Annotated in this window: 52 protein-coding genes (1 of these 52 running past the window's edge); 28 read left to right on the forward strand and 24 right to left on the reverse strand. The window is 62.9% G+C overall.

Annotated elements, in window-relative coordinates:
* The 5 genes from JKV55_RS16775 to cysG form a co-directional block, all read left to right on the forward strand.
* Positions 1–906, forward strand: partial view of an assimilatory sulfite reductase (NADPH) flavoprotein subunit gene (locus JKV55_RS16775; protein WP_202087988.1) — the 3' portion only. Its footprint begins 897 nt before the window's first position; 906 of the gene's 1,803 nt are visible here — the last part of the coding sequence; its start codon lies beyond the left edge, outside the window; its stop codon occupies positions 904–906.
* Positions 896–2,599, forward strand: a complete 1,704-nt coding sequence (cysI, locus tag JKV55_RS16780; protein ID WP_237332956.1) for an assimilatory sulfite reductase (NADPH) hemoprotein subunit — start codon at positions 896–898, stop codon at positions 2,597–2,599. The genes JKV55_RS16775 and cysI overlap by 11 nt, the downstream gene beginning before the upstream one ends.
* Positions 2,589–3,356, forward strand: a complete 768-nt coding sequence (locus tag JKV55_RS16785) for a phosphoadenylyl-sulfate reductase (RefSeq protein ID WP_202087997.1) — start codon at positions 2,589–2,591, stop codon at positions 3,354–3,356. The genes cysI and JKV55_RS16785 overlap by 11 nt, the downstream gene beginning before the upstream one ends.
* Before the next feature lie 26 nt (positions 3,357–3,382).
* Complete coding sequence (locus JKV55_RS16790) at positions 3,383–3,784, forward strand: CBS domain-containing protein (protein ID WP_202087999.1); 402 nt, start codon at positions 3,383–3,385, stop codon at positions 3,782–3,784.
* 91 nt (positions 3,785–3,875) lie between these two features.
* Positions 3,876–5,279 carry a siroheme synthase CysG gene (cysG, locus tag JKV55_RS16795; protein WP_202088001.1) on the forward strand — a complete coding sequence of 468 codons (1,404 nt, stop codon included), beginning with the start codon at positions 3,876–3,878 and terminating at the stop codon, positions 5,277–5,279.
* On the opposite strand, the gene JKV55_RS16800 is transcribed toward cysG, so the two are convergent.
* The 3 genes from JKV55_RS16800 to ppa all read right to left on the reverse strand — a co-directional run bounded on the left by JKV55_RS16800 (position 5,276) and on the right by ppa (position 7,559).
* Positions 5,276–6,082: a TIGR03899 family protein gene (locus tag JKV55_RS16800; protein ID WP_202088003.1), complete on the reverse strand. Its 807-nt coding sequence runs from the start codon at positions 6,080–6,082 to the stop codon at positions 5,276–5,278. The genes cysG and JKV55_RS16800 overlap by 4 nt on opposite strands.
* A gap of 276 nt (positions 6,083–6,358) precedes the next feature.
* Positions 6,359–6,904 (reverse strand): YtfJ family protein, encoded by a 546-nt coding sequence (locus tag JKV55_RS16805; protein ID WP_202088005.1) that lies wholly within the window; start codon positions 6,902–6,904, stop codon positions 6,359–6,361.
* 124 nt (positions 6,905–7,028) lie between these two features.
* Complete coding sequence (ppa, locus tag JKV55_RS16810) at positions 7,029–7,559, reverse strand: inorganic diphosphatase (protein ID WP_106730991.1); 531 nt, start codon at positions 7,557–7,559, stop codon at positions 7,029–7,031.
* Between the two features lie 196 nt (positions 7,560–7,755).
* On the opposite strand from ppa, the gene mpl reads away from it, so the two are divergent.
* The 5 genes from mpl to JKV55_RS16835 all read left to right on the forward strand — a co-directional run bounded on the left by mpl (position 7,756) and on the right by JKV55_RS16835 (position 12,129).
* Positions 7,756–9,114, forward strand: a complete 1,359-nt coding sequence (gene mpl, locus JKV55_RS16815; protein WP_202088007.1) for a UDP-N-acetylmuramate:L-alanyl-gamma-D-glutamyl-meso-diaminopimelate ligase — start codon at positions 7,756–7,758, stop codon at positions 9,112–9,114.
* Positions 9,107–9,739, forward strand: coding sequence for a flavin prenyltransferase UbiX (locus tag JKV55_RS16820; protein WP_202088008.1), 633 nt, complete (start codon positions 9,107–9,109; stop codon positions 9,737–9,739). Before mpl ends, JKV55_RS16820 begins: the two co-directional genes overlap by 8 nt.
* 82 nt (positions 9,740–9,821) lie before the next feature.
* Complete coding sequence (gene hpt / locus JKV55_RS16825) at positions 9,822–10,352, forward strand: hypoxanthine phosphoribosyltransferase (protein ID WP_202088010.1); 531 nt, start codon at positions 9,822–9,824, stop codon at positions 10,350–10,352.
* Positions 10,353–10,438: 86 nt separating this feature from the next.
* Positions 10,439–11,359, forward strand: a complete 921-nt coding sequence (locus tag JKV55_RS16830) for an ABC transporter ATP-binding protein (RefSeq protein ID WP_202088012.1) — start codon at positions 10,439–10,441, stop codon at positions 11,357–11,359.
* A complete protein-coding gene (locus JKV55_RS16835) occupies positions 11,356–12,129 on the forward strand; it encodes an ABC transporter permease (RefSeq protein WP_094039522.1) in 774 nt (257 codons plus the stop codon). Before JKV55_RS16830 ends, JKV55_RS16835 begins: the two co-directional genes overlap by 4 nt.
* 177 nt (positions 12,130–12,306) lie before the next feature.
* Here the strand turns inward: JKV55_RS16835 and panD are convergent, their stop codons facing one another.
* The 7 genes from panD to dksA all read right to left on the reverse strand — a co-directional run bounded on the left by panD (position 12,307) and on the right by dksA (position 17,847).
* Complete coding sequence (panD, locus tag JKV55_RS16840) at positions 12,307–12,693, reverse strand: aspartate 1-decarboxylase (RefSeq protein WP_425445044.1); 387 nt, start codon at positions 12,691–12,693, stop codon at positions 12,307–12,309.
* 183 nt (positions 12,694–12,876) lie between these two features.
* A complete protein-coding gene (panC, locus tag JKV55_RS16845) occupies positions 12,877–13,719 on the reverse strand; it encodes a pantoate--beta-alanine ligase (RefSeq protein WP_202088014.1) in 843 nt (280 codons plus the stop codon).
* A gap of 9 nt (positions 13,720–13,728) precedes the next feature.
* Positions 13,729–14,523 (reverse strand): 3-methyl-2-oxobutanoate hydroxymethyltransferase, encoded by a 795-nt coding sequence (panB, locus tag JKV55_RS16850; protein ID WP_202088016.1) that lies wholly within the window; start codon positions 14,521–14,523, stop codon positions 13,729–13,731.
* Positions 14,524–14,535: 12 nt separating this feature from the next.
* Entirely contained in the window at positions 14,536–15,024 is a 489-nt protein-coding gene (gene folK, locus JKV55_RS16855) for a 2-amino-4-hydroxy-6-hydroxymethyldihydropteridine diphosphokinase (RefSeq protein ID WP_202088018.1), read from the reverse strand.
* A complete protein-coding gene (gene pcnB / locus JKV55_RS16860; protein ID WP_237332962.1) occupies positions 15,021–16,382 on the reverse strand; it encodes a polynucleotide adenylyltransferase PcnB in 1,362 nt (453 codons plus the stop codon). Before pcnB ends, folK begins: the two co-directional genes overlap by 4 nt.
* 73 nt (positions 16,383–16,455) lie before the next feature.
* Entirely contained in the window at positions 16,456–17,379 is a 924-nt protein-coding gene (gene gluQRS / locus JKV55_RS16865; RefSeq protein ID WP_202088020.1) for a tRNA glutamyl-Q(34) synthetase GluQRS, read from the reverse strand.
* Between the two features lie 15 nt (positions 17,380–17,394).
* Positions 17,395–17,847, reverse strand: a complete 453-nt coding sequence (dksA, locus tag JKV55_RS16870; protein WP_094039516.1) for an RNA polymerase-binding protein DksA — start codon at positions 17,845–17,847, stop codon at positions 17,395–17,397.
* Positions 17,848–18,132: 285 nt separating this feature from the next.
* Between dksA and sfsA the strand changes: the two genes are divergently transcribed.
* Positions 18,133–18,837 (forward strand): DNA/RNA nuclease SfsA, encoded by a 705-nt coding sequence (gene sfsA / locus JKV55_RS16875; protein WP_202088026.1) that lies wholly within the window; start codon positions 18,133–18,135, stop codon positions 18,835–18,837.
* On the opposite strand, the gene thpR is transcribed toward sfsA, so the two are convergent.
* Positions 18,827–19,345 carry an RNA 2',3'-cyclic phosphodiesterase gene (gene thpR / locus JKV55_RS16880; RefSeq protein ID WP_202088028.1) on the reverse strand — a complete coding sequence of 173 codons (519 nt, stop codon included), beginning with the start codon at positions 19,343–19,345 and terminating at the stop codon, positions 18,827–18,829. The genes sfsA and thpR overlap by 11 nt on opposite strands.
* 64 nt (positions 19,346–19,409) lie before the next feature.
* On the opposite strand from thpR, the gene hrpB reads away from it, so the two are divergent.
* The 3 genes from hrpB (at position 19,410) to JKV55_RS16895 (ending at position 24,686) form a co-directional block, all read left to right on the forward strand.
* Entirely contained in the window at positions 19,410–21,842 is a 2,433-nt protein-coding gene (hrpB, locus tag JKV55_RS16885; protein ID WP_202088029.1) for an ATP-dependent helicase HrpB, read from the forward strand.
* A 2-nt stretch (positions 21,843–21,844) separates the two neighbouring features.
* The gene (gene mrcB / locus JKV55_RS16890; RefSeq protein ID WP_202088031.1) at positions 21,845–24,199 is read left to right on the forward strand and encodes a penicillin-binding protein 1B; all 2,355 of its coding nucleotides are present in this window, start codon (positions 21,845–21,847) and stop codon (positions 24,197–24,199) included.
* A gap of 61 nt (positions 24,200–24,260) precedes the next feature.
* The gene (locus JKV55_RS16895) at positions 24,261–24,686 is read left to right on the forward strand and encodes a VOC family protein (RefSeq protein ID WP_202088032.1); all 426 of its coding nucleotides are present in this window, start codon (positions 24,261–24,263) and stop codon (positions 24,684–24,686) included.
* Between the two features lie 21 nt (positions 24,687–24,707).
* Here the strand turns inward: JKV55_RS16895 and hemL are convergent, their stop codons facing one another.
* On the reverse strand, positions 24,708–25,994 hold the full coding sequence (hemL, locus tag JKV55_RS16900; RefSeq protein ID WP_202088033.1) for a glutamate-1-semialdehyde 2,1-aminomutase: 1,287 nt from the start codon (positions 25,992–25,994) through the stop codon (positions 24,708–24,710).
* 154 nt (positions 25,995–26,148) lie between these two features.
* On the opposite strand from hemL, the gene JKV55_RS16905 reads away from it, so the two are divergent.
* From JKV55_RS16905 to JKV55_RS16920, 4 genes are read left to right on the forward strand one after another with little or no spacing between them, the layout of a single operon-like run.
* The gene (locus tag JKV55_RS16905) at positions 26,149–26,787 is read left to right on the forward strand and encodes a DUF6776 family protein (protein ID WP_202088034.1); all 639 of its coding nucleotides are present in this window, start codon (positions 26,149–26,151) and stop codon (positions 26,785–26,787) included.
* A gap of 56 nt (positions 26,788–26,843) precedes the next feature.
* Positions 26,844–27,188, forward strand: a complete 345-nt coding sequence (erpA, locus tag JKV55_RS16910) for an iron-sulfur cluster insertion protein ErpA (protein WP_202088035.1) — start codon at positions 26,844–26,846, stop codon at positions 27,186–27,188.
* Between the two features lie 8 nt (positions 27,189–27,196).
* The gene (locus JKV55_RS16915; RefSeq protein WP_202088036.1) at positions 27,197–27,514 is read left to right on the forward strand and encodes a glutaredoxin family protein; all 318 of its coding nucleotides are present in this window, start codon (positions 27,197–27,199) and stop codon (positions 27,512–27,514) included.
* Entirely contained in the window at positions 27,511–27,939 is a 429-nt protein-coding gene (locus tag JKV55_RS16920; RefSeq protein WP_202088037.1) for an HIT domain-containing protein, read from the forward strand. The genes JKV55_RS16915 and JKV55_RS16920 overlap by 4 nt, the downstream gene beginning before the upstream one ends.
* A 63-nt stretch (positions 27,940–28,002) precedes the next feature.
* Here the strand turns inward: JKV55_RS16920 and JKV55_RS16925 are convergent, their stop codons facing one another.
* Both JKV55_RS16925 and JKV55_RS16930 read right to left on the reverse strand, forming a co-directional pair.
* The gene (locus JKV55_RS16925; protein WP_202088039.1) at positions 28,003–28,431 is read right to left on the reverse strand and encodes a universal stress protein; all 429 of its coding nucleotides are present in this window, start codon (positions 28,429–28,431) and stop codon (positions 28,003–28,005) included.
* Positions 28,432–28,711: 280 nt separating this feature from the next.
* Complete coding sequence (locus JKV55_RS16930; protein WP_500814674.1) at positions 28,712–29,923, reverse strand: peptidoglycan DD-metalloendopeptidase family protein; 1,212 nt, start codon at positions 29,921–29,923, stop codon at positions 28,712–28,714.
* Between the two features lie 338 nt (positions 29,924–30,261).
* Here JKV55_RS16930 and tyrS point away from each other — a divergent pair, with 338 nt between their 5' ends.
* Entirely contained in the window at positions 30,262–31,458 is a 1,197-nt protein-coding gene (tyrS, locus tag JKV55_RS16935; protein WP_202088043.1) for a tyrosine--tRNA ligase, read from the forward strand.
* 144 nt (positions 31,459–31,602) lie between these two features.
* Here the strand turns inward: tyrS and JKV55_RS16940 are convergent, their stop codons facing one another.
* The 6 genes from JKV55_RS16940 to gltB form a co-directional block, all read right to left on the reverse strand.
* Complete coding sequence (locus JKV55_RS16940; protein WP_202088044.1) at positions 31,603–32,232, reverse strand: trimeric intracellular cation channel family protein; 630 nt, start codon at positions 32,230–32,232, stop codon at positions 31,603–31,605.
* A 64-nt stretch (positions 32,233–32,296) separates the two neighbouring features.
* A complete protein-coding gene (locus tag JKV55_RS16945) occupies positions 32,297–33,139 on the reverse strand; it encodes a cobalamin-binding protein (protein ID WP_237332957.1) in 843 nt (280 codons plus the stop codon).
* Positions 33,132–34,061, reverse strand: a complete 930-nt coding sequence (locus JKV55_RS16950; protein WP_202088048.1) for a cobalamin biosynthesis protein — start codon at positions 34,059–34,061, stop codon at positions 33,132–33,134. The genes JKV55_RS16945 and JKV55_RS16950 overlap by 8 nt, the downstream gene beginning before the upstream one ends.
* Positions 34,062–34,066: 5 nt before the next feature.
* Positions 34,067–34,765: a 5'-methylthioadenosine/S-adenosylhomocysteine nucleosidase gene (gene mtnN / locus JKV55_RS16955; RefSeq protein WP_202088049.1), complete on the reverse strand. Its 699-nt coding sequence runs from the start codon at positions 34,763–34,765 to the stop codon at positions 34,067–34,069.
* Positions 34,766–34,934: 169 nt separating this feature from the next.
* Positions 34,935–36,350 carry an FAD-dependent oxidoreductase gene (locus tag JKV55_RS16960; RefSeq protein WP_202088050.1) on the reverse strand — a complete coding sequence of 472 codons (1,416 nt, stop codon included), beginning with the start codon at positions 36,348–36,350 and terminating at the stop codon, positions 34,935–34,937.
* 12 nt (positions 36,351–36,362) lie between these two features.
* Positions 36,363–40,820: a glutamate synthase large subunit gene (gene gltB / locus JKV55_RS16965; RefSeq protein WP_202088051.1), complete on the reverse strand. Its 4,458-nt coding sequence runs from the start codon at positions 40,818–40,820 to the stop codon at positions 36,363–36,365.
* A gap of 606 nt (positions 40,821–41,426) precedes the next feature.
* Between gltB and arcB the strand changes: the two genes are divergently transcribed.
* From arcB to JKV55_RS16980, 3 genes are all read left to right on the forward strand, one after another.
* Entirely contained in the window at positions 41,427–43,757 is a 2,331-nt protein-coding gene (gene arcB / locus JKV55_RS16970; protein ID WP_202088052.1) for an aerobic respiration two-component sensor histidine kinase ArcB, read from the forward strand.
* Positions 43,754–45,109 carry a dGTPase gene (gene dgt, locus JKV55_RS16975; protein ID WP_202088053.1) on the forward strand — a complete coding sequence of 452 codons (1,356 nt, stop codon included), beginning with the start codon at positions 43,754–43,756 and terminating at the stop codon, positions 45,107–45,109. Before arcB ends, dgt begins: the two co-directional genes overlap by 4 nt.
* A gap of 116 nt (positions 45,110–45,225) precedes the next feature.
* Positions 45,226–46,413 (forward strand): inverse autotransporter beta domain-containing protein, encoded by a 1,188-nt coding sequence (locus JKV55_RS16980; protein ID WP_202088054.1) that lies wholly within the window; start codon positions 45,226–45,228, stop codon positions 46,411–46,413.
* 15 nt (positions 46,414–46,428) lie between these two features.
* On the opposite strand, the gene rfaH is transcribed toward JKV55_RS16980, so the two are convergent.
* The 4 genes from rfaH to metN all read right to left on the reverse strand — a co-directional run bounded on the left by rfaH (position 46,429) and on the right by metN (position 49,540).
* Positions 46,429–46,926 carry a transcription/translation regulatory transformer protein RfaH gene (gene rfaH, locus JKV55_RS16985; protein ID WP_202088055.1) on the reverse strand — a complete coding sequence of 166 codons (498 nt, stop codon included), beginning with the start codon at positions 46,924–46,926 and terminating at the stop codon, positions 46,429–46,431.
* 95 nt (positions 46,927–47,021) lie between these two features.
* Positions 47,022–47,843 carry a MetQ/NlpA family lipoprotein gene (locus JKV55_RS16990; protein ID WP_202088056.1) on the reverse strand — a complete coding sequence of 274 codons (822 nt, stop codon included), beginning with the start codon at positions 47,841–47,843 and terminating at the stop codon, positions 47,022–47,024.
* A gap of 19 nt (positions 47,844–47,862) precedes the next feature.
* Entirely contained in the window at positions 47,863–48,516 is a 654-nt protein-coding gene (locus JKV55_RS16995; RefSeq protein ID WP_202088057.1) for a methionine ABC transporter permease, read from the reverse strand.
* Complete coding sequence (metN, locus tag JKV55_RS17000) at positions 48,497–49,540, reverse strand: methionine ABC transporter ATP-binding protein MetN (protein ID WP_202088058.1); 1,044 nt, start codon at positions 49,538–49,540, stop codon at positions 48,497–48,499. The genes JKV55_RS16995 and metN overlap by 20 nt, the downstream gene beginning before the upstream one ends.
* Positions 49,541–49,786: 246 nt before the next feature.
* On the opposite strand from metN, the gene JKV55_RS17005 reads away from it, so the two are divergent.
* The 6 genes from JKV55_RS17005 to gmhB are packed head-to-tail and all read left to right on the forward strand — an operon-like array spanning position 49,787 to position 56,235.
* The gene (locus tag JKV55_RS17005) at positions 49,787–50,806 is read left to right on the forward strand and encodes an ABC transporter permease subunit (protein WP_202088071.1); all 1,020 of its coding nucleotides are present in this window, start codon (positions 49,787–49,789) and stop codon (positions 50,804–50,806) included.
* On the forward strand, positions 50,799–51,845 hold the full coding sequence (locus JKV55_RS17010; RefSeq protein ID WP_202088059.1) for an ABC transporter permease: 1,047 nt from the start codon (positions 50,799–50,801) through the stop codon (positions 51,843–51,845). The genes JKV55_RS17005 and JKV55_RS17010 overlap by 8 nt, the downstream gene beginning before the upstream one ends.
* A gap of 12 nt (positions 51,846–51,857) precedes the next feature.
* Positions 51,858–53,657 (forward strand): extracellular solute-binding protein, encoded by a 1,800-nt coding sequence (locus JKV55_RS17015; protein ID WP_202088060.1) that lies wholly within the window; start codon positions 51,858–51,860, stop codon positions 53,655–53,657.
* On the forward strand, positions 53,657–54,634 hold the full coding sequence (locus tag JKV55_RS17020) for an ABC transporter ATP-binding protein (protein ID WP_202088061.1): 978 nt from the start codon (positions 53,657–53,659) through the stop codon (positions 54,632–54,634). The genes JKV55_RS17015 and JKV55_RS17020 overlap by 1 nt, the downstream gene beginning before the upstream one ends.
* Positions 54,634–55,662: an ABC transporter ATP-binding protein gene (locus tag JKV55_RS17025; protein WP_202088062.1), complete on the forward strand. Its 1,029-nt coding sequence runs from the start codon at positions 54,634–54,636 to the stop codon at positions 55,660–55,662. The genes JKV55_RS17020 and JKV55_RS17025 overlap by 1 nt, the downstream gene beginning before the upstream one ends.
* A 15-nt stretch (positions 55,663–55,677) precedes the next feature.
* Entirely contained in the window at positions 55,678–56,235 is a 558-nt protein-coding gene (gmhB, locus tag JKV55_RS17030) for a D-glycero-beta-D-manno-heptose 1,7-bisphosphate 7-phosphatase (protein WP_202088063.1), read from the forward strand.
* Positions 56,236–56,389: the final 154 nt, after the last annotated feature.

Below are 56,389 nucleotides of genomic sequence, written 5' to 3' on the forward strand. Positions count from 1 at the left end.
GACGCCAAGGTCAAGGTGGACGACGAACTGCTCTCCATCCGCGAGGCCCTGCTCCACCACTACGAGCTGACTCAGGGCTACGCCGGCTTCGTGCAGGCCTATGCCGAGTTGTCCGGTGCCAAGAAGCTGCAGAAGCTGGCACAGGACAAGGCCGCCCTGCGCGAGTACTGCGCCAGCCACCAGATCCTGGACATAGTCCGGGAGAAGAAGACCAAGCTCACCGCCGAACAACTGCAGGGCGCCCTGCGCCGGCTGACGCCGCGGCTCTATTCCATCGCCTCCGCCCAGGCCGAGGTGGAGGAAGAAGTCCACCTGACCGTGGGCGTGGTGCGCTACGACAACAAGGGCGAGCCCCGTGCCGGTGGCGCCTCTTCCTTCCTGGCCGATCGGCTGGCCGAGGGCGGCCAGGTGCGGGTGTTCGTGGAGCACAACGACAACTTCCGCCTGCCCGCCGACGACAGCACCCCGGTGATCATGGTGGGCCCGGGCACCGGCATCGCCCCCTTCCGCGCCTTTATGCAGGAGCGGGAAGCGCGGGACGCCGAGGGCAAGAACTGGCTGTTCTTCGGCAACCCCCACTTCACCCAGGACTTCCTCTACCAGCTGGAGTGGCAGCGTTACGTCAAGTCCGGCCTGCTGAACAGGATCTCCCTGGCGTTCAGCCGGGATCAGGCCGACAAGGTCTATGTGCAGCACAAGCTCAGGCAGCAGGGGGCCGAGGTCTATGCCTGGCTGGAGCAGGGCGCCCATTTCTACGTCTGCGGCGATGCCAACAAGATGGCCAAGGACGTGCACGAGGCCCTGATCGAGCTGGTGGCCGAGCACGGCAACAAGAGCCGTGAGCAGGCCGAAGAATATGTCGATGCGCTGCGCAGCGCCAAGCGTTACCAAAGGGATGTTTACTAAGATGAGCGAACAAAAACTGTCCGATAACGAACGCCTCAAGGGGCAGAGCAATTTTCTGCGCGGTACCATCACCCAGGATCTGCAGGACGAACTGACCGGCGGCTTCAACGGCGACAACTTCATGCTGATCCGCTTCCACGGCATGTACCAGCAGGACGACCGCGACATCCGCAACGAGCGCACCGCCCAGAAGCTGGAGCCGCTGCACAACGTCATGCTGCGCGCCCGCCTGCCCGGCGGCATCATCAGCCCCAAGCAGTGGCTGGTGATCGACCGGTTCGCGGAAGAAAGCACCATGTACGGCAGCATCCGCCTGACCACCCGCCAGACCTTCCAGTTCCATGGCGTGCTCAAGCGTGACATCAAGCACATGCACCAGACCCTGAACAGCACCGGTATCGACTCCATCGCCACCGCCGGCGACGTCAACCGCAACGTGCTGTGCACCAGCAACCCGGTGGAATCCGAGCTGCATCAGGAAGCCTACGACTGGGCCAAGAAGATCTCCGAGCACCTGTTGCCCAAGACCCGGGCCTACCTGGAGATCTGGCTGGACGGCGAGCGCCTGGACACCCCGGACCAGGAGCCGATCCTGGGTTCTACCTACCTGCCGCGCAAGTTCAAGACCACGGTAGTGATCCCGCCCCAGAACGACGTGGACGTGCACGCCAACGATCTGAACTTCGTGGCCATCGCCGACAACGGCAAGCTGGTGGGCTTCAACGTGCTGGTGGGCGGCGGCCTGGCCATGACCCACGGCGACACCGCCACCTATCCGCGCCAGGCCACCGACTTCGGTTTTATCCCGCTGTCCCACACCCTGGCGGTGGCGGAAGCCGTGGTCACCACCCAGCGCGACATGGGCAACCGGGTCGAGCGCAAGAACGCCAAGACCAAGTACACCCTGGAGCGGGTGGGCGTGGAGGTGTTCAAGGCCGAGGTGGAGAAGCGGGCCGGCATCCAGTTCGCCGAAAGCCGCCCCTATGAATTTACCGGCCGCGGCGACCGCTTCGGCTGGGTGGACGGCATCGACGGCAAGCAGCACCTGACCCTGTTTATCGAGAACGGCCGCATCCTGGACTTCCCCGGCAAGCCGCTGAAGACCGGCCTGCGTGAAATCGCCAAGATACACAAGGGCGACTTCCGCCTGACCGCCAACCAGAACCTGATCATCGCCGGCGTGCCCAAGAAGGACAAGGCCAAGATCGAGAAGCTGGCCCGGGCTCACGGCCTGATCGACGACACCGTCTCCGAGCAGCGCAAGGATTCCATGGCCTGCGTGGCGCTGCCCACCTGCCCGCTGGCGATGGCCGAAGCCGAGCGCTTCCTGCCCGAGTTCGTCACCGAGATCGAAGGCGTGCTGGCCAAACACGGGGTGACCGACGACAGCATCATCTTCCGGGTCACCGGCTGCCCCAACGGCTGCGGCCGCGCCATGCTGGCCGAGATCGGCCTGGTGGGCAAGGCGCCCGGGCGCTACAACCTGCACCTGGGCGGCAACCGGGAAGGCACCCGCATTCCGCGCATGTACAAGGAAAACATCACCGACCGCCAGATCCTGGAGGACATCGACGCCCTGGTGGGCCGCTGGGCCAAGGAGCGGGAAGCGGGCGAAGGGTTCGGTGACTTTGTGATCCGCGCCGGCATCATAGCGCCGGTGGTGGACTCCGCGAGGGACTTTTATGCCGTATAGCCTGCTACCCAGCCTGGAAGAGCTGAACTGCCTGTCCCGTGCCGATCAAGCGGAGGCCCTGGCCCCGCTTAATCAGGAGCTGGCGGCCATGAGCGCACCCGAGCGGGTGCGCTGGGCGCTGGAAACCCTGGAAGGGGAGCATGTGCTCTCCTCCAGTTTCGGCATCCAGGCGGCGGTGATGCTGCACCTGGTGACCCGGGAAAAAGCGGATACCCCGGTGATCCTGACCGATACCGGCTACCTCTTCCCCGAGACCTACCGCTTTATCGACGAACTGACCGAGCGGCTGCAGCTTAACCTCAGGATCTACCGGGCCCAGACCTCCGCCGCCTGGCAGGAAGCCCGCCATGGTAAATTGTGGGAGCAAGGGGTCGAGGGCATCAGCCGCTACAACCAGATCAACAAGGTGGAGCCGATGCAGCGGGCGTTGCGCGAGCTCAAGGCCGGTACCTGGTTTTCCGGCCTGCGCCGCAGCCAGTCCGATACCCGGGGCGGCCTGCAGGTCCTTGGGCTCCAGAATGGCCTGTTCAAGTTCCTGCCGATTATCGACTGGAGCAATAAAGATGTGCATTATTACCTGAAGGAATTCGACCTTCCCTATCACCCCCTGTGGGAACAGGGATATGTCTCGGTCGGCGATGTGCAGACCACGGCCAAGTGGGAGCCGGGCATGAGCGAGGCGGATACCCGTTTCTTCGGTATGAAGCGGGAGTGTGGTCTTCACGAACCCCAGGAAGCCGACGGTAGCGGTATCTGACCTGCGGCTCCGGACAAGGAGAAATCATGCAGGTACAGGACATCATGACCCGGCGGCTCGCCACCGTGCATCAGGACGATCGGCTGGAGATGGTACGGGAGATTTTCGAACAGGCGCCGTTTCGCCATCTGCTGGTGGTGGATGATGCGGATCGGTTGTGCGGGGTGATCACTCACGCCGATATGTATCGGGCCCTGAGTCCCTATCTGGCGACCGATGCGGAGCTGGAACGCGACCGTGATACCTTACAGCGGCGGGCCCATCAGGTGATGAGCCGCAACCCGGTGACCATAGCACCCGAGACCGGGCTGGATACTGCCGCCGCCCTGCTGCTGGAACACCAGATCAGCTGTCTGCCGGTGGTGGCGGAAGATCGGCTGCAGGGGGTCATCTCCTGGAAGGATCTGCTGCGCACCCTTATAAAATAACCATAAAGAATAAAAAATCATTTTTTATTATTTTGTGGGATAAGTATTTCTGTCTATAGTCGGTTTATCTCAATGGATAAGCGGAACGGCCATGGAACACCTGCCTCTTTTTATCAACATCAAGCATCGCCCTTGTCTGGTGGTGGGCGGCGGTGTCGTAGCGGCCCGCAAGGTTCGCCTGCTGCTGGCCCGGGGAGGCAGGGTCACCGTGGTTGCCCCCGAGCTGGATGCCGGTCTGCAGGCTCGCCAAGCCGAGTTCTGCTGGCTCGAGCAGGGCTTCGCCGAGCATCATCTCGATGGCCAGTTTCTGGTGGTGGCGGCCACGGATAACGCCGAGGTCAATGCCCGGGTCTATCAACTGGCCAACCGGCGCGGCATTCTGGTCAACAAGGCCGACGACAGCAAGCGCTCGGCGGTCATCTTCCCCTCCATAGTGGAACGTTTTCCGCTGCAGGTCGCCTTCAGCACCGGCGGTGGCGCGCCCTGGCTGGCCCGGTTGCTGCGGGCCCGGCTGGATGCCCTGCTGCCCCGCCACTGGGGAGGGCTGGCCCGGGTGGCCGGCACATTGCGCCGGCAGGTACAGCAGGCCTTCGGCAGCAGCGATGAACGGCGCCGGTTCTGGGCCCGGGTACAGGACGATGTGACCTTGACCGCGCTGTTGCAACAAGGGGATAAGGCCGGTGCCGAAGCCTGGCTGCGGCAGGCGATGACCAAGCCGCTGGCTGGCGAGGTGATCCTGGTCGGCGCCGGACCCGGCGATCCCGACTTGTTGACCATCAAGGCATTGAATGAATTGCAGAAAGCCGATGTGGTGCTGTTCGATCAACTGGTCTCCGACGAGATATTGGCGCTGATCCGCCCCGAGGCCGAGCGGGTTGCAGTGGGCAAGAAAGCCGGTCATCACAGCGTGCCCCAGGAGCAGATCAACCAGCTGCTGGTGGAGCATGCCCTGGCGGGCAAGCGGGTGGTACGGCTCAAGGGCGGCGATCCCTTTATGTTTGGCCGGGGAGCGGAAGAACTGCAGACCCTGAAGGCCGCCGGGATCCGCTACCAGGTGGTGCCGGGGATTACCGCCGCCGCCGGGGCCACCGCCTATGCCGGTATTCCGCTGACCCACCGGGACCACGCCCAGAGCGCGGTCTTTATCACCGGACACTGCAAGCAGGACGGCGAGGAGCCGGACTGGGCATCGTTGGCCCGTGGCCGGCAGACCCTGGTGATCTACATGGGGTTGATGCGCTCGGCCCATATCCGCCAGCAGTTGCTGCACCATGGCCTGGATGGCAACACGCCGGTGGCGCTGATCGAACGCGGTACTACCCGGCAACAGCGGGTGGTGCGTGGCCGCTTGCAGGAGCTGGCCCAACTGGCCGAGCGGGTGGAAAGCCCGGCGCTGATGGTGATAGGTGAAGTGGCGGCCCTGGCCGACTCCCTGGCCTGGTTTACCCCCCAGGCCGATGCGGCAGGCATCGATACCATGGAGCGTTGTGGCTAACGTTGCTGTAACTGCCCCACAGGGGCCAGCAGTTCGCTCAGTTCGTGCAGGTAGTCTTCTGGAGCTGTTTCAGCCATCAGGGCGGCCAGTTCGTTGCCGATGGTGGTGAAGCGGTAGTACAGCAGGCGTACGCCTTTCTTCAGCGGGTACAGTGCCTGTTGCCGGCCGTTGAACACCAGCCGCAGCGGCAAGCCGGCCGGGAGTTCACCGGACTCCAGTTCGGCCTGATGCAACAGCCCCAACTCAAACAGCTGCAGCAGGCCGGCATAAGGCAGGCGATGGCGACCCAGGCTCAGCTTGTGCTGACGCAATCCCTGCAGCAGGGTTTTATGCTGGAATCCGAACAGCAGCCGCAGGTTGTCGTCACCGAAATGGCAGCCGAGGGCACTGGCCCTTTGCAACAGCAGGGCGTCTTTTTGGGTCATCTGCTTCAGACGGTGCAGGGCCTGGATGGAACAATGCCCGGGCCGGACGATTTCCTGGGCCAGGATACTGGCCCAGAACTGCTGCATCGCCGGGTGGCGGATGTTTTCTGCCAGGGCCAGAAAGTGGCTTAGCCAGTCCGGATCCGGTTCGCTGCCCACATCGTCGGAGCTGGTCCTGTGGGCCAGTTGGATTATGGTCTCCAGGTTTTTCTGGCGGGCGGCTTCATCCAGCTGACGGCGGATCTCGAAGCGATCACCGAAGCTCAGGGGGGAGTCCCCATGCAGCAAGCCGGCCAGCCCCCGCTGTTCTGCCAGGCTGAGCAGCAGGGCCTTGCGGTTTTTGATTTTGTGATCCGGCGTTGCGGGTTTAGGCGTCATTGGCTTTTCGTTGTTAACCATGTTGACTCCATGTTAAAATTCAGCACCGAATTTTAAACGGAGCGCCGGATGCAAAAAGGTAAACCCAGAATGGCCTGGTTGCTTCTGTTTGTTGGCTATATCTCGAGCCTCGGGATCCTGGCCACCATGATAGAGTAACCCAAAACCAAAAATAAGGCCCTGAACGGGCCTTATTTTTGGTTCCTCAGAGCCTGTTTGAAATCTTTTGTTTCCGGCCAAAGCGCACTACTCTGCCGACACGCTATGAATACATCCTCAGGGAGCCAGTGCCGTCTGCACCAGCGCCAATACCTGCTCCACCTCCTGGGCGGTCAGGGCTCCTTCCTTCACGAAGCGGACGCTTCCCGCCTTGTCCAGCACTATGATGGCAGAACTTTTCGGTTCCAGTTGCCACTGCTGAGCGACCCGCCCTTTTTCATCCAGCACGATGGCGGACCAGGGGAACTCCTTCTTGCTGCTTTCGGCGCTGCTGCGCACGAAGGGCGCGGTGCCGAAGGTGGCGTCGTCCACGTTGATGATGGTCACCGTCTGGTAGCCGTCCCGGGGCAGCTCGGCGGCCTTGATCGCCTCGATCAGCGGCGCGTTCAGTTCCTTGGCGCTGCTGCGTCCGGCGATATGCTGGACCACCCTTACCTTGCCCGGCAGTGAGCCTGCCCCCCAGATGCGTTCCCCGAGCCGTTCTCCATCCAGCACCAGCTCGCCCCTGTCGCTGACGCTGACCGGCGGCAGCGGCTGATCGAATTGCAGGTTGTGAGCCGAAGCCATAAAGGGCAGGCAGGCCAGCCAGGTCCATGCTTTCATCGTTCTCTCCTTGTGGTATGAGGTCTGACCTGTCTAGCCTAAAGAATGTTACTTTTTTGTCAAATGGATAAGCATAAAAAAAGAGCACCGAAGTGCTCTTTTTGAATCCGGGTGCCGGGGGTGATCAGGCGTTGTTGTAACGCTCGGCGGAGGTCAGGATCTCGGCTTCGGCGGCGGCCTTGTCTTCCCAGCCGTCCACTTTCACCCATTTGCCCGCTTCCAGCTCCTTGTAGCGCTCGAAGAAGTGCTTGATCTGGGCCTTGAGCAGCTCGGGCAGGTCGTTTACGTCCTGGATATGGTCGTATTCCCTGGTCAGCTTGCTGTGGGGCACGGCCACGATCTTGGCGTCTTCACCGGACTCGTCGGTCATCTTCAGCACGCCCACCGGGCGGCAGCGGATCACGGCACCGGGCACCAGCGGATGCGGGGTGGGCACCAGCACGTCCACCGGGTCGCCGTCCAGGGACAGGGTCTGGTTCACGTAGCCGTAGTTGCAGGGGTAGAACATGGGAGTGGCCATGAAACGATCCACGAATACGGCGCCGGTGTCCTTGTCGATCTCGTACTTGATGGGATCGGCGTTCTGCGGGATCTCGATGACTACATAGATATCTTCGGGCAGGCTTTTTCCGGCCGGGACCTGGTTCAGGCTCATGAGGTTTCCTTTAATGTTGTCTGTGACTGGGTTGTTAACCGAGTGTACCACCCTTACCCGAGCGCATCTGTTATACAAATGGGTAAGGGTACTTCAGGGGCGACATTATAACCGCTGTCGCAGCGATCACCATACAAGTGCCCAAAGCGGCAACGGATTGTTAGAATGCAGGCTTCACAGCAGCCAGGGGCAGGTTATGCACATTCATATTCTGGGTATTTGCGGTACTTTCATGGGCGGGCTGGCGGTACTGGCCCGACAATTGGGCTACCAGGTAACCGGCAGCGACGCCAACGTCTACCCGCCCATGAGTACCCAGCTGGAGCAGCAGGGCATAGCGCTGATCGAGGGTTATGATCCGGCCCAGTTGGAGCCGGTGCCCGATCTGGTGGTGATCGGCAATGCCATGAGCCGGGGCAACCCCTGTGTGGAGGCCGTGCTCAACCGGCGCATCCCCTATACTTCGGGGCCCCAGTGGCTGCTGGAGCACGTGCTGCAACACCGCTGGGTGCTGGCGGTGGCCGGTACCCACGGCAAGACCACCACCTCCGGCATGCTGGCCTGGATCCTGGAGGACTGCGGCCTTTCCCCCGGCTTCCTGATCGGCGGCGTGCCCGGCAACTTCGAGGTGTCCGCCCGCCTGGGCGAGGCACCCTTCTTCGTGATCGAGGCGGACGAGTACGACAGCGCCTTCTTCGACAAGAGATCCAAGTTCGTGCACTACCGGCCCAGCACCCTGATCCTCAACAACCTGGAGTTCGATCATGCGGACATTTTCCCGGATCTGGCGGCGATCCAGCGGCAGTTCCACCACCTGCTGCGGATGGTGCCCGGCCACGGCCGCATCCTGATGCCGACCCGCACCCCGGCTCTGGAAGAGGTCAGGGCCATGGGCTGCTGGAGCGAGCTGGAATACGCGGGCGAGGGCGGCCTCTGGCGGGCCGAGCCCCTGGCCGCCGACGGCAGCCGCTTCACCGTGCTGCTCGAGGGCCGGCCGGTGGGGGAGGTGAGCTGGCCCTGCATCGGCCTGCACAATGTGCACAACGGCCTGATGGCCCTGGCCGCCGCCCGCCACGCCGGGGTACCGGTGGCCGACGGCATCGCCGCCCTGTGCCGCTTCGTGCCGCCCAAGCGGCGGATGGAGCCGAAGGGGGAAGTGGCCGGCATCCGGGTGTGGGACGACTTCGCCCACCATCCCACCGCCATCCAGACCACCCTGGCCGGGCTTCGGGCCCGCACCACAGAAGGGCGGGTGCTGGCGGTGCTGGAGCCCCGCTCCAACACCATGAAGATGGGGGTGCATCAACAGGAGCTGGCCGACTCCCTGCAAGGGGCCGACGCCACCTACCTGTTCCGGCCGGCGGAAATCCGCTGGGATCTGGCGGCGGTGGCGGCGGCCTGCCCCCAGGGGCGGTTGTTCGAGGAGTTGGACACGCTGATCGCCGCCCTGGTGGCCGATGCCCGCCCCGGCGATCAGATATTGGTGATGAGCAACGGCGGCTTCGGCGGCATCCATGGCCGGCTGCTGGCGGCGCTGGAGGCGGCCCATGGCTGAGTATCCGCGCGAGCGGCAGGTCACCCTGGCCCTGAGCGGCGCCTCGGGCGCGCCCTATGCCCTGGCGCTGCTGGAGCGGCTGCTGGCCGCCGGCATCCAGGTGCATCTGCTGGTGTCCGGCGCCGCCCGGGTGGTGCTGGCCACCGAGCAGGGGGAGCAGTGGCCGGGCAAGCCGGAGGCGCTGGCCGCCTGGTTGGGTGAGCGTTTTGGCGCCGAGCCCGGGCAGATCCGCGCCTACGGCAAGGAGGAATGGTTCTCGCCGGTGGCCTCGGGCTCGGGGGCGCCCAAGCGCATGGTGATCTGCCCCTGCTCCATGGGCACGGTGGCGTCCATCGCGGCGGGGACGTCGGACAACCTGATCGAGCGGGCCGCCGACGTGGTGATCAAGGAAAAGGGGCAGTTGATCCTGGTACCGCGGGAGACCCCCTTCTCGGCCCTGCACCTGGAAAACCTGCTCAAGCTGGCCCGGCTCGGGGTCACCATCATGCCGGCGGCGCCGGGTTTCTACCACCAGCCCCGGTCCATCGCGGATCTGGTCGATTTTATGGTGGCGCGCATCCTGGATCACCTGGGGCTGGAGCAGACCCTGGTGCAACGCTGGGGCTATGGCGGCGAAAAAAGTTGACCCGAAATGCAGATTTTTGCGAATTCCGCTAGAATACCGCTTTAACAACAGCCGGGTTTTTGGACCCGAACGGAGCGAAAACATGAAACACCGAGTGGATGTCCTGATCAGCACCGAAGAGGTGGCCGCCAGGATCCAGGCCCTGGGCGAGCAGATCAACGCGCACTTCGAGGGCGTCGACGAACTGGTGATGGTCGGGTTGCTGCGCGGATCCTGCGTGTTTATGGCCGATCTGTGCCGCCAGATAGCGCTGCCGGTGCGGCTCGATTTCATGACCGCTTCCAGCTACGGCAGCGGCATGGAGAGTAACCGGGATGTGCGCATCCTCAAGGATCTGGACGACGAGATCCACGGCAAGCACGTGCTGATCGTCGAGGACATCATCGATACCGGCTACACCCTGAGCAAGGTGAAGGAGATCCTCTCCCTGCGCAATCCGGCCTCGCTCAGCATCTGTACCCTGCTCGACAAGCCCGAGCGGCGCGAGGCCCAGGTGCCGGTGGACTGGGTCGGCTTTACCATCCCCGACGAGTTCGTGGTAGGCTACGGCATCGACTACGCCCAGCGCTATCGCAACCTGCCCTACATCGGCAAGGTGGTGCCGCTGGAATAACCCCGCGAGTCGGTTCCCCCCATAACAAGCATTGCGCATATGCCTGGCCTTCGCCCAGGCATATGTTTTTGAACCGGAGCCAAGCAATGACCAAAGCACTGGAGATCGAGGGCCTGCGCAAAACCTATGCCGGTGGCGTGGAGGCGCTCAAGGGCATCGATCTGACCGTGGAGCAGGGCGATTTCTACGCCCTGCTGGGCCCCAACGGGGCCGGCAAGTCCACCACCATCGGCATCATCTCCTCCCTGGTGAACAAGAGCGCGGGCAAGGTACGGGTGTTCGGCTACGACCTAGACAGCCAGCTGGAGCTGGCCAAGTCCCAGATTGGCCTGGTGCCCCAGGAGTTCAACTTCAACCAGTTCGAGAAGGTAGAGCAGATAGTGGTCAACCAGGCCGGGCTGTACGGGGTGGAGCGGGCCGAGGCCAAGGTGCGTGCCGAGCGCTACCTCAAGCAGCTGGACCTGTGGGAGAAACGGGACCAGCCGGCACGCACCCTGTCCGGCGGCATGAAGCGCCGGCTGATGATCGCCCGCGCCTTGATGCACCAGCCCCGCCTGCTGATCCTGGACGAGCCCACCGCCGGGGTGGATATCGAGATCCGCCGGGCCATGTGGGATTTCCTCAAGGAGATCAACGGCCAGGGTATCACCATCATTCTCACCACCCACTACCTGGAAGAGGCGGAGATGTTGTGCCGCCATATCGGCATCATCGACAAGGGCCGGCTGGTGGAGAACACCACCATGAAGGGGCTGCTCGGCAAGCTCAACGTGGAAACCTTTATCCTGGATCTGGCCCCCGACTGCCGGGAGCCCTTCCTGTCCGGCTTCAACTGGCAATTGCTGGACGATCACACCCTGGAGGTGGAGGTGAAGAAGGAGCAGGGGCTCAACGGCGTCTTCGGCCAGCTCAACGAGCAGGGTATCCGGGTGCTGAGCATGCGCAACAAGGCCAACCGGCTGGAGGAATTGTTCGTGACACTGGTGGAGCAGGGGAGGAAAGCATGAACGCCAAGCAGTATTACATCGCCTTTCGCAGCATATTGCACAAGGAGATAGTGCGCTTCACCCGCATCTGGGTACAGACCCTGGTGCCGCCGGCCATCACCATGACCCTCTATTTCGTGATCTTCGGCAGCCTGATCGGCAGCCGCATCGGCGAGATGGGCGGCTATTCCTACATGGCCTTTATCGTACCCGGCCTTATCATGATGTCGGTGATCACCAACTCCTACTCCAACGTGGCCTCGTCGTTTTTCAGCGCCAAGTTCCAGCGCAACGTGGAGGAGCTGCTGGTGGCGCCGGTGCCGACCTATGTGATCATCGCCGGCTACGTGGGCGGCGGCGTGGTGCGGGGGCTGGCGGTGGGGCTTATCGTCAGCCTGGTGTCCCTGCTGTTCGTGACCCTGCCGGTGAGCCACCTGTTCAGCATAGTGGCCATCGTCTTCCTGACCTCGGTGCTGTTCTCCCTGGCGGGGCTTATCAACGCCATCTTCGCCCGCACCTTCGACGATATCAGCATCATCCCCACCTTTGTGCTGACGCCGCTGACCTACCTGGGCGGGGTCTTCTACTCCATCGAGCTGCTGCCCGGCTTCTGGCAGGGGCTGTCCCAGGCCAACCCGGTGCTGTACATGGTGAACGCCTTCCGCTACGGCTTCCTCGGCATCAGCGACGTGCCCCTGACCCTGGCCTACGGCATCATCCTCGGCTTTATCGCCCTGTTCTACGGTGCGGCCTGGTACCTGATCCGGACCGGACGGGGACTGCGGCACTGAGTCCAAAGGCAGCCGGTTGGCTGCCTTTCCACTGGTTGCCAATGCCGTTTGTTATAACCACAGGTGTCGGGCAAAGGAAGCCCAATCCCTTTCACCGTGAACCATGATGTTTCAGCTTGAAGAAAAAGGCAGCCAATTGGCTGCCTTTTGTCTTGAACTGAAAGGGAAAATCCGCGATCAGGCCAGCTGCAGGGGGATGTCCTTGCTGGTGCGCACTATGTTGTTGTGGGCGTCCAGGTACACCAGGCTGGGCTTGTAGCCGGCGATCTGTTGCTCGGTCATGGGCGCGTAGGCGCAGATGATGATGCGATCGCCCACCGCGGCCTTGCGGGCGGCGGCGCCGTTCAGGGAGATCATCTTGGAGCCGCGCTCGCCGGAAATGGCGTAGGTGTGGAAGCGCTCGCCGTTCTCGATGTTGTAGATGTCGATCTGCTCGTACTCGCGGATATTGACCGCGTCCAGCAGATCCTGATCGATGGCGCAGGAGCCTTCGTAGTTGAGCTCGGCGTGGGTGACCCGGGCCTGGTGCAGCTTGCCCCTGAGCATGATGCGTTGCATATCCATGTTTAGCTTGTCTCCGTCAATTACCGCCCTGAGGGCTTATGGTTTTGCGACAGTGCCCGGAGGGGGGAGCCAGGCTCACGCCGACTCGCCGTGAACCCATCCCTGGGGGCTCGACGGCGCCATCCCTGGCGCCAACGGTCGGCTTAGCGCCTGGCTCCCCCTCCCAGCAAGACCTGAGTGTCACTACAGGGGCACTACCTGGTTATCTATCAGTCTGGCCTTGCCCAGAAAGGCGGCCATCAAAATCACCGCCGCCCGGCTGTGCTCGTTGAGCGGTGCCAGGGTGTCCGCATCGACGATATCGATACCGTCGGTGCGAAAACCGGTGCCGTCCAGCCGGGCGGCACCTTCTTTCACCAGCCGCTCGAGATCCCGCTCGCCCGCGGCCAGGCGCTCGGCCAGCCGGTTCATGGTGGCGGCCAACTCGGGTGCCCGGGCCCGCTCCGCTTCGGTCAGGTAACCGTTGCGGGAGCTGAGCGCCAGGCCGTCCCCGGCGCGTACCGTGGGCACGCCCAGGATCTCCACCGGCAGGTTCAGATCGGCGGTCATTTTACGGATCAGCGCCAGTTGCTGATAGTCTTTTTCGCCAAAGCAGGCCAGATCCGGCTGCACCAGGTTGAACAGCTTGCACACCACTGTGCTGACCCCGTCGAAGTGGCCCGGGCGCAGGGCCCCTTCCAGCACCTCGGCGATGCCGGGCACGCTGACCTTGGTCTGCTGCTGGCCGGCCGGGTACATCAGCTCGGGGGTGGGGGTGAACACCAGGTCCGCCCGGTCGCCGAGGCGTGCGCAGTCCTGCTCCAGGGTACGCGGGTAGGCGGCCAGATCGGCGGCCCGGTCGAACTGCAGCGGGTTGACGAAAATACTGACCACCACCTTGTCGGCCCGGCCCCTGGCCTGCTGCACCAGCTCCAGGTGGCCCTGGTGCAGGTTGCCCATGGTGGGCACGAAACCGATACGCAGGCCCTGGCGACGCCAGCCGGTGATGATGGCCCTCAGTTCGTCTATGGTACTGACCAGTTGCATCTGCTTTCCTCAGTTGAAGCTGTGCTCGGGGCCGGGGAAGCGGCCCTCGGCCACTTCGGCCACATAGGTTTCGATGGCGGCCCTGACGTTGCCGCTCTCGGCCAGGAAGTTCTTGGTGAACTTGGGCACATAGCCGGAAGTCAGCCCCAGGGCGTCCTGCATCACCAGCACCTGACCGTCGGTACCGGGGCCGGCGCCGATGCCGATCACCGGGATGCTCAGCTCCCGACTGATGTCGGCGGCCAGCGGGCTGGGTACGCATTCCAGCACCAGCAGCTGCATGCCGGCCGCCTCCAGGACCCTGGCATGGCGCTTGATCTGCTCCGCCTGATCCGCTCCCCGGCCCTGCAGCTTGAAGCCGCCGAACACGTGTACCGACTGGGGGGTGAGCCCCAGATGGCCGCACACCGGCACGCCCTGGCGGGTCAGTTGGGTGACGGTGTCCGCCAGCCAGTCGCCTCCTTCTAGCTTGACCATATGGGCGCCGGCGCGCATCAGGGCGGCGGCGCTGGCGCAGGCCTGCTCCGGGGTGCTGTAGCTCATGAACGGCATATCGGCGACGATAAACGCATTTTTGCTACCGTTGGCCACACAGCGGGTGTGATAGGCGATGTCGTCCACGCTCACCTTGAGGGTGCTGGCCTCGCCCTGCAGCACCATGCCGAGGGAGTCGCCGATCAGGATGGAGTGGACCCCGGCCTGTTCGAACAGGGCGGCGAAGGTGGCGTCGTAGGCGGTGATCATGGCGATTTTCTGGCCGGCCTGTTTCATCGCCAGCAGGCGGGCGGTGGTGATTTTGCTCATGGTGGTTTCCTGTTACTGCGCCGGCAACCGGATCATGCCGTTCGGCGGGCACTGCTGCAGCAGCCCGGCCAGGGGCGTGCCGCAGGGCAGTACCAGCTCCGGCGCCAGATCGGCCAGCGGATAAAGCACGAATTCCCTTTGTTTCATGCCGTAGTGGGGGATGGTCAGCCGTTCGTCCTCGATCTGCCGCTCACCGTAGAGCAGTATGTCCAGATCCAGGGTGCGGGGGCCCCAGCGTTCTTCCTTGCGCTCCCGTCCCTGGGCCAGCTCGATCGCCTGCAGGGCGTCGAGCAACGCATGGGGAGACAGGGCGGTGTCGAAGACCGACACGCCGTTGACATAGGCCGGCTGGTCCGCCGGTCCCATGGGCCGGCTCTGGTACAGCGGCGAATGGCGCAGGCTGCCGGGAGCGGCCAGCGCGGCCAGCGCCTGCCGGGCGGCGCTGAGTTGCGCCAGTGGATCACCGAGGTTGGCGCCGAGGGCGACAAAGACGCGGGTCACACTTCTTTTCTCCGGCGCGGACGGCGACGGGGGCGTTTGCGCGGCGATTTGCGCGGGGCATCCTCGCCCAGGTCTTCGTCTTGATCATGGGCCGCCGCCTGGCTCAGGCGTTTCTGGTCGACCGGATTGGCCACCTGGAAATCGGTCCACCACTCGGCCAGCTCCTTGAGCCGCGGATCCAGTTCGGCGCGCAGCAGCAGGAAGTCGTAGCCGGCACGGAACTTGGGATGTTCCAGCAACCGATGGGGGCGCTTGCCGGCACGCTTGGGCAGCCGCTCCTGCAGTTGCCATATATCGCGCACCACCGTGCTGAAACGGCGGGGCACGGCCACCGTCTTCACTTGCCGGCCGATCACTTCGTCGGCGGCCAGCATGAAGGCATCGTAATAACCGAGGCCGCCGTCATTGACGAATTCCTGGGTGCGGACTTCCACCGGACCCCACAGCAGCGCGGCATAGAGGAAGGCGGGGGTGACCCGCAGATCCTGGGCGATGCGTTCGTCGGTGTTGGCCAATGCCAGTTCGATAAAACGACCGTAGCGGTTATTGCCCCGCCCCATGACCTCGGCGGTTTCCGGGAACAGGGGGGCGAACAGGCCGTAGTGCTGCATCTGGCGGTAGGTTTCCAGGCCCTGGCCGGCGAGGAACAGCTTGAGGGTCTCCTCGAACAGCCGGGCCGGAGGGATATCGGCCAGCAGGGGCGCCAGGCCCTGGATGGGGGCCTCGGTGCGCGGGCTAATCGCCAGGTCCAGCTTGGCGGAAAAGCGCACCGCCCGCAGCATGCGCACCGGGTCTTCCCGGTAACGGGTTTCGGGATCGCCAATCAGCTCCAGGCGGCGGGCCTCCAGATCCTTGAGGCCGCCGGCAAAGCCGAGCACGCTGAAGTCGGCGATATTGTAGTAGAGGGCGTTGACGGTGAAATCGCGCCGTTCGGCGTCTTCTTCTATGGTGCCGTAGACGTTGTCGCGCAGCAGCATGCCCTCGGAGGACTGGGCCGAGACATGCTTGTTGGTGTTGACCTGATGATGGTGGCCACGGAAGGTGGCCACTTCGATCACGTCCCGGCCGAACAGGACATGGGCCAGGCGAAAGCGGCGTCCTACCAGGCGGCAGTTGCTGAAAAGCTGCTTGACCTGCTCAGGGGTGGCGTTGGTGGCGATATCAAAGTCCTTGGGCTGGCGGCCCAACAGCAAGTCACGCACACCGCCGCCCACCAGGTAGGCTTCAAAGCCGGCCTTGTTCAGGCGATACAGTACCTTAAGGGCGTTATCACTGATTTGTCGGCGCGAAATGCCATGCTGGTCGCGCTCTAGCACCACGGGTTGCAACGGCAACGCCTCCTGTTGTCGGGTGAGCAGCTTTTTACAAAAGCCGGCAATCTGGGAAAAAATAGGACACCTCGCAAGGCCTTAAGCTAAAAAAATCGGCGCACTATGATAGCGCAGGGCGCTGTAAATGCGAACTATCTGCGCACTTCAGCTCTATATGAGGTCCTTTGGGGACCAGTTCGAGCCGCCAGTGCTGTTGGGCCCAGGCCAGCAGTTCACCGCAATCGGCCTGTTGCAGCGCCGGCGGCGGCTGCTGACCGAGAAAGTCCAGGGCCAGCCAGAGCAGTTGGCCGGCCTGGCGCACAGCCAGGGCCGGGGCATGGTTCTGCTTGGACAGCTTGTGCCCGGCCCGCACCGCCAACGGCAGGTGCAACCAGCCGGGCTCGGGCGCGCCCAGTAGGCGGTAGAGCGCAATCTGGCGTACCGTGGGCTCGAGCAGATCGGCGCCGCGTACCACTTCGGTGACGCCGGCATCCCGATCGTCGATGACCACCGCCAGATTGTAGGCGTAAAGACCGTCGCGGCGGTGCACGATAAAGTCTTCTTCCGCCAAGGCCCTGGGCACCTGCACCGCCCCCTGCAGACGATCCTCGAAGCCGTAGACCGGCCGTTCCAGCCGCAGCCGTACCGCCGCACCCGCGGCGGGGAGAGCCAGATCCCGGCAGTGGCCGTTATAAAAGCCGCCGGCGTCGGCAATCGCCCTCCGGGTGCAATGGCAGTGATAGCTGAACCCTCGCCCGCTCCAGTCATCCAGCACCGCCTGATAGTGGGCGTGGCGCCGGCTCTGGTACACCAGGGGGCCATCCCAGTGCAGGCCGAAGGCGTCCAGGGTGCGCAGTATGTCGTCGGCGGCACCGGGTATTTCCCGGGGCGGATCCAGATCCTCGATGCGTACCAGCCACAGTCCCCGGTTGGCTTTGGCCTGCAGGTAGCTGCCGAGGGCGGCAATCAGGGAACCGAAATGGAGGGGACCGCTGGGCGAGGGAGCAAAGCGCCCAATATAGCGGTCGGGCGCGGTGTTGGTCATAAAGGTAAGGCCGGTTCAGTAACCGGCCATCTGTTTTTCCTTGATCTCGGCCAGGGTCTTGCAATCGATGCACAGATCGGCGGTAGGACGGGCTTCCAGCCGGCGGATACCGATTTCGACACCGCAGTGCTCGCAATAACCGAAATCGTCATCTTCGATTTTTTGCAGGGTTTTCTCGATCTTCTTGATCAGTTTACGTTCCCGGTCGCGGGCCCGCAGCTCGAGGGCGAATTCTTCTTCCTGGGCGGCCCTGTCTACCGGATCGGGGAAGTTGGCGGCCTCGTCTTTCATGTGGCCGACGGTGCGATCCACTTCTTCGCGCAATTGATTGCGCCAGGCACCCAGGATCTTGCGGAAGTGCGTTTTCTGCGCTTCGTTCATGTATTCTTCGTCGGGCTTCGCCTGGTAGGGCTCAACACCGGCAATGGCCAGAATACCGAGAGATTTTTTGGTTTCGACTGCTGGCATCCCGTATCTCCTAAAAAGCAATATTGCGCCAACCAAATTCAAGAAGCGGCTATCTATAGCAGAAAGCATGTTAACAAGGCAATTTTGCGTTGTGATTTCTGCCGCGGCTGTTCCTTAAATACGACCGTGGCCACTTCTTTTATCTTCACCAACACGACGAAAGACAGAGCGGCAACTCTTTGGTGAGCCCTCCATATGGGGACGGGAAATAGCGTTTTCAAGAGTGGATGCGGTACTGTTGCTATGGTTACCATTGCACTCCATTTATGAACTATAGGTATAATTGTGCAGTTTTCCTCTCCTTTATGCCGTGGGCGCCTGGTCCGGCGCTACAAGCGTTTCCTGGCCGACGTGATCCACCAGGACAATCCCCTGACCCTGCATTGCCCCAATACGGGCCGGATGACCGGTTGTGCCGGGCCGGACTGGCCGGTGTATTTTTCCACCTCGGACAACCCTAAGCGCAAGTATGCCCATACCTGGGAACTGACGGAGAATCCCGAGGGACAGCTGATCTGTGTCAATACCACCCGGGCCAATCAGTTGGTGGCGGAGGCCCTGGCCCAGGGGTGGATCCCGGAACTGGCCGGTTATCCAAGGGTGCGGGCGGAAGTTCGCTACGGCGACGAAGGCAGCCGTATCGACTTCCTGCTGAGCGGTGGCGAGCGACCCGATTGCTATGTGGAGGTCAAGAGCGTGACCCTGCTGGAGCAGGACGGCCGGGGCTATTTCCCGGATACCCTGAGCGAGCGGGCCCAGAAGCATGTGCGCGAGCTGATGGCTTGTGCCCGCACCGGACAGCGGGCGGTGATGTTGTTCTGTGTGTTGCATACCGGGATAGATCGGGTCAGCCCGGCCCGACATCTGGATCCGGCCTATGGCCGGCTGATCGACGAGGCGCTCTCGGCAGGGGTGGAATGCCTGGCCTGGGGTGCCGACATCGGGCCCGAGGGGATGCGGCTGGCCCGGGCACTGCCCTTTACTCCCTGAGTGGCCAGCTGCGCAGCAGCTCGTAGTGGGGCCCCTGCTCGGTCTGGATGGAGCGATAGAGGCCGAGCGAGCGGGGTCGGTAGACGAGCGGTTCCGTTTTCGGCAGCGGGCAGGCCGCGCAGTGCCGAAAGAGGGTGACATGGGGACGAAAGGCCCGGTGGGGGGGGCCCAACTTCAGTCCTGCGCAATACCGTCCCAGCTCGTCGGCCAGGCGGGCCAGCGCCTCGGGCACCCGGCCCGGCCCCGTCCACACCACGCCTGCCCTGGGGAAGCAGCCCAGCCGGTCCAGGCGCAGGGAAAAGGCGGGCAGGGCATGCCGGCCCAGCCAGCGCACCAGGGCCGCTTGCCGGGAGGGCTCGGTCTGGCCGAAAAAGCGCAGGGTCATATGTAATTGATGGGCGGGTATCCGTCGGCCGGGCAGGGCCAGCCAGTCCTGCAGCCGGCCCAGGGCGGGTGCCAGCTCGTCGGCGGGAAAGGCCAGGAACAGCCGGTTGCCGGACTCGTTCATCGGCATAGTCCTTTGCAGAGGCTTTTGGCACAATATAGCGGTTTTCGGCCAGTCAGGTAACAGCGTGAATCAACTTCCTATCGTCGAGGCCCTGCCGCAGCTGCGGCAGGCGCTGGCGTCGCCCCGCATCATCATCGAAGCGCCGCCCGGCGCCGGTAAATCCACCTGGCTGCCGCTTTGGCTGCTGGAGCAGGCGGAGATCCGGGGGCGTATCATCATGCTGGAGCCGCGCCGGCTCGCGACCCGTACCATAGCCCAGTACCTGGCGCAGCAGCTGGGGGAGACCCCGGGCGGGCGCATCGGGTACCGGATGCGCGGTGAAAGCCGGAGCGGCAGGCATACCCGGCTGGAGGTGGTGACCGAGGGGGTCTTGACCCGGATGCTGCAGGCGGACCCCGAGCTGGAGGGGGTGGGGCTGCTGATCTTCGACGAGTTCCACGAGCGCAGCCTGCAGGCGGATCTGGCCCTGGCCTTCGCCCTGGAATGCCAGGCCCTGCGGGAAGATCTGAAGATACTGGTGATGTCCGCCACCCTGGAGGGGCTGGCGCTGGAGCAACTGCTGCCCGATGCGGTGACGGTCCGCAGCGCCGGGCGCAGTTTTCCGGTCGAGCTCGAGTACCAGCCCCGCAACCAGCACAACCGGCTGGAGGAAGCGATGGGGCGGGCCATACTGGCGGCCCTCAGCCGGCATGAGGGCAGCGTGTTGGCTTTTCTGCCCGGTGAGCGGGAGATCCGCGCCACTCGGGACTGGCTGGCCGACAAGGTGGCCGACGGGATTGAACTCCGACCTCTGTATGGCCGGCTGACCCTGGCCGAGCAGCAGGCGGCGATTGCGCCGGCGGCGGTGGGGCGGCGCAAGGTGGTGCTGGCCACCAATGTGGCGGAAACCTCCCTTACCATAGACGGCATCGGCATAGTGGTGGACTCGGGGCTGGAGCGCCAGGCCCAGTTCGATCCCGAGGCCGGCATTACCCGGCTGCTGAGCCGGCAGATAGGCCAGGCGTCCGCCACCCAGCGGGCCGGCCGGGCCGGGCGGCTGGGGCCCGGCGTCTGCCTGCGGTTATGGCCGCGGGAGCAACAGGAGCGACTGGCGGCCCGGCGGCCGGCGGAAATAGAACAGAGCGATTTGTCTGGATTTATGCTGGAATGCGCCGCCTGGGGCGCCGAACCCGAAGGCCTGCCGCTGCTGACGCCGCCGCCGGCCCCGCTGCTGGCGGCGGCCCGACGCCAGTTGGCGGAGCTGGGGTTGTTGCACGGATCCCAACTGAGCTCGCTTGGCCGGCGGGTCTGGCAACTGGGGGCCGAACCCTGGCTGGGCCAGTTGCTGCTCACCGCCCTCGACTGGCAGCGGCAGGGTCGGGAGGGCGCCCTGGCCGACGCCGTCTACCTGGCGGCCCTGCTGGAAGAAGGCCGGCTGGAGGACGCCCCCCTGTCGGGGCAACTGCTGGCCCGGCAGGGGCGGCTGAAGCCGGCGGCCGAACGCTGGTTCGGCCGGTTGGAGCAGCCCTCCGCCGCGCCGGGCGGCCGTTACCTGGGCCCCCTGCTGGCCAATGCCAGGCCGGAATGGGTGGGGTTGCTGCGCCAGCAGGGCCGCTACGCCCTGGCCGGCGGCCTGAGCGCCGATCTGCCCCAGGGCAGCCCCTTGCTCGGCAAGGCCATGCTGGCGGTGGCGGCCCTGGGCCGCGGTGAACGGGGCGTCTTTATCCAGGGCGCCGAGCCGGTCACCCAGGAGCAGTTGGGTCAGTGCTTGCCCGGGCGTTTCGAGGAACGCCAGCAGCTGCAGTGGGATAGCGAGGCCAACCGGGTGCGGGCCGAGCGCCAGCGGTGCTTCGGCAAGCTGGTGCTGCAGCGCAGCCCCCTCAACGAGGTCAGTCCCGAGCAGCGCGCCCGCTGCCTGCTGGATGAGCTGGTACGCCGTGGCTGGATGGCGCTGCCGCTGGACGAAGAGGTCCGCCAGTACTGGCTCAGATTGAAACTGGCCGGACAGAAGCTGGCCGACTGCGGCTTCGCCCCCTGCGACGAGGCCCAGTGGCTGGCGGAGGCCGAAGGGTGGCTGCTGCCTTACCTGACGGGGCTTGGCCGCTGGGAGGAGCTGGGCCGGCTGAACTGGCTCGGCATATTTAAGAGTCGGCTGGACTGGTCACAGCAGCAATTGCTGGATACCCTGCTACCCGGCCACCTCGAACTGGCCACCGGCACCCGGGCCGCCATTCGCTACCGGGAGGAGGACGATCCCGTGCTGCCGGTGCGGCTGCAGGAGATGTTCGGCCAGTCGGGCACACCCGAACTGGCGCGCGGACGGGTGCCGCTGGTGCTGGAACTGTTGTCGCCGGCGCGGCGCCCGCTGCAGGTTACCCGGGATCTGGCCGCCTTCTGGGCTGGATCCTACCAGGATGTGAAAAAAGAGATGAAGGGGCGTTACCCCAAGCACGTGTGGCCTGAGGATCCTGCCAATACGGCACCGACCCGGCACACCAAGAGGCAGATGAAGCACTGATTATGGCAAAACAGACCCGAACCCGTAAATCAACCAAAAAGCCCGTGAAAAAACGCCGTTCATGGTGGGGCCTGCTGTTCAAGCTCGGCCTGGTGATGGCCGTGTTGCTGGGCATCTTCGGTATCTATCTGGACAGCCAGGTGCGGGAGCGTTTCGAGGGCCAGAAGTGGGCCCTGCCCGCCCTGGTCTACAGCCGGCCGCTGGAGCTGTTCCCGGGGCAGAAGCTGTCCCACCAGCAGATGCTGCGCGAGCTGCAGTTGCTGAACTACCGCAAGGTGGCCAGCCCCGGCCGGCCCGGCGAATACGCGGTGACCAACAACCGTATCGAAATTCACCGTCGTCCCTTCAATTTTTCCGATGGGGCCGAAGCGGCCCGTTCCATCCTGCTGACCTTCGACGGCCAGCGGCTGGCGCGGATGCAGAACCCGGCCAACGGCCGGGAACTGGGTTATGCCCGCATGGATCCCGTGCTGCTCGACCGGCTCAACGTGGAGCAGCGGGAGGACCGGCTGCTGGTACGGCTGGATCAGGTACCCGAACTGCTGGTCACCACCCTGCTGACGGTGGAGGACCGGGATTTCTACCGCCACGACGGGGTGTCTCCACTGGCGATCCTGCGTGCCCTGGTGGTCAACCTCAAGGCTGGTCGTACCGTACAGGGCGGCAGCACCCTGACCCAACAGCTGGCCAAGAACTTCTTCCTCACTCAGGATCGCAGCCTGTGGCGCAAGGTGCAGGAAGCCTATATGGCGCTGATCATCGACTTCCGCTACGAGAAGGACGAGATCCTGGAAGCCTACCTGAACGAAGTCTACCTGGGGCAGAATGGATCCCAGGGGGTGTACGGCTTCGGCCTGGCCAGCTATTTCTATTTCGGCCTGCCCCTGAATGAACTCAACCCGGACCAGATAGCCTTGATAGTGGCGCTGGTGAAGGGACCCTCCTTCTATGATCCCTGGCGCAATTCGGGGCGAGCCCAGGAGCGGCGGGATCTGGTATTGCGCCTGCTGGCCAATGAAGGCCATATCGACCGTGATACCTATGAGCAGTCCAGCAGCAGGGAGCTGGGGCTGATTGAGCGCGGACGCATGGGCTACGGCCGTACCCCGGCCTTTATGGGGCTGCTGCGCCAGGAGCTGCGCGAGCGTTTCGGCGCCGACTACCTGCGGCAGAACGGGCTCAAGATCTTCAGCAGCCTGGATCCCATCGCCCAGCACAGCGCCGAACAGGCGGTGGTGGAGCAACTCAAGCAGCTCAGGGCCAATACCAAGCGCAACGATCTGGAAGCGGCGATGGTGGTGTCCAACTGGCGCAAGGGCGAGGTCAGCGCCGTGGTCGGCGGCGCCGACCCCAGTTTTGCCGGCTTCAACCGGGCGCTGGCGGCGCGCCGGCCCATCGGTTCCCTGATCAAGCCGCCGGTGTTCGCCGAGGCCCTGGCCAACGGCTATACCCTGGCGACCCCGCTCAAGGATGAACCCATCAGCCTGCGCAGCGATGCCGGTCAGGTGTGGCGGCCCAACAACTACGACCGCCAGTTCCGCGGCCAGGTGATGTTCTATGACGCCCTGGCCAAGTCCCTGAACGTGCCCACGGTCAACCTGGGCATGGCCATCGGGCTGGACAAGGTGGTCGACGGCCTCAAGCGGCTGGGGGTGCAGCAACCGATCCAGGCCTATCCGTCGCTGCTGCTCGGTACCCTGGAGCTGACGCCCATGGAGGTGAACCAGCTGTACCTGAGCCTGGCCAACCAGGGGCTCTACCAGCCGCTCACCTCCATCCGCGCCATCCAGGACGAGCACGGCGAGCTGCTCTACCAGCACGACGCCAGGGCGGTGCGGGTGCTGGAGCCGGAAGCCGGCTACCTGGCGCTCTACGCCATGACCAAGGTGGTGGGCGGCGGCACCGCGGCCCACCTGGCGGCCCGCTTCCCCAACCGGGTGATGGCGGGCAAGACCGGCACCACCAACGATCTGCGGGATACCTGGTACGCGGGTCTGGACAACGAGGAGCTGGTGAGTGTCTGGGTGGGGCGCGACGACAACGGGGTGACCGGCCTGACCGGCGCCAGCGGCGCCCTGCGGGTCTACAGCCGCTACCTGGACGGACGTGGGGTCGACTCCCTGGAGCTGACGGCCCCCGCCGGCATCGATCAGGTCAACTTCGCGGTACGCGACGGCCAGCCTGCCGATCCGCGCTGCGAACCGACCCAGCTGCTGCCGGCCAAGGCCGCCGGCCTGCCGGGCATTCGCGACTGCCGGCCGGTCGTGCCGGTGCAGCAGCCCCAGCAGCCCCAGCGACCCTCGTCCGGCGAGCCGATCAGCGACTGGCTGAGGGACATTTTCAATTTCGCCCGCTGAGGCAGGGTGAAAGCCTCCATCTCTGTATATGCTCAATAGTATGGAGATGGAGGAGCTTCCCATGTTTTCTTTTCATCACGTCACCCTGAGCGTGCGTAACCTGTCCGTGGCCGAAGGATTCTACAAGGGGCTGGGGTTCGAGCCGGTTTATCGTTGGCAGGATGCCGAAGGTCGCCTGCAGATCTGCCACTTGCGGCTGGGGCAAGCCCTACTGGAGCTCTACTGTTTCCGCCCGGAGGAAGAGGCCGAGCTGTCTTCCATCCCGCCCTGGGCCAACGGCTTTCGCCTGGGATTGCGTCACTTCGCCCTGCAGGTGGACGATCTGGACCGGGCCCTGAGTTCGCTGCACGGTGCTGGCATGCTGACCGACAAGCCCTCCCCGGTGAAGGGACAGACCTGCTCCCGTTACGTGTTCATTCTGGATCCGGACGGCAACAGCGTGGAATTGCTGGAAGGGCCGCTGGTGGAGATCCAGCGGCCGGAGTAGGGCGGGTTAGCCCCGGGCGGGTCAGCCTTTCAGGGCCGCGAAGGCCCGCTCGGCGGCGGCCAGGGTATGGGCCAGCTCCTTGTCGCCGTGGGCCAGGGACATGAAGCCGGCCTCGAAGGCGCTGGGCGCCAGGTAGACGCCCTCTTCCAGCATCAGGTGGAAGAAGCGCTTGAAGGCCGCCAGATCACAGCGGGTCACCTGCTCGTAGCGGCTGATCTCCTTCTCCTCGGTAAAGAAGAAGCCGAACATGGCGCCCACCCGGGTGGTGGTGAAGGGGATGCCGTGCCTGTCGGCCGCCGCCTGCAGTCCTTCCACCAGGGTCTGGGTCTTCTGCTCCAGCGCTTCATATACGCCCGGCTGGCCGATGGCATCGAGGGTGGCCAGGCCGGCGGCCATGGCCACCGGGTTGCCGGACAGGGTGCCGGCCTGGTAGACGGGACCGGTGGGCGCCAGGTGTTCCATCACCTCGCGGCGGCCGCCGAAGGCACCCACCGGCATGCCGCCACCGATGATCTTGCCGAGGGTAGTCAGATCGGGTTTGACCCCGTAACGTGCCTGGGCACCGCCCAGGGCGGCACGGAAGCCGCACATCACCTCATCGAAGATCAGCAGGGCGCCGTACTGGTCGCAGAGGGCGCGCAGGCCTTCGAGGAAACCGGGGGCGGGGGGGATGCAGTTCATGTTGCCGGCCACCGGCTCCACTATGATGCAGGCGATGTCCGCCGGGGCGGCTGCGAAGGCGGCCTTGACCGAGTCCAGATCGTTGAAGGTGCAGGTCAGGGTGTGCTTGGCGAAGTCGGCCGGCACCCCCGGCGAGTTGGGCTGGCCCAGGGTGAGGGCACCGGAGCCGGCCTTGACCAGCAGGCAGTCGGCATGGCCGTGATAGCAGCCTTCGAACTTGAGGATCTTGTCCCGACCGGTAAAGCCCCGGGCCAGGCGAATGGCGCTCATGGTGGCTTCGGTGCCGGAGTTGACCATGCGCACCTGCTCCATGGAGGGCACCAGCTTGTTCACCTGTTCCGCCATGGTCACCTCCACGCCGGTAGGGGCGCCGTAGCTCAGGCCGCGGGAAACCGCTTCGATGACCGCATCGCGCACTACCGGAGCATTGTGGCCCAGGATCATGGGGCCCCAGGAGCCGATATAATCAACGTAGGCTTTGCCGTCCACGTCGAAGAGATAGGCGCCGTCGGCCCGCTCGATAAAGCGCGGGGTGCCGCCCACGCCGTTGAAGGCGCGGACCGGGGAATTGACGCCGCCGGGGATCACCCGGCGGGCTTGGGCAAACAAATCGTCGGACTTGGACATGTCGGTATCCTTTGAATAGGTCAGAGGTGGCGCTTGGCCGGGGTGGCCCGACTATAGCAAAAAGCGGACGGGCCGAGAATGGGGGTGGTTTGCCGCTGGTGCCGTGGCCGGGGCTTTGGCACAATCCGCCGCTGTGTTTAATTGGGAGCCGTTTATGAACAAGCCGCTTGACCTTCGTCTCTTGATTGCGTCTCTGGCGTTAAACCTGCTGCTTGCCGGTGTGGCCGTGTATGTCGGGTTGCGCTACCAGGAGCAAAGCCGGCAGGCTGCACATAGCTTGCAGCAGGCGGAGCGTCATCGACAGGAAATGCTGGGGCTGAGGGTGGATTTGCAGGCTCTGCTGAGTGCCGAGAGCAGCCAGTTGGCACAGCTGGAGCAGCAGTCCCGGCAGTTGGCGGAGCAGGCCCAGCAACTGGCCCTGTATCGTCAGGTACTGGCTCCGGACGAAGGTCCCGGGCTGTTGCTGGCCCAGGAGGACATAGCGGCACAGGGAGAACCGGGGCTGTTCAGTTACCGGCTGGTGTTGCTGCAACCGGGCAGTACCGGGAGCCGGGTTACGGGACAGGCCCGGCTGCAGGTGCGGGCGGTGCAGGACGGCCGTGCCCTGCTCCTGGATGACGATGCCCTGGGGGTGGCGCCGGTGACCCTGGATTTCCGCCATTTCCAGGTGCTCTCCGGCCAATTGCGGCTGCCTTCCGAGGTCCGGGCGCAGACCCTGGAGGTGCGCTTAGAGCTGGAGGGCAACAGCAGGCGCACCCTGAGCCTGAACTGGCCGATCCCGGACAATACTTGAACTGTTTACTCGGGTATTGGATAATTTTGAGCGACAACCAACCCCAAGAGGTAGTGATGAGCGATGCAATCCCCTTGCCTATCCAGATGAGTGATTCGGCAGCCAACAAGATTAAAGCCCTGATTTGCGAAGAGGAAAATCCCGAGCTCAAGCTCAGGGTCTATATCACCGGCGGTGGGTGTTCCGGCTTTCAATACGGTTTTACCTTCGATGAAAAAACCAACGACGGCGATACCGTGATCGAGAAGAACGGGGTCATCATGGTAGTCGACGCCATGAGTCTGCAATATCTGGTGGGTGGTACCGTCGATTATGTCGAAGGCCTTGAAGGCTCCCGCTTCCTGGTCACCAACCCCAACGCCACCAGTACCTGTGGTTGCGGCTCATCTTTCAGTGTTTGAGGCGGCATATGTCCCTGTTCGACTGGCTCGGGGGAGCCGAAAACAATGAGGCCCCGGTGGTGGATAGCGTGACCAAGCTGGCGCTCTACCAAAAGGCCTGGTGTCCCTACTGCCAGCGGGTGAAGGCGGCGATCGACGAATTGGGCCTCGATATCGCCGAATATGACACCAATGCGCCGGAGCACCTGCAGGCGCTGCTGGCGGGGGGCGGCCAGCGCATGGTGCCCTGCCTGCGCATCGAGTTCGAGCCCGGGCGCTATTACTGGCTGTACGAGTCCATGGATATCATCGCCTATCTGCGTCGCCATTTTGGAGCGGGACAGTGAGCGCCTTCCGGTTGCATCCGCAACTGGCGGCGGATTGCCAGGTGCTGGGGGAACTGCCTTTGAGCCTGGTGCTGCTAGCCAACGACAGCCGCTATCCCTGGCTGATCCTGGTGCCCCGGCGGGCCGAGATCCGGGACATCCACCGGCTGAGCGAGGACGACCAGCTGCAACTGCTGCGGGAGTCCTGTGCGCTGGCCCGCTTGATGGAGACCGAACTGGCGGCCGACAAGATGAATATCGCCGCCCTCGGCAATATGGTGCCCCAGCTGCATCTGCATCATGTGGCCCGCTTCACCACCGATGCCGCCTGGCCCGCGCCTATCTGGGGCAGGCATCCGGCCCTGGCCTATGCCGACCCCTGGGCCGAAGCCGAACGTTGGCGCCGGCGGCTGGCCGGACTCGAGGGCTTTTCGGTCGCGGGATAGCGCCAGTTCGCCGAGGGTCGAGCGCCGCCGCCGCCGAACAGGGGGCGGCGCCTGGCTGCCGGTTTATTTCTCCAGGGGAACGACCAGCAGGTCGCAATTGATCTTCTCGATAAGCTGGTGGGCCACGGACGAATTCTGGCGAAACAGATGATGCTCATGACCGCAGATCAGCAAATCCGCGTCGCAGAGTCGCACGGCTTCACAAATCTGTTCCACCAGGTCGCCGCTGATCAGTATCTGCTTCTCCAGGGGGTAGTCCACGGACGCCAGCATCTGCTCCAGCTCCTTTTTGGCGGCGAGCAGCGGTTTGTCCTCCAGCTTGTGGGTGAACACTTCATACATCTGGTTATACAGACTCTGCATCTTGAGGTTGACGTGAACGATCGACAGCTTGGCCTGGTTGGCCTTGGCGCGGGCAACGGCCTTGTCCAGCACCTTCTGGTAATTGGGGGACAGGTCGATGGTGACGAGAATATGCTGATATCCACTCATTATTAATACTCTTATTCCATTAGTGAGTTTAGTGATACCCGACCGGGAAGACGGGCGATATGGATGCGCTGTTATCGGCGGGTAGCTTTGCGGCCCGAGGCGAGTGGCGTGAATTCATCAACGGCTCGCCCCCTATCCGTCCTGTTGCACCCTCGGCCAATATAGCAGCGGCGCCGGATGCGAAACCCGGCACAGCGCACAATTTTCACATAAAGTTTTACGTGAAGATACTTTCGGGGGGAGAAAGCCGCGGCAAGCCCGGGGGCTTGCCGGGTTTTGACTACTGTTTGGCCAGCATCACCTCGCTGACCCGGTCGAGTTGGGCCAGCAGCTGTTCGGCCCTGGGCTTGAAGCGGGCCAGCTCCGCCCTGGACAGTATGGCCGCCTGGGGCAGATCCACCGTCTTGGGATCCTGATGCACGCCGTTGACCAGGAATTCGTAGTGCAGGTGGGGGCCGGTCACCCGGCCGGTGGCGCCCACGGTGCCGATTTGCTGCTCCTGCTGTACCCGTTCCCCCTGCTTGACCATGCGCTGGTGCAGGTGCAGGTATTTGGTGAGGTAGGTGCTGTCGTGACGGATCACCACATAGTTGCCGTTGAACTGGCTGTAGCCGGACTCCACCACCAGGCCGCTGCCGGCGGCCACCACGGGAGTACCGGTACGGGCCGCGTAGTCGATGCCCCGGTGGGCCTTGATCTGGCCGGTGACCGGATGCAGGCGGCGCGGGTTGAAATTGGAGCTGATATGGGTGAAATTGACCGGTGCGCGCAGGAAGCTCTTGCGCATGGCGCGGCCTTCGGGGGAATAGTAGTTGCCATCGACATGACGGATCGCCCGGTATACTTTGCCCTGATTGATAAACTCGGCGGCCAGGATATGGCCGGTATCCACGTGGATACCGTCTTTATAACGCTGCTCGTAGAGTACCGCGAAACGGTCGCCGGCCCGGATATCCAACGCAAAATCCACATCCCAGGCAAACATGGCGGCCAGGCTCAGGATCTGTCCCGGGTTCAGGCCGACACTGATGCCGGCATTCCAGAAATTGGAGTTGACCGAGGCCTGAGCGTATTGGGTGCGATGTTCGAGTTGGGCGCTGATGATGCGGCTATGCAGCTCAGTGTCGCGCCGTTTGATCTCCAGGGTTCGGGCGGCATCCAGCGGGTAACTGAGGGCGGAAAAATTGCCTTTGTTATCGAGGAAAAAGGTCAGCCGTTCACCGGGATGGATTTTCTTCAATTGCTCGGCATGTTCGCCCAACTGGCCGATATCGTGCAGCAGGGTCGAGGACAGGCCGTGGCGGGCGAAGATGGAGGACAGGGTATCGCCGGCACTGACCTTGACGACCAGCTCCCGGGCATGCAGGCTTTCATCCTCAAGAGGCACATCTTCCACTTCCAATACCAGTGGCTGGCTTTCCGGGAGCATGCCGTCGGCGTGATCACGACTGGCCAAGGCCGATTCGGTCGGCACCAGGATCAGCAGTACCATGGCGGCACTCAGGGCTCCTATGGCTATCTTGTGGCCACGGGGTAATAGTTTGAATATTTTTATTACGGGCATAGTCGGCTCTTCCCTGATTTACGCACGGATTTTACAGCCTTTCCAATTTCACCGCCATTCCAGTAAGATGCCTTCCTTATTCGTTTGGTCGTCTGAATAACCAATAGGGTGTTAGTTCCTAATGGCTCTGCTTTCTGCGGATGAAGTGTTTACATGGTACATCAGTTGATGCGGTGCGGAGCTGTTGCCGCTACCTTGTATGCGGTTCTGGCCCTGGTTGCTATCGGTCGGGTTATTCAGGTTCACAGCACAGGAGTATAGTCGTCATGTCCCAGCTGGAAACGGCATTGGCTGAAATCAAGCGCGGTGCCGAAGAGATACTGGTTGAAGAAGAGCTGGTCGCTAAGTTGAAGGAAGGTCGCCCGTTACGGGTGAAATTGGGGATGGATCCTACCGCACCTGATATTCACCTGGGGCATACGGTCATTCTCAACAAGTTGCGCCAGTTTCAGGATCTGGGCCATGAAGTATTGCTGCTTATCGGTGATTTTACCGCCCAGGTAGGCGACCCCAGCGGAAAGAACAGCACCCGCCCGCCGCTGACCCCGGAACAGGTGGCGGACAACGCCAAGACCTATGCCGAGCAGGCGTTCAAGATATTGGATCCGATCAAGACTAAGATTGTCTACAACTCCAGCTGGCTGGGTGAGCTGGGGGCTGCCGGCATGATCAAGCTGGCCTCTAAGCTGACGGTGGCCCGCATGCTGGAGCGGGACGATTTCAAGAAGCGCTACACCTCCGGCCAGTCCATCGCCATCCACGAATTCATGTATCCGCTGCTGCAGGGCTACGACTCGGTGGCGCTCAGGGCCGATATCGAGCTGGGCGGCACCGATCAGAAATTCAACCTGCTGATGGGGCGAGAGCTGCAGAAAGACGCCGGTCAGTCTCCCCAGGTGGTACTGACCATGCCGCTGCTGGAAGGCCTGGACGGTATCAAGAAAATGTCCAAATCGGCCGGCAACTACATAGGGGTGGACGAGGCGCCGGAGCAGATGTTCGGCAAGATCATGTCCCTGTCCGACGAACTGATGTGGCGTTACTTCGAGCTGTTGTCCCGCCGCAGCCTGGAGGAACTGGCCGGCCTGCGCCAGCAGGTGGCCGAGGGTGCCAACCCGCGCGACACCAAGATACTGCTGGCCAAGGAAATCATCACCCGCTACCACAGCGAAACGGCGGCCGAGCAGGCGCACCAGGACTTCGTGCTGCGTTTCCAGAAGAACGCCATTCCCGAAGATCTGCCGGAAGTAACCCTGCAGGCGGGGGGCGAGGGCATCGCCATCGCCAACCTGCTGAAGGACGCCGGCCTGGTGGACTCCACCTCCGAAGCGTTGCGGATGATCAGGCAGGGTGCGGTCAAGGTGGACGGCGACAAGCTGGACGACGGCAAGCTGGTGGTACAGCCCGGCCAGGCCGTATACCAGGTCGGCAAGCGCAAGTTCGCCCGGGTGACCGTGGCCTGAGTTCGGCGCGGCACCTAAGGTACGTTCGTTGAGTACAAACAGAGCAGGCCATTGGCCTGCTCTGTTGTTTCTTTATCCTTTCCGCTTTCCGCTTTCCGCTTTCCGCTTTCCGCTTTCCGCTTTCCGCTTTCCGCTTCCCGAGCCTTACCTGCCGAGGGAGAAGGCCGGCAGCGACAGGTGCCAGCGGATAGCGGCCACCCGCAGGACGAAGGTGCCCAGCATGCCGGCCAGGGTGGCCAGCAGCGGGGTAACGCCCAGGGCCAGGGTACCGGTATAGAGGATGCCCCCCAGGATGCAGGCGGTGGCGTAGATTTCCCGTTGCAGCACCATGGGCACTTCCCGGGCCAGCACGTCGCGGATCATGCCGCCGGCCACCCCGGTGATCACGCCCATCACCACCGCCACCATGCCGGAGGTACCGTGGGCCAGGGCCTTTTCGGTGCCGATCACGGTAAAGAGTGCCAGGCCGAAGGCATCGGCCAGGGGCAGGATATACCAGGGCAGCCGGCGCGGCAGCCGGGCGATATACTGGCCCAGCAAGGCGGTGGCCAGTATCACCCACAGGTAGGTGGGGTCCGCCACCCAGAACACCTGCTCGGCACCGATGATCAGATCCCTGATGGTGCCGCCACCGATGGCGGTCACCGCCGCCAGCACTATTACGCCAAAGCCGTCCATGCGCAGCCGGCCCGCCACCAGCACGCCGGAAAAGGCGAACACGGCGGTGCCGAACAAATCACTCCAGTAGAATACCGCATCGACCAGGGACTGCATTTATTTCTACCTCAAATAAAAGGGGCGCCATTGTATAGAGGCGCCCCGTCGAACACAATCACCCTCATTCTGCCCGGGCCAGCTCCAGTTGCCGGCACAGCTGGCGGATCCCCTCGGGGGTGCGTGGGGTGAAGCGGTGCAGCAGATCCGCGTCCACCGTCAGCAGCCGGGCCTTTTGCACCGCCTGCAGCGAGGGCCACCGGCGCCAGAGGGCCAGCTCTTCATCGCTCGAGGCGAGTATCACCTCGGGATCCCTGGCCAGCACCAGCTCGGCATTCAGTTGCGGGTAGGGTGCCGTGCTGGCGGCCATGATGTTGGTGCCACCGCAGAGGCGGATAGCCTGTCCCACCCAGGTGCCCTCGTTGGCCGACATCAGCGGGGTCGATCCGAGTTGGTAGAACACCGACACCGGGCGGGCGTCCCGGTAGTGCCGCTCCAGCGCCTCCAGCTGCTGCAGGTAATGCCGGGCCTGGGCCCGTGCCTGCTGCCGATGCCCGCTCAGCTCACCCAGGTATTCCAGTTCGTCGGCCAGATCCCGCAGCCTCAGCGGCTCGGAATAGGCCACCGGTATACCGAGGTGGATCAGCGGCTGCACCTGCAAGTGCTGGGCGCTGCGCCAGGCCACGATCAGATCCGGCTGCAGCGCCAGTATCTGTTCCAGGTTGAGGGACCTGTAGTTGGCGACCTTGGGCAGAGGGGTGACCGCCACCGGATAATCACTGGCCTCGTCGACGGCGATGACCTGCGGGCCTGCGCCGATGGCGAACAGCATCTCGGTGATATGGGGGCTCAGGCTGACGATGCGGCGGGCCGGCTCTGCTCGAGCTTCGTCAGCATGAAGCTCGCCGGCACCGGCAGTGCCGAGCAGCGTCAGCATCAACAGCAGTGATGACGAGCACCTAACCATGAAGCACCGGCACCAGTACGAGCATCCAGGCCAGGGACAGCCAGAACAGCAGGGCGATCACCAGGCGCCACAGCAGGGCCCGGGTACTGGCCTCGTTCAGATAATTCTTGCTGCCGAGCTTGGGATAGTAATCGGTGGCATCGGTGTAGCGACGAGGTCCGCCCAGGCCGACGTCCACCCCGGCGGCGGCCACCGCCAGCAGCCGGCCTGAGGCCGGATAGCCCCAGAGCCGGCCCCGGGGCCAGGCCTGGAGGGCCCGTTTTGACCCCGGGTAGATCAGCAGGGTCAGCGTCAGCAACTGGAACGGCAGCCAGGCCATGGCCCGGTACGAAAGCGAGGGGAGCAGGCCGAAGGCGCGCCATTGGCTCAGTTTCACCGGCCAGGCCTGGGTGCAGCTCCGCAGCAGGGCGAACAGCAGGGCGGCATAGATGCCGCCGGCCAGGTACCAGCACAGCAGGGCAAAATCCCCGGCCAGACGCAGCAGGGCCACTTCCGCCACCGTCTTGTGCAGGCCCAGCGGAGACAGGGGATCCGTCTGCCGCAGACAGAGCGGGGCCAGACTCAGCCGCGCCAAGGGTCGTTGCTCCGCCACCTGGCCCAGGCATTGGGGCAGCGCCCGGCCAAGTCGGCCCATGTCCAGGCAACACCACAGCAGCAGGGGTTCGAGCAGGGACGGCCAGGGAGCCAGTACGGCCAGCGCCCAATAGGCCGACAGCAAGGGGAACAGCAGGCAAAGCAGGAAGGCACCACCTGCCGCCTGCAGATAACGGGCAGAATAGTGTTCACCGTTGAGCCGGGCGCCGAGCAATGCCAGTCCCTTGCCAAGGGCAGGCTGAAGCTGTTTTGCCGGCAGCAACAGATTCAGTATGACCGCCAGGCTCAGCAGGGTGAGCGGATGGGCCAGCAGGGGGAATGCGGACACCGTATTCAGCCTGGCATCCGTTCCACCATGCTCAGCACCATGGCCGAGGAATGGCGGGCCGCCACCTCCAGGAAGGCCTCGAAGGACTCGGCCTGCTCCTTGCCGGCGATATCGGAGAGGGCACGAACCACCACGAAGGGGACCCTGAACTGATGACAGACCTGGGCGATGGCCCCGGCTTCCATCTCACAGGCCTTCATCGCCGGGAAGTCGGTCATGGCCTTTTGCAACTGCTCCGGGCGGTGCATAAACTGATCGCCGGTGCAGATCAGGCCCACCGCCGAGGCGATGTCGCTCTGCTCGGCCAGGCATTCCCGGGCCAGGGCGATCAGGGCGGGATCGGCGGCAAAGGCCGCCGGCTGCTGAGCCATCTGCCCCATCTCATAGCCGAAGGCGGTCACGTCCACGTCGTGGAAGCGTACTTCGCTGGAGACCACCAGATCCCCCACGTGCAGTGCCGGATCGAAACCGCCGGCGGAGCCGGTATTGAGCACGCAACTGGGCGCGAAGCGTTCGAGCAGCAGGGTGGTGGCGATGCTGGCGGCCACCTTGCCGATGCCGGAGCGGGTGATCACCACTTCCTTGCCGGCCAGGGTGCCCTGGTAAAACTCGCAACCGGCCACGGCTGTGGTCTTGGCCTGTTCCAGCCGGGATCTGAGTTCGGCCACTTCCTGCTCCATGGCGCCGATAATGCCGATAGTCATAAGGGATGCTCCCGCAACGAAAAAGATGGACGGGAGTGTACCACTATCCGGTTAAAAGGCCGATCGGCGGATACCATCAGGGGAGGTTGGGGCAGCGACGCCGGCATGGCCGACATAAACCACAAGGCCGCTCAATGAGCGGCCTTGGAGAACGTGGAGCTTACGGGGATCAGAGCCCGATATAGTCCATGATGCCTTCGGCGGCCTTGCGGCCTTCGGCGATGGCGGTCACCACCAGATCGGAGCCGCGCACGGCGTCACCACCGGCGAAGATCTTGGGATGGCTGGTCTGGAAGGCGAAGTCGCTCTGCTCGGGGGCCAGGATGCGGCCACTGCGGTCGACGTCTATACCATACTCTTTCAGCCAGGGCTGATCGTGAGGCTGGAAGCCGAACGCCATGAGCACCGCATCGGCGGCCAGCACCTGCTCGGAGCCGGGCACCGGCTCGGGGCTGCGACGGCCGTTGGCATCGGGCTCGCCCAGCTGGGTGGTGATCACTTCCACTCCGGTGACCCGGCCGTGGTCGTTCACCTGGATGCCGGTGGGCTGCAGGTTGAACATGAAGTTCACTCCTTCCTCCCGGGCGTTCTGCACTTCGCGGCGGGAACCGGGCATGTTGGCCTCGTCCCGGCGATAGGCGCAGACCACGTGCCCGGCGCCCTGGCGGATGGAGGTGCGTACGCAGTCCATGGCGGTATCGCCACCGCCCAGCACCACCACGCGCTTGCCGCTCATGTCGATATAGTCGTCCGCTGCTTTCTCGAAGCCCAGCACCCGGTTGGCGTTGGAAATCAGGAAGGGCAGGGCATCGTACACGCCGCTGGCGTCTTCGTTGGCCAGGCCGGCTCGCATGTACTTGTAGGTGCCCACGGCCAGGAAGACGGCGTCATAGTCGTCGAGCAGGGTCTGGAAGCCGATGTCCTTGCCGACTTCGGTTTCCAGGCGGAATTCCACCCCCATCTCGGTGAAGATTTCCCGCCGCCGGCTCATCACCGACTTCTCCAGCTTGAAGGAGGGAATACCGAAGGTCAGCAGGCCGCCGATTTCCGGGTAGCGGTCGAACACCACCGGGGTGACGCCGTTGCGCACCAGGATGTCGGCACAGGCCAGGCCGGCGGGGCCGGCACCTATGATGGCGACCTTGCGGTCGGTCTTGACCACCTTGGACATGTCCGGGCGCCAGCCCATCTCGAATGCCTTGTCGGTAATGTATTTTTCGATATTACCTATGGTCACGGCACCGAACTGGTCGTTGAGGGTACAGGAGCCCTCGCACAGCCGGTCCTGGGGGCAGACCCGGCCGCACACCTCGGGCAGGCTGTTGGTCTGGTGACACAGATCCGCCGCCTCGAAGATACGTCCCTCGTTGGCCAGCTTCAGCCAATTGGGGATGTAGTTGTGCACCGGACACTTCCACTCGCAGTAGGGGTTGCCGCAATCCAGGCAGCGATCGGCCTGCATCTGGGCCTGGCTGTCGGAAAAGGGTTCGTAGATCTCCACGAACTCGATTTTACGGGTGCCGATCGGCTTCTTGGGCGGATCGACACGTTGCACGTCAATAAACTGAAATACGTTCTGGCTCATCACAATCTTCCTTTACTGCGCATGGACCCGCAGCTCTGCGGCAGAGCGGCTCTGGTGGCCCAAAAGGGATTTCACATCGCTGGATTTCGGTTTGACCAGCTTGAACTTGGGCAGGAACTGGTTGAAGTTGGCCAGTATTTCCTGCGCCCGGTCACTACCGGTTTCCTGCAGATGCTGCGTGATGATGCCGCGCAGGTGTTCCTGATGGATCACCAGCTCGTCCAGTTCCAGTAACTCGACCAGCTCGTGGTTGGTCTTGAGACGGAAGTCGTCGTCCTCATCCAGCACATAGGCAAAGCCTCCGGTCATACCGGCGGCGAAGTTGACGCCGGTGCGGCCCAGTACGGTAACGATGCCGCTGGTCATGTATTCACAACCGTTGTCGCCCAGGCCTTCCACCACAGCGATGGCGCCGGAATTGCGCACCGCGAAACGCTCGCCGGCACGGCCGGCCACGTAGAGGTGGCCGCCGGTGGCGCCGTACAGACAGGTGTTACCCACCAGGGTGGCTTGATGGGAAGCGAAGGCCACGCCCACATGGGACTTGATCACCAGCTTGCCCCCGGTCATACCCTTGCCCACATAGTCGTTGGCGTCGCCGGTCAGGATCATGTCCAGTCCGCCGGCGTTCCACACCCCGAAACTCTGGCCGGCGGTGCCGTCCAGATGAATGCGTACCGGGTCTGCGGCCATGCCCTGGTTGCCGTGACGCTTGGCGATTTCGCCGGACAGGCGGGCACCCACCGAACGATCGGTGTTGCGGATACTGTAGTAGAAGTCGCCGCCGCTGCTGGTTTCCACCGCGTCGAGGGCGTCTTCGGTTATCTTAAGGTTGAGCTGCCCCTTGTCGAAGCCGGGATTCGACTCCTGACAGAACACCGCCAGGCCCGGCTTGGGCTCGGGTTTGGCCAGGATGCCGGACAGATCCAGCTTCTGCTGCTTGGCGGTCACGCCCGGCAGGGCCTCCAGCAGATCGGTACGGCCGATAAGATCGGTCAGCTTGGCCACGCCCAGGTCGGCCATCAGCTCGCGGGTTTCCTCGGCGATGAACCTGAAGTAATTCTCCACCATTTCGGGCAGGCCGAGGAAGTGGTCCTTGCGCAGCTTCTCATCCTGCGTCGCCACGCCGGTGGCGCAGTTGTTCAGGTGGCAGATACGCAGGTACTTGCAGCCCAGGGCGACCATGGGGCCGGTACCGAAGCCGAAGCTCTCGGCCCCCAGGATGGCGGCCTTGATGATGTCCAGACCGGTCTTGAGACCGCCGTCCACCTGCAGCCGCACCTTGTGGCGCAGGCCGTTGGCCACCAGCGCCTGCTGGGTTTCGGCCAGGCCCAGCTCCCAGGGCGAGCCGGCGTACTTGACCGAGGTCAGCGGGCTGGCACCGGTGCCGCCGTCGTAACCGGAGATGGTGATCAGGTCGGCATAGGCCTTGGCTACGCCGGTGGCGATGGTGCCCACGCCGGGCTCGGACACCAGCTTGACCGATACCAGGCAGCTCGGGTTGATCTGCTTGATGTCGAAGATCAACTGGGCCAGATCCTCGATGGAGTAGATGTCGTGGTGCGGCGGCGGCGAGATCAGGGTGACGCCCGGTACCGCATAACGCAGCTTGGCGATCTCTGCGGTGACCTTGTGGCCGGGCAGTTGGCCGCCCTCGCCGGGCTTGGCGCCCTGGGCCACCTTGATCTGGATGACCTCGGCATTCATCAGGTAATGGGGGGTGACCCCGAAGCGGCCGGAAGCTACCTGCTTGATCTTGGAATTCTTCAAGCTGTTGAAGCGACGCGGGTCTTCACCACCTTCACCGGAGTTGCTCTGGCCGCCCAGGCGGTTCATGGCGATGGCCAGGGCCTCGTGGGCCTCGGGGCCCAGGGCGCCGATGGACATGGCGGCGCTGTCGAAGCGCGGGAACAGGGCTGAAGCCGGCTCTACCTGGTCCAGGCCGATGTTCTGACCGGTCGCCTTCAGGGTGAAGAGGTCGCGCAACATGGCCACGGGCCGTTCGTTGACCAGCTTGGCATAGGTCTTGTAGTCGTCATAACTGCCGGAGCGAACTGCCTGCTGCAGGCTGTTGACCACGTCCGGGTTGTAGCTGTGGTACTCGCCGTCGTGCACATACTTGAGCAGGCCACCCTGGTTGAGCGGCTTGCGGGCGAGCCAGGCCACCCGGCTCAGGTTGAACAGATCCTGCTGGAAGTCCTCGAAGCTGGCGCCCTGTACCCGGCTGGACACACCCTTGAAGCAGAGTTCGACCACGTCCTGGTGCAGGCCGATGGCCTCGAACAGCTGGGAGCAGCGGTAGGAGGCGACGGTGCTGATGCCCATCTTGGACATCACCTTGTACAGCCCCTTGTTGATGCTGTTGCGGAAGTTGAGCACGGCGTCGCGCAGGGGCATCTTGAGCACGCCGTCTTCCACCATGCGGCCCAGGGTTTCATAGGCCAGGTAGGGGTAGATGGCGGTGGCGCCGAAGCCGAGCAATACCGCGAACTGGTGCGGATCCCGGGTGCTGGCGGTTTCCACTATGATGTTGGAGTCGCAGCGCAGGTTGTTATCGACCAGGGTACGCTGCACCGCGCCCACCGCCATGGCGGCCGGGATCGGCAGCTTGTCCTTGGCGATGTGGCGGTCGGTCAGCACCAGCAGCACTGTGCCCTCCTGTACTGCCGCCTTGGCCTCGGCGCACAGGCGTTCGATGGCGGCTTGCAGCCCTTCTGCCGGCGTGAAGTTCAGATCCAGGATATGGTGCTTGTGGTGGCTCTGCTCCAGCTCCAGCAACTGGTGGAAGTCGGAATAGAGCAAAATTGGAGACTCGAACTGCACCCGGTGGGCGTGGCCGTGGGTCTCGTTGAACACGTTCTGCTCGCGGCCGATCAGGGTGGCCAGGGACATGACGTGGTTTTCCCGCAACGGATCTATGGGCGGGTTGGTCACCTGGGCGAACATCTGGCGGAAGTAGTCATAGACCGAGCGGGCCCGACTGGACAGCACCGCCATGGGGGCATCGTCACCCATGGAGCCGACCGCTTCCTGGCCGTTCTCGCCCATCACCCGGATCACCTGGTCCAGCTCCTCCATGGAGTAGCCGAACAGCTTCTGGTAGGTGCGCAGGGAGGTCGGGTCCAGCTCGCACTGGCCGGCCTTCTCGTCGGGCAAATCCTCGAAGCGGGTCAGGCGGCGCTTGTGTTTGGTCATCCACTCCTTGTAGGGGTGGCGGCTCTTGAGGTCGTCGTCGATCTCGAAACTGGTCCAGATCTTGGAGGTATAGGTATCGACCACGAACAGCTCGCCGGGACCGACCCGGCCTTTTTCGAGCACCTCGTCCGGGGTGTAGTCCCAGATGCCAATTTCGGAAGCCAGGGTGATGAAACCGTCCTTGGTGCGCACGAAACGGGCCGGACGCAGGCCGTTGCGATCCAGGGCACAGGCGGCGAAGCGGCCGTCGGACATGACGATGCCGGCAGGGCCGTCCCAGGGCTCCATGTGCATGGAGTTGAAGTCGTAAAAGGCGCGCAGGTCCTCGTCCATCGACGGGTTTTTCTGCCAGGCGGGCGGGATCAGCATGCGCATGGCGCGGAACAGGTCCATACCGCCGGCCAGGAAGAGTTCCAGCATGTTGTCCAGGCTGGAGGAGTCGGAGCCCTGGGTATTGACAAAGGGGGCGGCGTCTTTCAAATCGGGCAGCAGCGGCGAGGCGAACTTGTAAGCGCGGGCCTGGGCCCACTGGCGGTTACCACCTATGGTGTTGATTTCGCCGTTATGGGCCAGGAAGCGGAACGGCTGCGCCAGGGGCCAGCGCGGCTGGGTGTTGGTCGAAAAGCGCTGGTGGAAAACACAGATGGCCGATTGCAGCCGGATATCCGCCAGATCCAGATAGAATCGGGGCAGATCGGCGGGCATGCACAGGCCCTTGTAGGTCATCACCAGGTTGGACAGGCTGACCACATAAAAGAATTCGTCATTGACCCGCTTTTCGATACGGCGGCGTACTATATAGAGACGACGTTCCAGATCCTTGGCCACCCAGCCGGTGGGGGCATTGACGAACACCTGCTCGATACGGGGCAGGGAGGCCTTGGCGATATCGCCCAGCACATTGGTATTGACCGGCACTTCGCGCCAGCCGACCAGGCTCAGGGTTTCCCGCTCCAGCTCTTCGTTGACGATCTGCCGAGTCTGTTCGGCCAGTACCGGATCCGGGTTGAGGAACAGCATGCCGACCGCGTACTTGCGGCCCAGGTTCCATCCTTTATCTTCCGCGACGGCGCGGAAGAAACTATCGGGTTTTTGCATCAACAGGCCGCAACCGTCACCGGTTTTGCCGTCGGCGGCGATACCGCCACGATGTTGCATGCGATCCAACGCCGAAATCGCGAGTCGGACAAGCTTATGGCTGGCTTCGCCTTCTGTGTGGGCGATCAGGCCGAAACCACAGTTATCCTTCTCAAGCGTGGGGTCATAAAGAGACATTGCATTCCTCCATTGCTCAAGCCGTGGGGCCGAGCGACTACTTTTGTCAGCACGACATGCTCTGAAGCGTCCGTTGCCATTGGTGGCTAATTTACCAAACTATAGGGAATTTTTTGTGAGGTCAATTAAAGAAATGAAGCTGTAAGTGGCTGTTTAGGGTGGGGTGAAGTAGGATATTTCAATGAAAAACCATGATGTTTGGTTATAAATCTCACGTATATCTTTTTTGTCGATACTTTATCTTGGTTGTCTAAGTGTTGCAGGATAATATAAATTTCAATGTTTTTTGTTGTTTTTTTACTACACTTTTCTCCCAAGCTTTGAGCTGGCTCGCAATTTTCCCGGTCCTCTCGCCGACGGGGGCTGGGGCCGGGGGGAAGAAAATCCTTTTGCATCATATGCTTATAAATTCATTTTTGATGCATAAATTCTCCATTTTTAACCATTTTTTATCTATGACGGCAAGTTTGACATAAAGTTACCTGTTGGCCGACAGCGGCCGTATTTCTTTGGATACAACCGAGTACGGGCCGCCCTATCATCGACATGACAGCCCGCCTGTTAGCCGGTATCCTGCTTTTCTGCCGTTGTTGAAGGGAAACCTTGATGAAACCCATAAAAACCTGGGCCCAATACTACGTTGATTTGATGACCAAGCTGGGCATAGTGCGTTTCAGCATGTTGCTGGCGGCCTGTATCATCTTATTGGCGATTTTTATCCAGGTGGGGGTGACCCTGTTCCTGCGTGGCTCGGTTGAATCCATTGATATGGTGCGTTCCATCTTCTTCGGCCTGCTGGTGACACCTTGGGCGGTGTACTTCCTGTCGGTGGTGGTGGATCAGCTGGAAGATTCCCGCCAGCGGCTCAGTCGCCTGGTGCAACGCTTGCAACAGATGCGGGAACGGGATCTTGAGCTCAACAATGAACTGCAGGAAAAAATACAGCTGCTCAATCGCCAGATAGAGGAAACCCACAAGGCGGAAGCGGCCCGCCAGCAGGCCATCGAAGATCTGGAAGCAGAGGTTTACCAGCGGGAAAAGGCGCAGATGGAGTCCCAGGAACGTTCCGCCCTGCTGCGCTCCTTTATCGATACCTCGCCGGATCTGGTGTATTACCGCAACGAACTGGAGGAGTTTTCCGGCTGCAACAGGGCCATGGAAAGCCTGCTTGGCCGGCAGGAGAAGGAACTGATCGGCTTGACTCCCCATGATGTGTATCCGGAAGACGTGGCGGAAAAGGTGGTGGAGACCGACAAGGAAGTGTTCGCCCGCAACGAGAGCCAGACCTACGAGCAGTGGCTGCAATACCCGGACGGCCGCCGAGCCTGCTTCGAACTGCGCAAGGTGCCGTTCTTTGAGCGTAACGGCAAGCGCCTGGGGCTGCTCGGTTTTGGTCGGGACATCACCGAGCGCAAGCGTTATCAGGAAGAGCTGGAAAAGGCCAGCCGCGACAAGACCACCTTTATCTCCACCATCAGCCATGAACTGCGCACCCCGCTCAACGGCATCGTGGGCTTGAGCCGGATCCTGCTGGCCACCGAGCTCAGCCCCGAGCAGCGCCAACATCTCAAGACCATTCATTTCAGCGCCGTCACCCTGGGCAATATCTTCAATGACATCATCGATCTGGACAAGCTGGATCGCAGTCGGCTGGAGCTGGCGCCGGAACCGATGGACTTCCCCGGTTTCCTCGACGATCTGGAGATCCTGGCCCGGCTGCAGGCGGAGCAGAAAGGGCTCTACCTGCATTTCGATCGGGACGGCGACATGCCGGAATGGATATTGGCGGACGGCACCCGGCTGCGCCAGGTGCTGTGGAACCTGGTGGGCAACGCGGTCAAGTTCACCGACGACGGTGGTGTCACCATCCGCTGCATGGCCGACGAACTGACGCCGGGACAGGTGACCCTGCGTTTCGACATCGAAGACACCGGTATCGGCATTCCGGCGGAGCTGCAGCAGAAGATCTTCGCGCTCTATTTCCAGATTGAAGGGAAGAAACACGCCACCGGCACCGGCATCGGCCTGGCGGTGTCCCAACAGCTGGTGGACGCCATGCACGGCACCATAGAGCTGGACAGCGAGCCGGGGGAGGGCTCCTGTTTCAGCGTCACCATCACGGTACCCACCGCCCAGGCGCCGGTGGAGGATCCCGCGCTGTCCCAGTTACCCTCTCTTTCGGTGTTGCTGGTGGAGGACGTGGAGCTCAATATCACCGTGGCTCGTGCCCTGCTGGAAAAGCTGGGCCACGGGGTGACGGTGGCCCGGGATGGGGCAGAGGCCTTCACCCTGCTGTCCGGGCGCGCCTTTGACCTGATCTTCCTCGATATCCAGTTGCCGGACATGACCGGCTTCGATATCGCCGCCCGCCTGCGGGAAGACGCTCGGGAAAGGAACCGGGCCCTGCCGCCGCTGGTGGCGTTGACGGCCAATGTGATCAGCGACAAGCAGCAGTACCTGGCCAGAGGCATGGATGACGCCATCAGCAAGCCATTGTCCTCCAAGGCCATCAAGGGAGTACTGGCCCGTTTTTTTGCCCATCGGCCCCAGCCGGCGGCACCGGTACCGCAGCACCACGAACCGGTGGATGATGGCGTGCTGGATCGGATATTTCTGGACGATTATGTGGCGACGGTCGGCGCCCTGGCGCTGCTTTCCAGCGTCGATCTGCTGGAGCAGATGGCGGACGGTTACCTGGCGCGGTTGAATCAGTTTATGGCGCAAAAACAGCAGGAAGGCATCGTCGACGAAGCGCACAAGATCAAGGGGGCGGCGGGCTCGGTGGGACTGAAACGGATTCAGCTGCTGGCCCAACGGATCCAGAGCCCCGAGCTGCCCGATTGGTGGGAGCAGGTGGAAGCCTGGGCCGCCGAGCTGAATCGCCGGTTGCCTGCCGATCTGGCGACGCTGCGGCACTGGCTGGAGAGCAGAGCATGAGCCTTTATCGGGAACTGATACTCGGGGAACGGCTGGAGCCGGGGGCGGAGCAGGAAACCGCCTTGCAGGCGATAGAGGCGGATCGCAGCCGTATAGTGCAATGTTCGCCGGTGCGCCGGTTGCAGCAAAAGACCCAGGTGTTTCCCCTCGATGTCAAGGCCTCGGTGCGCAGCCGCCTGACCCATTCTCTGGAGGTCAAGGAAACCGGTCGGCAGTTGGCATTGAAGGTGCTGCCCGGGGTCGCGCAGGAGGTGGACAAGGAAGCCTTTATCAGCCTGGTGGAAATGGCCTGCCTGCTGCATGACGTGGGCAATCCGCCGTTCGGCCATTTCGGCGAAGTGGTCATCATCGACTGGCTCGAATCCCGCTTGCCGGCGCTGTTCCGCCAGGCGGTGGGCCAAGGCTCGCGCCAGTGGCCCATGCTGATGGCGGATCTGCGCCAGTTCGAGGGTAACGCTCAGAGCCTGCGGCTGTTGCACAGCCTGCAGGGGCTGAACCTGACCCTGAGCCAGCTGGCCGCCCTGCAGAAGTATGTGCGCGGTGCCTATCAGCGCAGGACCGCAGGGTTGTGGCAGCAAAAGCCGGGGCATTTTTTCAGTGAACGTTCCCTGGTGCAGCAGATCCGTGCCCGTTTCCCGAGCACCGTCCGGGGGCGTTACCCGCTGACCTACCTGATGGAGGCGGCCGACGATATGGCCTATGGGGTCGCCGATCTGGAAGATGCGGTAGACCGGGGGGTGCTCAGCCTGGCGGAGCTGGAGCAAGCACTCTTGAGTGAGGCCAACGATTACCTCAAGTCCCGCTGGCAGCAGGCCAAGGTCGAAGAGCCGGGCTTCTTCAGCCGTTTCCGCCAGGGCATCAACCAGGATCTGCTGGCCTTGGTCAGCGAGCAGTATCTGTTGCATCACCAGGCCATTCTCGATGGGGTGCATGCCTCTCCCTTGCTGGCGGTCGAGCAGGCGCCGGCCCAGGCGTTGCAGTGGCTGAAAGACTTCGCCCACCGGCGGGTGTTCAAGCGGCGTGAGGTAGAAGCACTGGAGCTGTCCGGTTTTGCCGCCCTGAAGGGCGTGCTGGAGGCCTTCGCGCCCCTGCTGGCGCTGCCGGCGGCGGAGTTCACCAGCCTGGAACAGCGGCAGGACGCCAATGGCCTGGTACTGCGCAGGCTCTATCACCGTTTGCCGCCCCGCCATCTTGCCGCCTATCGGCGCGACAGCCGGAGCGCCGGCTATTTCGAGAGTGAACAAGAGCGGGAATGGTATTTCCGGGTCCGGCTGCTGCTGGATTTCGTCAGTGGCATGACCGACACTTATGTCTTGGAAGAGTATCGCCTGTTGTGCGGTTTTCAGGGCTGATCCGACCATAGGGTAAATGACGCAGGGGCCCGGGTTGTCGTCACGCGGAGGGGCCGGCGTCGCCCCGGCTGATGGCGGACTTGGCATATAATGGGGTTGTCCGAGGAAGTCTGGACATGCGTTATATCACACTGCTGTGCTCACTGTTATTCAGTGCCTTGCTGCAAGCGTCCGGTCCCGTGATGGTGATGTATCAGGTTGATCTCGGCGAGAGCTGGAGCTCGTTGGCCGGGCGCTTTCAACTGAGCGAGCAGCGGCTGCGATGGGAGTTTAACCCCGAGCGCGTTATGGCGCCCCTGGCTGCCGGTGACTGGATTTGGGTGCCGGATCGCCCTCCGTTGCCTGCCGATGCTGTCGCACCGACGGCAGCCGCATCGCCGGAGAGGATGCCACAGGCAGCCACCGCCTCCCTACTGCCCCAGTTGGGGCCTCCCGATCCCGATGCGGCTCCTAAAACCGAGCAGCTCTTGCTGGCGATTGCATCTGCCGCCAAGGCCGCCGCGACCGATCAGCTGGATCAGTTCGTCGAGCAGCAGACCACCAGCTTTACCGACGACACCCTGTTATTCGGTACTCGGCAGCTCAGCACTTTACCCTGGCTGAATCCCGAAGACTGGGAGTGGGACTATCAACTGCCGCTTTTTAACAAGGCTCCTCGCCTGAGCAGCCGAATGGCCTTGCCGGTGGCGTCGCAGCTACACGGCGAACTGGGCCTGGATTATCGGGAAGAACGTCTTACCTATCAGTTGGGGGGGCACTACCGGCAGCGATTGAATCAGTATGCAAGCATTCATGTGGAGCCTGTTTTTGACTATCAGCCGCAGCAAGCGCATCACCGTGGCGGCCTGTTGTTGTTCTTGAGTCATCCGGACTGGATCCTGGGGGCAGGCCAGTACCAGGCGATGTCCGACTGGAAGCCGGGGGCGGGAGGCCTGGAACGGCCGGCCTCGGGACAGATGTGGTTTGGCGAGGGGCGACTCGGTTTGTTGCCCGGGCTCAGCATATCCAGCCAACACTACCAGTGGCAGGGGCGGCAGCTCAGCCTGTTTGGCAGTGGTGACAAGTATAAGGCGGCGGCCTCCCGCCAATGGTCGATCAACTACGTACCCTGGCGCATCTTCCGCCTGCAGACTTCCCTGCTGAGCAACAGTAGGGATGAGTTTGAATCCAGGGTGAGGTTGGGCATAGAGCTGCCACTGCTGGCGTCGCCCGGTCAATGGTGGCAAAGCCCGGATAACCGGCCGCGCTATGATAGTTACCATCCGCTGCAGCACCATAAGGTCATGGTGCTGGAACATCGATAAGCCGCTCTGCGCCGGTTACAGCCGGGTATAATCGGTGTTGGCGATGCTCGCCTTGGTTTCCTTTTGTAGCAGGGTCAGCAGCAGTATGGCGCGGGCATCGCCGTCGGCTTCCTGGTAAATGGCTTCCAGGCCGGTAAAGGGGCCTTCGCTGATCTGTACCCGATCGCCGCATTTGGGGATATCGCTAAGTTTCTCCCGCAATTCGTCGCTGTCCGAGCGGCACATCAACTCATAGACCAGCTCCGAGGGCACTACACAGGGCAGGGTGCCGAAGCGCACCAGATTGCGGATACCGCGAGTGGAGCTGATGGTGGTGGAGCTGGTGAGCTCCAGATCGACGCGGACAAAGATATAGCCGGGAAACAGGGCCTCGGTACGACTGACCTGCTTCCCCCGGACGATTTTCTGGGCTTCCACGAAGGGATAGAAGGCCTCGATGTCCTGGTTATTCAGGTTCTGCAAGGCCCTGCTCTCTTCCCGGGGCCGGCAATGGGCCAGATACCACTTATGCATAGAACACCCTGGCTCATGGTTTAAACAGTTATTATGACAGTAGAAATAAAAAAGGCCACGGCTCGCCGTGACCTTGGCCGGATGATGAACCGTGGTTACCAGCCCTTGACCACGCCGCCTTTAAACAGCTCCTGGGCAGCCTGGTAGACTTCTTCACTCTGGTAGGCCTGGACGAAGGTCTGGACCCGCTCGTCGTTCTGGTTGTTTTCCCGGGCCACGATCAGGTTGACGTAGGGGGAGTCCTTGTCTTCCACGAACAGGCCGTCGCGGGTCGGCAGCAGATCGATCTGGGAGGCATAGGTGGTGTTGATCACCGCGAAGGCCACATCATCCAGGGAGCGGGGCAACTGGGGGGCTTCCAGCTCGATGATTTGCAGGTTTTTCGGGTTGGCGGTGATGTTGAGGGGGGTGGCTTCCAGGCCGACCGCATCGTCGACCTCGATCAGGCCCTGTTGTTCCAGCAGCAGCAGGCTGCGGCCCAGGTTGGTGGGATCGTTGGGCACGGCTACCTTGGCGCCGTCGGCCAGCTCATCCAGGGATTGAATGGACTTGGAGTAGCCGGCGATGGGGTAGACGAAGGTATTGGCCACCGGCACCAGTTTGTAGCCGCGATCGGCGATTTGCTTGTCCAGGTAAGGCTTGTGCTGGAAGGCGTTGATATCCAGGCTGCCGTCGTTCAGGGCCACGTTGGGGGTGACGTAGTCGCTGAAGGACACCAGCTCCACCTCCAGGCCGTACTGCTCCTTGGCGACCTTGACCGCCACTTCCGCCACCTGCTCTTCGGCACCGGCAATCACGCCCAGGCGCAGGGGCTTGGCGGGAGCTTCGGCGTCCTGGGCCTGCTCACCACAGCCGGCCAGGGCCAGGGCCGAGGCGAGCACACCGAGGGTAGCGAACGATTTGAAACCTAACTTCATGAGATAACTCCTTTATAAATCAACGATGATCCACATAGGCGACCAGGCGTTCGCCGGCGCTTTGAATAATTTGTACCAGTACCACCAGCATCACCACGGTGATCAGCATGATCTGGGGATCGAAGCGCTGATAACCGTAACGAATTCCTACATCCCCCAGGCCGCCGCCGCCGATGGCGCCGGCCATGGCCGAATAGTTCACCAGGGTCACCAGGGTGATGATGATACCGTTGAGCATGCCGGGCAGGGCTTCGGGCAGCAACACCTTGTAGATGATCTGCAGCCGTCGGGCCCCCATGGCCTGGGCCGCTTCCACCAGACCGGCGGGGATTTCCATCAGTGCCCCTTCCATCAGCCGGGCCACGAAGGGAATGGCCGCCACGGTCAGCGGTACCACCGCCGCCACGGTGCCGATGCTGGTGCCGACCACGAAGCGGGTAAAGGGGATGATGGCCACCAGCAGTATGATAAAGGGAACCGAGCGGCCGATGTTGACCACGGTGCCCAGCACCTTGTTGAAGGCCTTGTTCTCCCAGATTTGCCCCGGCTTGCTCACATGCAGGGCGATGCCCAGGGGAATGCCCAGGACACAGGCGATGGCGCCGGAGCCGAAGGTCATGATCAGGGTTTCCCACAGGGCCGAGAGCAGCAGATTAATCATGGCGTCGGACATAACCGAGTAACTCCACCTGAATTTTGTGATCCTGAAGATAGGCGAGGGCGGCCCGGGTCTGTTCCGGCCGGCCTTCCAGCTCGGCCAGCATAAAGCCGAACTTGACCCCGCCCGCGTATTCGATGTCGGCGCTGAGGATGGTCACGTCCACGCCCAGCTCCCGGCTGAGGATGGAGATCAGCGGGGTGTCCACGGTCTCGCCGGTGAAGCCCAGCCGCACCAGCGGCAAGGCGTTTGCCACCGGCTCGGCCGATAGCCGGCGCCGGTATTCCTCCGGTATCTCCAGATGGATGGTGGAGGCGATAAAGCGGCGGGCCAGCTCGGTTTTGGCGTTGGCGAAGAACCAGGCCACTTCGCCCTGCTCGACCAGTTCGCCGTCATTGATGATGGCGACCCGATCGCAGATGTTCTTGACCACCTGCATCTCATGGGTGATCAGCAGTATGGTCAGGCCCAGTTTCTTGTTGATGTCCTTCAGCAAGGTCAGGATGGACTGGGTGGTCTGGGGATCCAGGGCCGAGGTGGCCTCGTCGCACAGCAACACCTTGGGCTGAGGGGCCAGGGCGCGGGCGATGGCCACCCGTTGCTTCTGGCCGCCGGACAGCTCGCTCGGATAGGCTTTGGCCCGGTGGGACAGGCCCACCAGCTCCAGCAGTTCATTCACCCGCTGTTTGATGGCGGCCTTGTCCATGCCCGCCAGCTCCAGGGGCAGGGCCACGTTGGCGAATACGGTGCGGGAAGAGAGCAGGTTGAAGTGCTGGAAGATCATGCCGATATTGCGCCGGGCCTTGGGCAGATCGCCGTTGCCGAGCCGGGTCAGATCCTGACCGGCCACGATGACGCTGCCTTCGGTAGGGCGTTCCAGCATGTTGACGCAGCGGATCAGGGTGCTCTTGCCGGCACCGGATTCGCCGATGACTCCCATGATCTGGCCGGCCGCCACCTCCAGGTTCACCTTACTGACGGCGTGTACGGCACCTTCACCCTCGCCGTAGCGTTTACTGACATTGATTAGTTTGATCATCGGAGGATGAGCCCTTCCGGTATGGTTATCCACTGTGATAACAGATGAGTGTAGAGACAAGTCATGCAAGCATCACTAATGGCAGTGGATGCTAGGCCGTCTGGACGTCCAAGTCAATGTAAATTTCCCCTCCGCCACCGACCTTGCGCGGAGTGGCATCCGTCTTGCTAAACAAGCTGCGAATGGGATAGGGTATCGTCGAGCCCCGGTGGTATCCTGTTCAGGGAACGAATGATAAGGGAGATTATGGGCCAGTATTTTCTGCGTCGGCTACTGTTGCTGATCCCCACCTTTCTGGGCATCACCCTGGTGGTGTTTGCCATTACCCGCTTCGTGCCGGGCGGCCCGGTGGAACGGATGTTGATGGAAAGCCAGCTGGCGGGCAGCGAATTCAGCCAGAGCACCAGGGGCAGCCAGGTGCTGTCGTCCGAGCAGATCGATGAGCTCAAGGCCTTTTACGGCCTGGACCAACCGATGATGACCGCTTACTGGGACTGGCTCAACAAGCTGGTACGGCTGGATCTGGGGGAGTCGACCCGCTACTACCTGCCGGTGTGGGAGTTGATCAAGGAACGATTGCCGGTCTCCGCCTTCTTCGGTATCAGTACCTTCCTGCTCAGTTACCTGGTTTCCATTCCGCTCGGCATCCTCAAGGCGCTGAAACACAATAGCCGATTCGACAGCATCAGTTCCATGCTGATCTACGCCGGCTATGCCTTGCCGGCCTATGTGGTGGGCATCTTCCTGCTTACCGTGTTCGCCTTCCAGCTCGGCTGGTTTCCCATGGGCGGTTTTGTGGGGGATGATTTTTACTATCTGGACGGTTTCTGGCCCAAGGCGCTCAACCTGTTCCACCATGCCCTGCTGCCGCTCATTGCCTATGCCATCGGCGACTTCGCGGTGCTGACCATGACCATGAAGAACAGCCTGATGGAAAACCTGTCCGCCGACTATGTGCGCACCGCCGTGGCCAAGGGGATGCCCTTTCGCAAGGCGGTGACCGGCCACGCCCTGCGCAACAGCCTGATCCCCATCGCCAGCCATTTCGGCAACGTGATTTCGGTGTTCTTCGCCGGCTCCTTCCTTATCGAGGTGATTTTCAACATCGACGGCCTGGGCCTGCTCGGCTACGAGGCGGTGGTGGAGCGGGACTATCCGGTGGTGATGGGCATACTGGCCATCACCTCGCTGTTGATGCTGGTGGGCAATATACTGTCGGATATCTGTGTGGCGCTGGTGGACCCCAGGGTGCGTTTCGATGGCTAGACTCTTCTCCGAGCTGACTCGCAAGAAACTGCGGCGTTTTCGCAGCATTCGCCGCGGTTATTACGCCTTCTGCCTGTTCATGCTGATGGTACTGCTGGCGCTCTGTGCCGAACTGTGGGCCAGTAACAGGGCGCTGCTGGTCAAGTATGAAGGCCGGCTCTATTTTCCCACCTACGGCGCCGTGATCCCCGGCGATGCCTTCGGACTCGGTTACCGGTACGAGACCGATTACCGGGAACTGAAACAAGTGCTGGCGGAGCAGCCCGGCAACTGGGTGTTGCTGCCGCCGGTGCCCTGGAGTCCCTATGAGCAGGACTACAGCGCCGGCAGTTTCCCGCCCAATGCCCCCAGCCTGGAGAGCCGGCACTTCCTCGGCACCGACAGCTCGGGAAGGGACATACTGGCGCGGCTGGTGTACGGCTTTCGCACCGCCGTGGGCTTCGCCTTTATCGCCCTCACCGCCAGCTATGCCATAGGTGTGATGCTGGGCTGCCTGATGGGGTTTGTGGGCGGCAAGTTCGACCTTTTCTTCCAGCGTTTTATCGAGATCTGGTCCCAGGTGCCCTTTCTCTACGTGATCATGATACTGGTGTCCCTGACCCACCCCAATTTTATGCTGTTTGTAGGCATCAATGTGCTGTTCGGCTGGATGGGCATCACCTGGTACATGCGCACCCTCACCTACAAGGAGAAGGTGCGGGATTATATCTTGGCGGCCAGGGCCCAGGGGGCCGGCCTGTGGCGTATCATCGGGCACCATATCCTGCCCAACACCCTGGTGATGGTGGTCACCCTGGCGCCTTTTACCGTGGTGGCCAATATTTCCTTGCTGACGGCGCTCGACTATCTCGGCTTCGGCCTGGCGCCGCCCACCCCCAGTTGGGGGGAGTTGCTGCGTCAGGGGGTCAACAACCTGGATGCGCCCTGGATTGTGGCCTCGGTGGTGACGGCGGTGTCCCTGGTATTGATTACCGTGTCCTTTATCGGTGAGGCGATTCGTGAAGCCTTCGACCCCAAACATTTTTCCCGTTATGAATAGGCAGGGAACGTGATGAAAAAACTGACTTCGATACTGACCCTCTGCTGGCTGGCCTTCGGCCTTTCGGCCGCCGAACTGCCCGCCGATCTGGAGTGGGAGACCAACGACACGGATCCCATCTTCGCCTCGCCCGAGGCCAGGCGGGGCGGCGAGTTCAACATGATGATGCTGAGCTTCCCGCTCACCTTCCGCACCGTGGGGCCGGACTCCAACACCGCCTTCCGTTCTTTTATCCTGGAAAATCAGCTCGGGCTCTACGGCCTGCACCCGGAAACCGAGAACCCCATTCCGGCCCTGGCCACCCACTGGGCCTTCGGCGACGACGACAGGACCATGTACTTCCGGCTCAACCCCGCAGCCCGCTGGTCCGACGGGGTGCCGGTTACCGCCGACGACTTCCTGTTCGCCCTGGAATTCATGCGCTCCGAGGTGATCCGTGCGCCCTGGTACAACAACTACTACACGGAAGAGATAGTCGACATCACCAAGTACGACGACCATACCCTCTCGGTGACCGCCGGCAGTCCCAAGAGCCGGCGCGAGCTGCTCAATACCGTCGGCCTCACCCCCCAGCCCAGGCATTTCTATGAGCTGAGCGAGGACTGGGTGCGCCGCTACAACTGGGAAGTGGTGCCGGTGACCGGCGCCTACGTAGTAAGCGACGTGCGGCGGGGCCGCGCCATCACCTTCAAACGGCGGGACGACTGGTGGGGCAACGGTCTGCGCTACTACCGGCACCGTTTCAACGTGGACGAGATCCGCCTGACCGTGGTGCGGGATCTGAACATCGCCTACCGCCACTTCCTGCGGGGCGACGTGGACACCTTCGGCCTGATCCTGCCCGAGTGGTGGCACGACAAGACCGACACCCCCGAGTATCGCAACGGGCTGATCAACCGCATCTGGTTCTACAACGATATCCAGCAGGGACCCCAGGGGCTGCACCTCAACACCGCCCATCCGCGGCTGCGGGACGTCCGGGTACGGGAAGGCATCGCCCATGCCATCAACATGCAGCGCATGCTGGATACCATACTGCGCGGCGATTACGAGCGCATGCACAGTTTCGGTACCGGCTATGGCGACTTCACCGACACCGATATCAAGGCCCGGGAATTCGACATCGAGCGGGCACGGGCCCTGTTCGCCGAAGCCGGCTACGATCGCCAGGGGCCCGGTGGCATACTGATGAACGCCGCCAATGATCGCCTCAGCCTGGCGGTGACCTACACCACCCAGGAGCACACCGCCCGACTGGCGATACTACGGGAGGAGGCGCGCAAGGCGGGGCTGGACCTACAGCTCAACCTGGTGGACGGTGCTACCGGCTTCAAGGCCATGCTGGAGAAAAACCATGAGGCGGCCTGGCTGGGCTGGGGCGGCGGCGGCCTCTATCCCCAGTACTGGGAGTTCTTCCATTCGGCCAACGCCGACAAGCCCCAGACCAATAACCTGTTCAATATCAGTGATGAGCAGCTGGACATTCTGATAGAGGAATACCGGATCACCATGGATCTGGACGCCAAGGCGGCCATTTCCCGCCGGATCCAGCAGCGGGTCCACGATCTGGCCATCTTCATTCCTGGCTACCAGGTGCCCTATACCCGGGAAGCCTACTGGCGCTATGTGAAGCTGCCCGAGGCCAAGGGCACGGCCCAGTCGCCTTCCCTGTTCTGGCCCATGGAAGGCGCTCCCCACAGCACCGGCGGCCTGTTCTGGATCGATCAGGAACTGAAGGCCGAGCTCAAGGCCGGCGGTAAAACCTACGAGCCGGTGCTGGAGGTGGTGGAAACCTGGCGGCGGAAACCCTGATGGCGCCCCTGCTCAAGGTCGACAATCTGGCGGTGAGCTTCACCACCGAAGCCGGCAGCTTCCGGGTGGTGGACGACGTGAGTTTCTCGGTGTTTGCGGGCCAGACCCTGGGGCTGGTGGGGGAGTCCGGCTGCGGCAAGAGCGTAACCGCGCTGAGCCTGCTGGGGCTGCTGCCCAGACCGGCCGGCCGGGTGGTTGGCGGGCGGGCCCTGTTCCAGGGGCAGGATCTGCTGGCGCTGTCGCCCGAGCAGCGCTACCGCATCCGCGGCAACAAAATAGCCATGATCTTCCAGGAGCCGATGACGGCGCTCAATCCGGTGCACAGCGTCGGCCGCCAGTTGATGGAGGTCTACGAGCTGCACCGGCCCGAACTCGGCAAGCGGGAGCGCAGGGCCCTGGCGGCGGAGATGCTGCGCCGGGTGGGCATACCCGAGCCCGAGGCCCGGCTCGGATCCTACCCCCACCAGTTGTCCGGCGGCATGCGCCAGCGGGTGATGATCGCCATGGCCCTGGCCTGCGAGCCTGACCTGTTGATCTGCGACGAGCCCAGTACGGCCCTGGATGTGACCATACAGGCGCAGATCCTGCACCTGATCCGGGAGCTGCAGCAAAAGACCGGTATGGCGGTGATCTTTATCACCCATGACCTGGGGGTGGTCGCCCAGGTATGCGACCAGGTGCTGGTGATGTATGCCGGCCGCAGCGCCGAGCAGGCCGGGGTGTTCGATATCTTCGAGCGTCCCCTGCATCCCTATACCCAGGGCCTGTTGTCCGCGATCCCCCGGCTGGACCGGAGCAGCAAGACGCTCCTGCCGACCATCAAGGGTCAGGTGCCTTCCATCGAAGAGCAGGTCGCCGGCTGCCGTTTCGCCAACCGTTGCCCCCATGCCACCGAGCGCTGTCGGCGGCAGCCGGATGCGGAACTGGCGGTGGTGGGGCACAGTGTCTGGTGCCATCACTGGCGGGAGTGGGGCTGATGAGCGTGTTGCTGAAAGTGGAAGAGTTGAAACAGCATTTTACCCTGGGCGGTGGCCTGCTGCGTCGGGGCAAGACTCTCTATGCGGTCGATGGGGTCAGCTTCGAGCTGGAAGCGGGCAAGACCCTGGGGCTGGTGGGCGAGTCCGGTTGCGGTAAATCGACCCTGGCTCGGGCCGTGCTGAAACTGCACGACCCCACTGCGGGCCGGATCCTGTTCGATGGGGAAGAGATCACCGGCTATACGAAGAGGCAGATGCGTCCCCTGCGACGGCAGATGCAACTGGTATTCCAGGATCCCCAGGAATCCCTCAACGCCCGCCACACCATAGCCACCATACTGCAGGAGCCCTTCGTCATCCACGGCCTGGGTTCGGCGCGGGAGCGGCGGCAATGGGCGGCGGAGCTACTGGAACGGGTGGGGTTGCCGGCGTCGGCGCTGGAGCGCTATCCCCACGAATTTTCCGGCGGCCAGCGCCAGCGCATCGGCATCGCCCGGGCCATGGCGCTCAAACCCCGGCTGCTGGTGTGCGACGAGGCGGTGTCCGCCCTGGATGTGTCGGTACAGTCGCAAATCCTCAACCTATTGCTGTCGCTGCAGCAGGAGCATGGTCTGGCCATGCTGTTCATCGCCCATGATCTGTCGGTGGTGAAGCATCTCTCGGACAAGATAGCGGTGATGTACCTGGGGCGCATTGTCGAACTGGCGGAGTCGGAAACCCTGTACCGTACGCCTTTGCATCCCTACACCCGGGCGTTGCTGGCGGCCATTCCCGAGCCGGATCCCCGCAAGCGCAAGGCGCCGCTGATGCTGAGCGGCGAGTTACCGTCGCCGGCCAGTCCGCCGTCCGGCTGCCATTTTCGCACCCGCTGCCCTTACGCCGGCGAACGTTGCGCCCGGGAAGTGCCGATGCTGGAAGGGAAGGCTCATCAGGTGGCCTGCCATTTTTATCGGGAGATCGCCGCCGGACAACGCCTGCCTGACAAGGGGCAAGGCTGTGATACTATGCAGGCAGTAACGGCATCTTGAATACAGGAACCCCCAGTGGCTAAAGCGGCAATTTTTCTCGACCGGGACGGCGTCATCAACAAGGACACCGGCTATGTCTCCCATTCCGACGATTTCATCTTTATCGATGGCGTTATCGATGCGCTCAGGCTGCTCAAGCAGAAGGGCTATCTGCTGGTGGTGGTGACCAACCAGTCGGGCATCGCCCGGGGCCTCTTCACCGAAGACGATTTCATGCGCCTGACCGAATGGATGGACTGGTCCCTGGCGGACAGGGACGTGGATCTGGACGGTATCTACTTCTGCCCGCATCACCCTACCGAAGGAGAAGGCGCCGAGACCAAAGTGTGTGATTGCCGCAAGCCGGCGCCGGGTATGCTGTTGGAAGCGGCCAGGGAGCTGAACATCGACTTGGGCGCTTCCTATATGGTCGGCGACAAGGTGTCGGACCTGAAGGCTGCCGAGGCGGCGGGCTTGGGTCACAAGATACTGGTACGCACCGGCAAGGCGATCACCGCCGAGGGCGAAGCCATGGCCGAGGTCGTCTATCCCTCATTGGTGGAGTTCGCGCAAAAAGCCCCCAAATTGGTGTAAATGACAGCGATTGGTTTATTAACTAACCGGTTGGATGTTTTCTTTAAAAAAAGCCCTTGCGCAAAAAACGCGGCTGCCTATAATGCGCATCCACTGACACGGCGCAACCCGCCGGGTCGCAAGCGGCAAAGAAACTTCGGTTTTAACGCTTGAC

It is taken from the genome of Zobellella iuensis, from assembly GCF_016746085.1.
In the GTDB taxonomy this organism is placed as follows: Bacteria; Pseudomonadota; Gammaproteobacteria; order Enterobacterales; family Aeromonadaceae; genus Oceanimonas; species Oceanimonas iuensis.

Excerpts from the sequence above, each read along its gene's own strand:
- cysI (WP_237332956.1), top strand. The coding sequence starts at position 896 with ATGTTTACTAAGATGAGCGAACAAAAACTGTCCGATAACGAACGCCTC.
- JKV55_RS16785 (WP_202087997.1), top strand. The coding sequence starts at position 2,589 with ATGCCGTATAGCCTGCTACCCAGCCTGGAAGAGCTGAACTGCCTGTCC.
- JKV55_RS16790 (WP_202087999.1), top strand. The coding sequence starts at position 3,383 with ATGCAGGTACAGGACATCATGACCCGGCGGCTCGCCACCGTGCATCAG.
- cysG (WP_202088001.1), top strand. The coding sequence starts at position 3,876 with ATGGAACACCTGCCTCTTTTTATCAACATCAAGCATCGCCCTTGTCTG.
- JKV55_RS16800 (WP_202088003.1), bottom strand. The coding sequence starts at position 6,082 with ATGACGCCTAAACCCGCAACGCCGGATCACAAAATCAAAAACCGCAAG.
- JKV55_RS16805 (WP_202088005.1), bottom strand. The coding sequence starts at position 6,904 with ATGAAAGCATGGACCTGGCTGGCCTGCCTGCCCTTTATGGCTTCGGCT.
- ppa (WP_106730991.1), bottom strand. The coding sequence starts at position 7,559 with ATGAGCCTGAACCAGGTCCCGGCCGGAAAAAGCCTGCCCGAAGATATC.
- mpl (WP_202088007.1), top strand. The coding sequence starts at position 7,756 with ATGCACATTCATATTCTGGGTATTTGCGGTACTTTCATGGGCGGGCTG.
- JKV55_RS16820 (WP_202088008.1), top strand. The coding sequence starts at position 9,107 with ATGGCTGAGTATCCGCGCGAGCGGCAGGTCACCCTGGCCCTGAGCGGC.
- hpt (WP_202088010.1), top strand. The coding sequence starts at position 9,822 with ATGAAACACCGAGTGGATGTCCTGATCAGCACCGAAGAGGTGGCCGCC.
- JKV55_RS16830 (WP_202088012.1), top strand. The coding sequence starts at position 10,439 with ATGACCAAAGCACTGGAGATCGAGGGCCTGCGCAAAACCTATGCCGGT.
- JKV55_RS16835 (WP_094039522.1), top strand. The coding sequence starts at position 11,356 with ATGAACGCCAAGCAGTATTACATCGCCTTTCGCAGCATATTGCACAAG.
- panD (WP_425445044.1), bottom strand. The coding sequence starts at position 12,693 with ATGGATATGCAACGCATCATGCTCAGGGGCAAGCTGCACCAGGCCCGG.
- panC (WP_202088014.1), bottom strand. The coding sequence starts at position 13,719 with ATGCAACTGGTCAGTACCATAGACGAACTGAGGGCCATCATCACCGGC.
- panB (WP_202088016.1), bottom strand. The coding sequence starts at position 14,523 with ATGAGCAAAATCACCACCGCCCGCCTGCTGGCGATGAAACAGGCCGGC.
- gluQRS (WP_202088020.1), bottom strand. The coding sequence starts at position 17,379 with ATGACCAACACCGCGCCCGACCGCTATATTGGGCGCTTTGCTCCCTCG.
- dksA (WP_094039516.1), bottom strand. The coding sequence starts at position 17,847 with ATGCCAGCAGTCGAAACCAAAAAATCTCTCGGTATTCTGGCCATTGCC.
- thpR (WP_202088028.1), bottom strand. The coding sequence starts at position 19,345 with ATGAACGAGTCCGGCAACCGGCTGTTCCTGGCCTTTCCCGCCGACGAG.
- mrcB (WP_202088031.1), top strand. The coding sequence starts at position 21,845 with ATGGCAAAACAGACCCGAACCCGTAAATCAACCAAAAAGCCCGTGAAA.
- JKV55_RS16895 (WP_202088032.1), top strand. The coding sequence starts at position 24,261 with ATGTTTTCTTTTCATCACGTCACCCTGAGCGTGCGTAACCTGTCCGTG.
- hemL (WP_202088033.1), bottom strand. The coding sequence starts at position 25,994 with ATGTCCAAGTCCGACGATTTGTTTGCCCAAGCCCGCCGGGTGATCCCC.
- JKV55_RS16905 (WP_202088034.1), top strand. The coding sequence starts at position 26,149 with ATGAACAAGCCGCTTGACCTTCGTCTCTTGATTGCGTCTCTGGCGTTA.
- erpA (WP_202088035.1), top strand. The coding sequence starts at position 26,844 with ATGAGCGATGCAATCCCCTTGCCTATCCAGATGAGTGATTCGGCAGCC.
- JKV55_RS16915 (WP_202088036.1), top strand. The coding sequence starts at position 27,197 with ATGTCCCTGTTCGACTGGCTCGGGGGAGCCGAAAACAATGAGGCCCCG.
- JKV55_RS16925 (WP_202088039.1), bottom strand. The coding sequence starts at position 28,431 with ATGAGTGGATATCAGCATATTCTCGTCACCATCGACCTGTCCCCCAAT.
- JKV55_RS16930 (WP_500814674.1), bottom strand. The coding sequence starts at position 29,923 with ATGGTACTGCTGATCCTGGTGCCGACCGAATCGGCCTTGGCCAGTCGT.
- tyrS (WP_202088043.1), top strand. The coding sequence starts at position 30,262 with ATGTCCCAGCTGGAAACGGCATTGGCTGAAATCAAGCGCGGTGCCGAA.
- JKV55_RS16940 (WP_202088044.1), bottom strand. The coding sequence starts at position 32,232 with ATGCAGTCCCTGGTCGATGCGGTATTCTACTGGAGTGATTTGTTCGGC.
- JKV55_RS16945 (WP_237332957.1), bottom strand. The coding sequence starts at position 33,139 with ATGGTTAGGTGCTCGTCATCACTGCTGTTGATGCTGACGCTGCTCGGC.
- mtnN (WP_202088049.1), bottom strand. The coding sequence starts at position 34,765 with ATGACTATCGGCATTATCGGCGCCATGGAGCAGGAAGTGGCCGAACTC.
- JKV55_RS16960 (WP_202088050.1), bottom strand. The coding sequence starts at position 36,350 with ATGAGCCAGAACGTATTTCAGTTTATTGACGTGCAACGTGTCGATCCG.
- gltB (WP_202088051.1), bottom strand. The coding sequence starts at position 40,820 with ATGTCTCTTTATGACCCCACGCTTGAGAAGGATAACTGTGGTTTCGGC.
- arcB (WP_202088052.1), top strand. The coding sequence starts at position 41,427 with ATGAAACCCATAAAAACCTGGGCCCAATACTACGTTGATTTGATGACC.
- dgt (WP_202088053.1), top strand. The coding sequence starts at position 43,754 with ATGAGCCTTTATCGGGAACTGATACTCGGGGAACGGCTGGAGCCGGGG.
- JKV55_RS16980 (WP_202088054.1), top strand. The coding sequence starts at position 45,226 with ATGCGTTATATCACACTGCTGTGCTCACTGTTATTCAGTGCCTTGCTG.
- rfaH (WP_202088055.1), bottom strand. The coding sequence starts at position 46,926 with ATGCATAAGTGGTATCTGGCCCATTGCCGGCCCCGGGAAGAGAGCAGG.
- JKV55_RS16990 (WP_202088056.1), bottom strand. The coding sequence starts at position 47,843 with ATGAAGTTAGGTTTCAAATCGTTCGCTACCCTCGGTGTGCTCGCCTCG.
- JKV55_RS16995 (WP_202088057.1), bottom strand. The coding sequence starts at position 48,516 with ATGTCCGACGCCATGATTAATCTGCTGCTCTCGGCCCTGTGGGAAACC.
- metN (WP_202088058.1), bottom strand. The coding sequence starts at position 49,540 with ATGATCAAACTAATCAATGTCAGTAAACGCTACGGCGAGGGTGAAGGT.
- JKV55_RS17005 (WP_202088071.1), top strand. The coding sequence starts at position 49,787 with ATGGGCCAGTATTTTCTGCGTCGGCTACTGTTGCTGATCCCCACCTTT.
- JKV55_RS17010 (WP_202088059.1), top strand. The coding sequence starts at position 50,799 with ATGGCTAGACTCTTCTCCGAGCTGACTCGCAAGAAACTGCGGCGTTTT.
- JKV55_RS17015 (WP_202088060.1), top strand. The coding sequence starts at position 51,858 with ATGAAAAAACTGACTTCGATACTGACCCTCTGCTGGCTGGCCTTCGGC.
- JKV55_RS17020 (WP_202088061.1), top strand. The coding sequence starts at position 53,657 with ATGGCGCCCCTGCTCAAGGTCGACAATCTGGCGGTGAGCTTCACCACC.
- JKV55_RS17025 (WP_202088062.1), top strand. The coding sequence starts at position 54,634 with ATGAGCGTGTTGCTGAAAGTGGAAGAGTTGAAACAGCATTTTACCCTG.